Origin of the sequence: Veillonella sp. (assembly GCF_018381775.1) — a bacterium.
Lineage (GTDB): Bacteria > Bacillota > Negativicutes > Veillonellales > Veillonellaceae > Veillonella.
On sequence record NZ_JAGZRH010000002.1, the window covers coordinates 173,014 to 230,684 of the forward strand.

The 57,671-nt window shown below is 39.2% G+C and carries 49 protein-coding genes, 1 tRNA gene, 2 other RNA genes and 1 other annotated feature (2 of these 53 only partly in view); of the genes, 1 reads left to right on the plus strand and 51 read right to left on the minus strand.

Going from position 1 to position 57,671, the window contains the following annotated elements:
- The 6 genes from KH109_RS02015 to infC all read right to left on the minus strand — a co-directional run.
- A protein-coding gene (locus KH109_RS02015; protein ID WP_295215250.1) for a hypothetical protein crosses the window boundary here: on the minus strand, positions 1–109 show its 5' portion. The gene continues 446 nt to the left of window position 1, outside the view; the window shows 109 of its 555 coding nt (coding positions 1–109); the start codon lies at positions 107–109; its stop codon lies beyond the left edge, outside the window.
- A 177-nt stretch (positions 110–286) separates the two neighbouring features.
- Positions 287–928 (minus strand): DUF4163 domain-containing protein, encoded by a 642-nt coding sequence (locus tag KH109_RS02020; protein ID WP_295215253.1) that lies wholly within the window; start codon positions 926–928, stop codon positions 287–289.
- Positions 929–1,069: 141 nt separating this feature from the next.
- A complete protein-coding gene (locus tag KH109_RS02025) occupies positions 1,070–1,621 on the minus strand; it encodes a hypothetical protein (RefSeq protein WP_295215256.1) in 552 nt (183 codons plus the stop codon).
- 122 nt (positions 1,622–1,743) lie between these two features.
- Complete coding sequence (gene rplT, locus KH109_RS02030) at positions 1,744–2,094, minus strand: 50S ribosomal protein L20 (protein WP_005376311.1); 351 nt, start codon at positions 2,092–2,094, stop codon at positions 1,744–1,746.
- A 46-nt stretch (positions 2,095–2,140) separates the two neighbouring features.
- Complete coding sequence (rpmI, locus tag KH109_RS02035) at positions 2,141–2,338, minus strand: 50S ribosomal protein L35 (protein WP_004696338.1); 198 nt, start codon at positions 2,336–2,338, stop codon at positions 2,141–2,143.
- 21 nt (positions 2,339–2,359) lie between these two features.
- Positions 2,360–2,878, minus strand: a complete 519-nt coding sequence (gene infC / locus KH109_RS02040) for a translation initiation factor IF-3 (RefSeq protein ID WP_005386139.1) — start codon at positions 2,876–2,878, stop codon at positions 2,360–2,362.
- Positions 2,879–3,347: 469 nt separating this feature from the next.
- Here infC and KH109_RS02045 point away from each other — a divergent pair, with 469 nt between their 5' ends.
- A complete protein-coding gene (locus KH109_RS02045) occupies positions 3,348–4,841 on the plus strand; it encodes a DASS family sodium-coupled anion symporter (RefSeq protein WP_295215259.1) in 1,494 nt (497 codons plus the stop codon).
- A gap of 149 nt (positions 4,842–4,990) precedes the next feature.
- Here KH109_RS02045 and KH109_RS02050 read toward each other — a convergent pair whose 3' ends face one another.
- The 45 genes from KH109_RS02050 to hydG all read right to left on the minus strand — a co-directional run.
- A complete protein-coding gene (locus KH109_RS02050; RefSeq protein WP_295215262.1) occupies positions 4,991–5,548 on the minus strand; it encodes a MarR family transcriptional regulator in 558 nt (185 codons plus the stop codon).
- 556 nt (positions 5,549–6,104) lie between these two features.
- On the minus strand, positions 6,105–7,310 hold the full coding sequence (locus KH109_RS02055) for an MFS transporter (RefSeq protein ID WP_295215265.1): 1,206 nt from the start codon (positions 7,308–7,310) through the stop codon (positions 6,105–6,107).
- 115 nt (positions 7,311–7,425) lie between these two features.
- Entirely contained in the window at positions 7,426–9,336 is a 1,911-nt protein-coding gene (gene thrS / locus KH109_RS02060) for a threonine--tRNA ligase (RefSeq protein ID WP_295215268.1), read from the minus strand.
- A gap of 74 nt (positions 9,337–9,410) precedes the next feature.
- Positions 9,411–9,643, minus strand: a binding site (T-box leader).
- Positions 9,644–9,812: 169 nt separating this feature from the next.
- Entirely contained in the window at positions 9,813–10,805 is a 993-nt protein-coding gene (locus tag KH109_RS02065; RefSeq protein WP_295215271.1) for a hypothetical protein, read from the minus strand.
- A gap of 61 nt (positions 10,806–10,866) precedes the next feature.
- Positions 10,867–11,142, minus strand: coding sequence for a DUF4911 domain-containing protein (locus tag KH109_RS02070; RefSeq protein WP_295215274.1), 276 nt, complete (start codon positions 11,140–11,142; stop codon positions 10,867–10,869).
- A 96-nt stretch (positions 11,143–11,238) separates the two neighbouring features.
- Positions 11,239–12,480 carry a U32 family peptidase gene (locus KH109_RS02075; RefSeq protein WP_295215277.1) on the minus strand — a complete coding sequence of 414 codons (1,242 nt, stop codon included), beginning with the start codon at positions 12,478–12,480 and terminating at the stop codon, positions 11,239–11,241.
- Positions 12,480–13,088 carry an O-methyltransferase gene (locus KH109_RS02080; RefSeq protein WP_105094496.1) on the minus strand — a complete coding sequence of 203 codons (609 nt, stop codon included), beginning with the start codon at positions 13,086–13,088 and terminating at the stop codon, positions 12,480–12,482. The genes KH109_RS02075 and KH109_RS02080 overlap by 1 nt, the downstream gene beginning before the upstream one ends.
- Positions 13,089–13,111: 23 nt before the next feature.
- Positions 13,112–14,518, minus strand: coding sequence for an endolytic transglycosylase MltG (gene mltG, locus KH109_RS02085; RefSeq protein ID WP_295215280.1), 1,407 nt, complete (start codon positions 14,516–14,518; stop codon positions 13,112–13,114).
- 170 nt (positions 14,519–14,688) lie between these two features.
- The gene (locus tag KH109_RS02090) at positions 14,689–14,985 is read right to left on the minus strand and encodes a DUF1292 domain-containing protein (protein ID WP_295215283.1); all 297 of its coding nucleotides are present in this window, start codon (positions 14,983–14,985) and stop codon (positions 14,689–14,691) included.
- Positions 14,986–15,011: 26 nt separating this feature from the next.
- A complete protein-coding gene (gene ruvX, locus KH109_RS02095) occupies positions 15,012–15,431 on the minus strand; it encodes a Holliday junction resolvase RuvX (protein WP_213466870.1) in 420 nt (139 codons plus the stop codon).
- The gene (locus KH109_RS02100) at positions 15,431–15,691 is read right to left on the minus strand and encodes an IreB family regulatory phosphoprotein (protein WP_009351224.1); all 261 of its coding nucleotides are present in this window, start codon (positions 15,689–15,691) and stop codon (positions 15,431–15,433) included. The genes ruvX and KH109_RS02100 overlap by 1 nt, the downstream gene beginning before the upstream one ends.
- 153 nt (positions 15,692–15,844) lie before the next feature.
- Positions 15,845–18,460 carry an alanine--tRNA ligase gene (gene alaS / locus KH109_RS02105; protein ID WP_295215286.1) on the minus strand — a complete coding sequence of 872 codons (2,616 nt, stop codon included), beginning with the start codon at positions 18,458–18,460 and terminating at the stop codon, positions 15,845–15,847.
- A gap of 216 nt (positions 18,461–18,676) precedes the next feature.
- Positions 18,677–19,486, minus strand: coding sequence for an NlpC/P60 family protein (locus KH109_RS02110; protein ID WP_060923946.1), 810 nt, complete (start codon positions 19,484–19,486; stop codon positions 18,677–18,679).
- An 83-nt stretch (positions 19,487–19,569) separates the two neighbouring features.
- Positions 19,570–20,580, minus strand: a complete 1,011-nt coding sequence (locus tag KH109_RS02115; RefSeq protein WP_105085867.1) for a glycosyltransferase family 2 protein — start codon at positions 20,578–20,580, stop codon at positions 19,570–19,572.
- A gap of 521 nt (positions 20,581–21,101) precedes the next feature.
- The gene (locus tag KH109_RS02120) at positions 21,102–21,479 is read right to left on the minus strand and encodes a hydrogenase expression/formation C-terminal domain-containing protein (protein ID WP_060923948.1); all 378 of its coding nucleotides are present in this window, start codon (positions 21,477–21,479) and stop codon (positions 21,102–21,104) included.
- Positions 21,480–21,526: 47 nt separating this feature from the next.
- Complete coding sequence (locus KH109_RS02125) at positions 21,527–22,105, minus strand: HyaD/HybD family hydrogenase maturation endopeptidase (protein ID WP_024066802.1); 579 nt, start codon at positions 22,103–22,105, stop codon at positions 21,527–21,529.
- On the minus strand, positions 22,098–22,907 hold the full coding sequence (gene cybH / locus KH109_RS02130; RefSeq protein WP_119206473.1) for a Ni/Fe-hydrogenase, b-type cytochrome subunit: 810 nt from the start codon (positions 22,905–22,907) through the stop codon (positions 22,098–22,100). Before cybH ends, KH109_RS02125 begins: the two co-directional genes overlap by 8 nt.
- Positions 22,908–22,921: 14 nt before the next feature.
- Positions 22,922–24,823: a nickel-dependent hydrogenase large subunit gene (locus KH109_RS02135; RefSeq protein WP_295215291.1), complete on the minus strand. Its 1,902-nt coding sequence runs from the start codon at positions 24,821–24,823 to the stop codon at positions 22,922–22,924.
- The gene (locus tag KH109_RS02140; RefSeq protein ID WP_295215294.1) at positions 24,823–25,962 is read right to left on the minus strand and encodes a hydrogenase small subunit; all 1,140 of its coding nucleotides are present in this window, start codon (positions 25,960–25,962) and stop codon (positions 24,823–24,825) included. The genes KH109_RS02135 and KH109_RS02140 overlap by 1 nt, the downstream gene beginning before the upstream one ends.
- Positions 25,963–26,239: 277 nt before the next feature.
- Positions 26,240–26,569, minus strand: a complete 330-nt coding sequence (locus KH109_RS02145; RefSeq protein WP_295215296.1) for a thioredoxin family protein — start codon at positions 26,567–26,569, stop codon at positions 26,240–26,242.
- A gap of 57 nt (positions 26,570–26,626) precedes the next feature.
- Positions 26,627–26,977: RNase P RNA component class A (rnpB, locus tag KH109_RS02150), an RNA gene on the minus strand.
- 50 nt (positions 26,978–27,027) lie between these two features.
- Entirely contained in the window at positions 27,028–28,131 is a 1,104-nt protein-coding gene (locus KH109_RS02155; RefSeq protein ID WP_295215299.1) for a Nif3-like dinuclear metal center hexameric protein, read from the minus strand.
- Between the two features lie 5 nt (positions 28,132–28,136).
- On the minus strand, positions 28,137–28,874 hold the full coding sequence (locus KH109_RS02160) for a class I SAM-dependent methyltransferase (RefSeq protein ID WP_295215301.1): 738 nt from the start codon (positions 28,872–28,874) through the stop codon (positions 28,137–28,139).
- 69 nt (positions 28,875–28,943) lie between these two features.
- Positions 28,944–29,018: transfer RNA gene (locus KH109_RS02165), tRNA-Ile, on the minus strand.
- A gap of 179 nt (positions 29,019–29,197) precedes the next feature.
- Positions 29,198–30,361, minus strand: coding sequence for an RNA polymerase sigma factor RpoD (gene rpoD / locus KH109_RS02170; protein ID WP_295215303.1), 1,164 nt, complete (start codon positions 30,359–30,361; stop codon positions 29,198–29,200).
- Positions 30,362–30,384: 23 nt separating this feature from the next.
- Positions 30,385–32,157 carry a DNA primase gene (gene dnaG, locus KH109_RS02175; RefSeq protein ID WP_295215305.1) on the minus strand — a complete coding sequence of 591 codons (1,773 nt, stop codon included), beginning with the start codon at positions 32,155–32,157 and terminating at the stop codon, positions 30,385–30,387.
- Between the two features lie 252 nt (positions 32,158–32,409).
- Positions 32,410–33,966, minus strand: coding sequence for a ribonuclease Y (gene rny, locus KH109_RS02180; protein WP_295215360.1), 1,557 nt, complete (start codon positions 33,964–33,966; stop codon positions 32,410–32,412).
- A gap of 184 nt (positions 33,967–34,150) precedes the next feature.
- On the minus strand, positions 34,151–34,594 hold the full coding sequence (locus KH109_RS02185; protein WP_295215307.1) for a regulatory protein RecX: 444 nt from the start codon (positions 34,592–34,594) through the stop codon (positions 34,151–34,153).
- A gap of 2 nt (positions 34,595–34,596) precedes the next feature.
- The gene (gene recA, locus KH109_RS02190) at positions 34,597–35,637 is read right to left on the minus strand and encodes a recombinase RecA (RefSeq protein ID WP_105094512.1); all 1,041 of its coding nucleotides are present in this window, start codon (positions 35,635–35,637) and stop codon (positions 34,597–34,599) included.
- 4 nt (positions 35,638–35,641) lie between these two features.
- Positions 35,642–36,889, minus strand: a complete 1,248-nt coding sequence (locus KH109_RS02195; protein WP_295215309.1) for a competence/damage-inducible protein A — start codon at positions 36,887–36,889, stop codon at positions 35,642–35,644.
- Between the two features lie 37 nt (positions 36,890–36,926).
- Positions 36,927–38,273 (minus strand): 30S ribosomal protein S12 methylthiotransferase RimO, encoded by a 1,347-nt coding sequence (rimO, locus tag KH109_RS02200; protein ID WP_295215311.1) that lies wholly within the window; start codon positions 38,271–38,273, stop codon positions 36,927–36,929.
- A gap of 66 nt (positions 38,274–38,339) precedes the next feature.
- Complete coding sequence (locus tag KH109_RS02205) at positions 38,340–39,377, minus strand: extracellular solute-binding protein (protein WP_295215313.1); 1,038 nt, start codon at positions 39,375–39,377, stop codon at positions 38,340–38,342.
- A gap of 62 nt (positions 39,378–39,439) precedes the next feature.
- Entirely contained in the window at positions 39,440–41,401 is a 1,962-nt protein-coding gene (locus KH109_RS02210; RefSeq protein ID WP_295215315.1) for a YgiQ family radical SAM protein, read from the minus strand.
- A 39-nt stretch (positions 41,402–41,440) separates the two neighbouring features.
- A complete protein-coding gene (locus KH109_RS02215) occupies positions 41,441–41,893 on the minus strand; it encodes a helix-turn-helix domain-containing protein (RefSeq protein ID WP_005386075.1) in 453 nt (150 codons plus the stop codon).
- 48 nt (positions 41,894–41,941) lie between these two features.
- A complete protein-coding gene (locus KH109_RS02220) occupies positions 41,942–44,686 on the minus strand; it encodes a DNA translocase FtsK (RefSeq protein WP_295215317.1) in 2,745 nt (914 codons plus the stop codon).
- Between the two features lie 82 nt (positions 44,687–44,768).
- Positions 44,769–46,070 carry a replication-associated recombination protein A gene (locus KH109_RS02225; protein WP_295215318.1) on the minus strand — a complete coding sequence of 434 codons (1,302 nt, stop codon included), beginning with the start codon at positions 46,068–46,070 and terminating at the stop codon, positions 44,769–44,771.
- 89 nt (positions 46,071–46,159) lie between these two features.
- Positions 46,160–46,332: non-coding RNA, 6S RNA (gene ssrS, locus KH109_RS02230), on the minus strand.
- 80 nt (positions 46,333–46,412) lie between these two features.
- Complete coding sequence (gene aspS, locus KH109_RS02235) at positions 46,413–48,218, minus strand: aspartate--tRNA ligase (protein WP_295215362.1); 1,806 nt, start codon at positions 48,216–48,218, stop codon at positions 46,413–46,415.
- An 8-nt stretch (positions 48,219–48,226) separates the two neighbouring features.
- The gene (gene hisS, locus KH109_RS02240) at positions 48,227–49,498 is read right to left on the minus strand and encodes a histidine--tRNA ligase (RefSeq protein ID WP_295215320.1); all 1,272 of its coding nucleotides are present in this window, start codon (positions 49,496–49,498) and stop codon (positions 48,227–48,229) included.
- A complete protein-coding gene (gene hemZ / locus KH109_RS02245; RefSeq protein ID WP_295215323.1) occupies positions 49,498–50,925 on the minus strand; it encodes a coproporphyrinogen dehydrogenase HemZ in 1,428 nt (475 codons plus the stop codon). Before hemZ ends, hisS begins: the two co-directional genes overlap by 1 nt.
- Positions 50,918–51,409 (minus strand): Fur family transcriptional regulator, encoded by a 492-nt coding sequence (locus KH109_RS02250; protein WP_024065550.1) that lies wholly within the window; start codon positions 51,407–51,409, stop codon positions 50,918–50,920. The genes hemZ and KH109_RS02250 overlap by 8 nt, the downstream gene beginning before the upstream one ends.
- A gap of 39 nt (positions 51,410–51,448) precedes the next feature.
- Positions 51,449–52,084, minus strand: a complete 636-nt coding sequence (locus KH109_RS02255) for an MBL fold metallo-hydrolase (RefSeq protein ID WP_060923966.1) — start codon at positions 52,082–52,084, stop codon at positions 51,449–51,451.
- The gene (locus KH109_RS02260) at positions 52,084–54,324 is read right to left on the minus strand and encodes a bifunctional (p)ppGpp synthetase/guanosine-3',5'-bis(diphosphate) 3'-pyrophosphohydrolase (protein WP_060923967.1); all 2,241 of its coding nucleotides are present in this window, start codon (positions 54,322–54,324) and stop codon (positions 52,084–52,086) included. The genes KH109_RS02255 and KH109_RS02260 overlap by 1 nt, the downstream gene beginning before the upstream one ends.
- An 11-nt stretch (positions 54,325–54,335) precedes the next feature.
- The gene (recJ, locus tag KH109_RS02265; protein ID WP_295215366.1) at positions 54,336–56,318 is read right to left on the minus strand and encodes a single-stranded-DNA-specific exonuclease RecJ; all 1,983 of its coding nucleotides are present in this window, start codon (positions 56,316–56,318) and stop codon (positions 54,336–54,338) included.
- 195 nt (positions 56,319–56,513) lie between these two features.
- On the minus strand, positions 56,514–57,671 hold the 3' portion of the coding sequence (gene hydG, locus KH109_RS02270) for a [FeFe] hydrogenase H-cluster radical SAM maturase HydG (RefSeq protein WP_060923969.1). It continues 261 nt past the right edge of the window; the window shows 1,158 of its 1,419 coding nt (coding positions 262–1,419); the start codon falls outside the window, past its right edge — the gene reads right to left on this strand; its stop codon occupies positions 56,514–56,516.

Sequence of the window (57,671 nt, forward strand, 5' to 3'; positions counted from 1 at the left end):
TAATAGGAATATTATTTTTATTAATCTTTATATCTTGCATCGATATAGCCTGAATTTGTAATGGTAACACTATACAAGACAATAATAAAATGATAAGTATTTTTTTCATTATATTTCCTTCTCTCTTGTCTATTTACATAAACTTTTATAATTTATAACTCTAGAATATCACATAATAAACTATTTCTTTCATTATATTAAAGCCTGTAATACTCAACATAAGTATTACAGGCTTTTATGCTATTTCAAGTTTATATTAGAACTCAACCTATCATTATACTATTTTCTAACCATTCATTCTGTTAAAGTATTCTATGGCTTTTGGTGAGAATTCAACGAATGTATTCCCATAAGAGAATGGTCCCAATTCATATGGTTGGTATACAAGACCTATAGCACCTTTACCTTTCAAGTAGTAGTTGTCAGAAACATATTCTACATTCCAATTAGGTAGTAAGTCTGCTTTTTTATGATCTTCTCTGTAGAAGCGCAATATACCAGAATTAATGCCCCGTTCTATTTGTTGTGGATTAGCAATTTTTACATAGTTATATAGTGGAATTCTTTGTCCCGTTATCTTGTTATAGACTAAGCCTTTAGTGTTATACATTCCGTGTGCGGCACCAGCATGATAGTAATATGTAGTTAACAAAATAGATACAACTTGAGCATCTTCATAGGTAACTTTATAATTTTGTTTTACTTGATACGCATGTTGATCGTAATAAACTGATTTCGCATATAAAACATAGTTAGCAATGTCTGTATTAATTGCCTTTTGTGCAAACATATTATTGGTATATACCAATGGATATTTTAATTCCATGTTTACATCGGACTGACTACCTGTAACAACAGTTGCATAGGTAGGCACAGCAATCATAACACCTAATATAGAGGTCACACATAATTTTTTTAACATTCCCATAATAATGTCTCCTTTTACAAACACCTTTAAATAGGTTCATTACTGTGTTACTTCTACAGGCTATGATAAAATTCCTCTTTTTCTATTTCACTTTTCTCATAATTTATTCATTATATAAAATAGCCAAAACTATCTATTATTTCACACTAAAGTGTTAGGAAGAACTCCGCCTAATACAGCAATAATAAGTCCAAGTGCAATCATCCATATTGATATAAACATTAAAACAAAGGAAGTATGTGTATAGATTTGTATAGTAAATTGATTATAATCAATAGCACCTTTAATCACCTTATCGCCTACTTTTTTCATAACTGCATCTAGTACAAAGGGATCTTCTGTAACGGACAATCTATAGGTGCCTGGCCCCGCATCAAAGGTATATAGTTCCATTCTTGAGTGAGTAATGCCATTAACTCGGGCGCGCATAATAGATAGGAATAAAGGAATGGTCCGTCCCGTTTTTTCATCAACTAAGTTAAAACCAAATTCGCCAATAGGCGCCTTTGTAAACATTTTTCCACTAAGCCATAGGCCATAAGTACCTGCTCGCTCTAACGTAAAAGTGCCTTCTTTATTTACATAAGGCATTTCATAGAGCATCTTAGTTCTACCAAAGCGAATCGTGTATTTAATACCTAAATACAACAAACAAAGTCCTAAAGGTATCAACAGATAAAATAACTGTTCCATTACCTATTCCTCCTCAATTCTCCCGCTTTTACACAACACAATATGCATTTTCACTATATCATACTTTCACCATACAAAAAAGGACCCTCCAAAGAGAGTCCTTAATCTGTATTGTTATGCTATTAAGCGTTTTTAGCTACTTCAACAAGTTTAGCGAATGCTGCTGCATCGTTAACTGCCAAGTCAGCCAACATTTTACGGTTAACTTCAACGCCTGCTTTAGTCAAACCAGCGATGAAACGGCTGTAAGTTGTGCCATTGATGCGAGCCGCTGCGTTGATACGAGCGATCCACAATTGACGGAATTCGCGTTTTTTCGCACGACGGTCACGACGAGCGTAGTACAACGCTTTCATTACTGTTTCGTTAGCTTTTTTGAACAAACGGGAACGTGTACCGCGGTAACCTTTAGCTAATTTTAAAATCTTTTTATGACGTGCATGAGCTGTAACGCCCTTTTTCACTCTTGCCATTGTATATTCCTCCTAAATTACGATATATCGATCTAATAGTTAACGATTAAGCGTATGGTAAGCATTTAGCTACGCGTTTGTGGTCAGCTTTTGCAACCAATGTAGCTTTACGCAAATTACGTTTACGAGCTGGAGATTTTTTCTCAAGAATGTGGCTTTTGAAAGCTTTTGCACGCTTGAATTCACCAGTACCAGTTACTGCGAAACGTTTAGCCGCTGCGCGACGAGTTTTAATTTTTGGCATAATTATAATCCTCCCAAAACATTATTTACTTACTAAAATCATGGTCATGTTACGACCTTCTAATTTAGCTGCTTTTTCAATAGACGCTGTTTCTTTGAGTTCTTCAGCGAAACGTGTCAATACTGCCATGCCTAGTTCTGGATGTGAAAGTTCACGACCGCGGAACATGATAGTTACTTTTACTTTGTTACCTTCACCCAAGAATTTGGATGCGTTTTTCATTTTTACGTAAAAGTCATGGTCTTCAATATGTGGACGTAACTTAACTTCTTTCAAAGTTACGATTTTTTGTTTCTTCTTCGCTTCTTTCTCGCGTTTTTGTTGTTCATAACGATATTTACCGTAGTTCATAATGCGAGCTACTGGTGGTTTAGCGTTAGGTGCAATTTCCACAAGATCAAGATGCTTTTCTTCAGCCAATGCCAACGCCTCACGGCCAGACATAATGCCGATTTGTTCGTTTTCAGGACCTACGACACGAAGTTCACGAGCACGAATTTCTTCATTAATGCGTGGTGTATCCTTGCTAATAGCGTTCACCTCCAAGAGAATAAAAAAAACGGACGGCAAACACCATCCGAATAGAGTTCTCTATATTAACCTCATACTTCTCGGTATCAGGTGAGTGGCGGATGGCCTCTGCTTCATAAATTACTTAACTATAATAACAAATTGAATGCTGAAAGTCAACAAAAAATATTGAGCTTTTAACAATGAATTTGTTATTACAACTCTTATAGTATAACAGACATTATAAGTTCTGTATATAGGTATACTTACTGACACTGCTCTCTCTTTATGTATACAATATTCTTATAAATTATACAACTAATTCTATAGAAAATACGATACAATAATATTTATAGAATAGTCTAGCTTATATAGTGTACTTTATAGGATTGTGTACTTTATAGGATAGTGTACTTTATAGGATAGTCTAGTTTATATAGTTTACATTATTTATTATTATACAGTAATAGGTATTACACAAATTGAAAGGAGTTTTATTATGAGTGTAACAACCACTGCCCCTCCTCAAAAGGCGCGTACAACTGCTCAAAATATTGGACTTATTTTATCTTTCATTGTTCTAGGTGGCATTTTATTATTACCTACACCAGAAACATTATCTACAGGTGGTCATCGTATGATTGGCGTACTAGCCTTTGCCATCATCTTGTGGATGACATCGGCTGTATCCTATCCTGTAAGTGCTACTATGATTACAGCCCTCACCGCTTTACTATTAGGATTCTCACCGAATCCCGAAGCACCTACTAAGGCGATGGGCACAGCCAATGCTTTGAAGCTTATCATTTCTGGTTATTCTTCACCAGCCATGATTCTTGTAGGCGCAGCTATGTTTATCTCTGTAGCTATGCGTAAAACAGGTCTAGATCGTCGTATTGCCATGTTAGTACTATCTAGCGTTGGTACCAAGGTGAGTCGCATTTATTTAGGTGTTATTATTACAGGGCTTATCCTCGCCTTCTTCGTACCAAGTGCAACGGCTCGTATTGCCTGCTTAGCTCCGATTATCATTGGTATTGTTGAAAACTTAGGTATTGAACGTAAAAGCCGCGTAGCTGCTCTACTCATGGTAGGTGCCGTACAAGCCGATACGTTCTGGAATATTATGATTCAAACGGCTGCCGCTCAAAATCTTGTGGCTGTAGGCTTTATACAAACTCAGATGAATACATCTATTAGCTGGATAGATTGGCTCACAGCAGCGGCTCCATTCTCTATTGTTATGGTTATCATCGCCTACTTCTTAACACAAGCATTAATTAAGCCGGAGTTTAAAGAACTTGTAGGTGGCGATGTACAACTCGCTAAAATGCGCCAAGAAATCGGTCCTATGAGCATGGATGAAAAGAAACTATTATGTATCTCTATCGGACTTCTCGCATTGTGGGCTACTGGTGGCAAGCTACATTCTATCGATACAACAACTACAACAATTATAGCTATCGCATTGTTCTTCTTCCCTAAGATTGGCATTATGGATTGGAAATTTGCACAGCCAAACATCGACTGGGGTTCCATCGTTATGTTTGGTGCTGGTATCGGTCTTGGATCTGTATTGCTGAAAACAAAGGCAGCCACATGGCTTGCTCAAGTATTCGTAAACGCCTTCTCCCTTGAAAGCGCCAGCGTATTTATATTAATTGCCGTAATGGCTGCCTTCCTCATTGTTATCCACCTAGGCTTTGCATCTGCTACAGCCCTCTCCTCCGCTATGATTCCTATTGTAATTTCTATTGTAGTTGGACATAACGCAGAAGGTCTCAACCCAATCGGCGTAACTATGCTTATGCAATATGCGATCTGCTTCGGTCTAGTATTACCAGTAAACTCTCCACAAGGTATGGTAGCTTACGGTACCGACACCTTCGACGTAAAAACATTTATGACTACAGGCATTCCATTAACGATTATTGGCTATGTAATGATGCTCGTATTTGCCCTAACATACTGGCACTGGATTGGAATCGCTTAAAACTAACTAATACAACATCAAAATCCTACAATTTCTTACTAACGGAAATTGTAGGATTTTTTGTTTTAACTGGTTAACTTACTCCATATCCCCACTTTATCTATTATGCTCACTAACTCTATCGCTTACTTCAATACTTACTCTATTTCTTACTCTATTTTTTCTGGACTGAAATGTCTAAGTATAAATGTTAGATCAGATTTAATATCACGCTTCTTATTTTTGCGCATAGCTGAAAACATATTACCTAATACTTTATCATGCACAACTTGTACTTCTTCAAATAAAAGCTTTCCTTCATAAGTCAAACCGAGACTTTTAGATCGCCTATCAGTTGAACATACACTACAAGTCAATAAACCTTTCTTTGTTAAATTTTTTACAACTGCAAACAAATTTCCATACGACACTCGTAACTCATCCACTATAAAACCCAATGTTGGTTTGCACGATGAAACATAGACAAACTCCAACACATTATATTGCATCGGTGTTAAACCAAACCGTCTTAATACAGCTACCTCCTTATCATGAACCACCGTATAAATACGTTCAAACAAAAACCATAATTTCTTATCCTCTGGCATAAATACATCTCTAGGTACCCTTTGGGCTAACTTTAACAGTTTACCGTATCGCATAGCTCGCTCTAATCGATTAAAACCTTCTTCACTCTCACTTAACTCACGTAATCGTAATCGCGCCAATAAACTCACTCCTTTACCATTTTATAAATTGTCCATACATAACCTATTTTTCAGATACTACCAGTTAAAAATATTTATTTTTAACTGGTAGTATCTCTAAAATGACGTGTATCTCCACTTAGCAAAATTACTTTTAACTGGTAATATCTCCAAATCGACTTGTATCTTCACCAACAAAATTAGTTTTAACTGGTAGTATCTCTAAAATGACTTATATCTCCACTCAGCAAAATTACTTTTAACTGGTAGTATCTCTAAAATGGCTTATATCTCCACTCAGCAAAATTACTTTTAACTGGTAGTATCAGCAAAATAATATAATTAATTAAAGCTTGCATTATGTTTTTACATCAAAATGTGAATAGCCAAAATAGTATTCGACAAAGCTTATGAAACTCCTGCAAAATAACAGTATTATTCCAAATTATTAGAAATATAATTACAAATTTAAATACAGATACAAAAAAGCGCTGTCCAAAGACAGCGCTTAATGTAGTTAAATTATTTACTAATCTTATTTACTAGTTTTGTTTATTAATCTTATTGACTAGTTTTCTTATTCTAATTCCTTACCTTTTAGTTCAGGAATCAAGAATACGGTTGCAAGAATATCAAGTACGTAGATAATAGCTAGGAATGCAATTGCTACTTGGTAAGAGTACATAGAGATAATCATGCCTACTACCATTGGGCTAAAGCCGCCTACAGCACGACCGATATTAAATAGTACGTTTTGAGCCGTTGCACGAGCAGTTGTTGGGTAGGCTTCTGCCATCAAGGCACCATAGCCACCCATCATACCGTTTACAGCAGCACCTAAGATAGCACCAGCAAATAGCATTGCTGTTGGATCAGATAGTTGGGAATAAACTAAAATTGATATAACAGCACCTAATTGGAATATGATAAACGTAGGTTTACGACCTATTTTATCAGCCAAGCGGCCAAATAACCAAATACCGACCATCATGCCACAAACAGTAACCGCTGTCCACAAACCAGATTTTGTTAGAGAGAAACCTAATTGCTTACTTAAGAAATTAGGTAACCAAATCATAATACCATAATAACCAAAGTTTTGAACAGATGTTAAAATAGCAACACCAATAGATGTCTTTGTAGTTCTTACATCTTTTACTAATAACTTGAAAGAGTTTGTATGTGAATGCTCTTTATCTTCTTTACTTTGTACAAAGATTTCTGGTTCATGTAGTTTCGCACGAAATACCCAAGCAATTAACGCTGGAATAATGCCAACCATAAACATACCACGCCAGCCAATGATAGGAATGAGTAATGGTGTTAACAAAGCAGCAGCCAACACGCCTAATTGCCAACCTAAGGCAACGTAGCTTGTTGCTTTTGCACGGTGTTGAGCAGGCCAGGCTTCAGCAGCGAGCGCCATACCAATACCAAATTCACCACCTAAACCAATACCGGCTATTGTACGGTAAATAAGAAGATCCCAATAGCCTTGAGCAAAAGCACAGAGGCCAGTAAATACTGCAAATAGAACGATAGTCCAAGTCAATACGCGAACGCGACCAAATTTATCTGACAAGGTACCAAAGATGAACCCACCAAGTACGGCACCAACCAAGGTCCACGTTACAAGAGACCCCGCTTGACCTGTGGTCAAACCTAAATCTCCAGAAATTAGTGTCAGCATAAAGCCAAGAATTAAGAGGTCAAAACCATCCATAGCATAACCAATGGAGGAACCAATAACGGCTTTCCAGCCATATGAATTTACTTCTTTCATAGTATTTCCTTCCGCTACTCACAGGTAACAATTAAAGAGATAGCCCCCACTATACAAATGGCCAACGCCTAGACTTAAGTCTAATGAAAGGCTTTAGTATATGGGGGCTAAGTAATTAGTTACGTTCTTTGATTTCGATTTTAATAGAATTGAAGAATTCTTCGAATAGTACGGAACCTAATTCGTCTCCGCCGTGTTTACGAACGTTAACTGTGCCTTCTTCAACCTCTTTATCACCTACAACAAGCATGTACGGAACTTTTGCCATTTGTGCTTGACGGATTTTGTAGCCGATTTTTTCACTACGATCATCCACTTCTACACGTACATAGTCGCGGTGCATTTGTTTTGCCAATTCTTTAGCATATTCAACATGCTTTTCAGAAATAGGTAAGATTTTAACTTGTACAGGAGCCATCCAAGTTGGGAACGCACCTGCATAGTGTTCAGTTAAAATGCCGATGAAACGTTCCATGGAGCCGAAGCATGCACGGTGAATCATGATAGGACGATGTTTTTGACCATCTTCACCAACATATTCAATTTGGAAACGTTCAGGCAAGTTCATATCCAATTGGATAGTACCACATTGCCATGTACGACCTAAGGAGTCTTCGATATGGTAGTCAAGTTTAGGACCGTAGAACGCACCATCGCCAGGGTTGATTACATAAGGAATACCTTTTGCTTCAATCGCATTGCGCAATGCTTCTGTAGCCGCTTCCCAAATTGCATCATCACCCATTGCATTATCTGGTTTAGTAGACAATTCCACATGGTATTTTAAACCGAATTGGCTATAAATACGGTCAAACAATTCGATAACTTTCATCAATTCAGATTGCATTTGATCTGGCAACATGAATACGTGAGCATCGTCTTGTGTGAATGCACGTACACGGAATAAGCCGTGTAAAGCACCGGACAATTCATGACGGTGTACTAAGCCGAGTTCAGCATAACGTAATGGGAAGTCACGGTAGGAATGCATTTCGTTTTGATAAACCAAGATACCGCCTGGGCAGTTCATTGGTTTAATTGCATATTCTTCATCATCAATGATTGTAGTGTACATATTTTCACGGTAATGGAACCAGTGACCAGATGTTTCCCACAATTGTTTATTTAAGATGATTGGTGTACGAATTTCTTCGTAATCGAATTCATGATGAACTTCACGCCAGAAGTTTTCCAATTCGTTGCGAAGAGCCATACCTTTTGGCAAGAAGAATGGGAAGCCAGGACCTTCTTCTTTGATAACGAACAAACCAAGTTCTTTACCAAGTTTACGATGGTCCCGTTTAGCTGCTTCTTCAAGCAAGTGAAGGTATGCATCAAGTTCTTCTTTCTTTTCAAATGCTGTACCGTAAATACGTTGCAACATTTTATTCTTTTCATCGCCGCGCCAGTATGCACCTGCAATGCTTTGTAATTTAAAAGCTTTTACCTTACCAGTAGATGCCACGTGTGGACCTGCACAAAGATCGATGAAATCACCTTGTGCATAGCAAGAGATAACAGCATCTTCAGGAAGATCTTCAATTAATTCTACCTTGTAGTCTTCATTTTTAGATTTGAAGAACTCGATAGCTTCTTGACGAGACATTACAGATTTAGTGATAGGCAAATTCTCTTTTACAATACGGCTCATTTCCTTTTCGATTTTACCTAAATCTTCAGGAGTCAAAGTATGTTCCATATCGATATCATAGTAGAAGCCTTTATCGATAGCAGGGCCGATAGCCAATTTAGCTTCAGGCCATAAGCGTTTAACCGCTTGAGCCAAGATATGAGAAGCTGTGTGGCGTAAAGTATGTTTACCACCATCTTCTTCGAATGTTAAGAATGCTACTTCAGAACCATCAACGAGTTCTTCGCGAAGGTCTGTTAATTCGCCATTTACATTAGCAGCTAGCACTTTTTTAGCCAAGCTGTTAGATAGTTGTTTTACTGCTTCCCCAAGAGTAGTGCCAGCAGCGTATTCCTTTGCACTACCATCAGGTAAAATGATTTTTACATCTGCCATTTTAATTTCCTCCAATTTATTATCTAGGATAGACTGGATTTTTGTAATAAAAAAAGACCCTCTATCCCTACAAAACAAGGGACGAAGATCATTCGCGGTTCCACCCTAGTTAACTACCTATACGAATATATGTGTATAGTTAATTCACTTCATTAAGCCCGATAACGGTGGCGGCCGTATTTGCCTACTTAGGTTCGACAAATCAGTTTAAAGGGGGTAACTCTAATATATGTGTAAGGCATTTCCAGCATCAACCTCTCTCTGGTACACAGGGATATGAGAATCATGTCCTTTGCATAACTTTTACTAGATTATAGTATCATAGAGAATTAAAAAATTCAATACGGTTCAATGTTAAATTTCATAAATTCTATAAATTCAATATAACTCTTTTATCTCCTAAAACAAAAAGAAAACGGCCCGAATGTATCGAGCCGTCTTGTAAGACCTTTTAACCTGTAAAGATTTCGTTAGGTTTATTGGCGTTTGAAGTTTGTAGATAACATAGCTCCAATTACTTTTTCCAATTTACTATTGGAGAGATCTGGGCCTTTGTAGAGTGTTAAAAGTACATCATTAGAGTTATCTTGTTTAGAAACCATCATAACACCGCTACCACGAGCACCGTTATCATCGTAGTCTTTCGCTACGATAACAAGGTTCAAATAATGATCCTTCATGTATGTGTACACTTTGCTTGTACGCGCAGAGGAACCAATCATTTTTGCCATGCTCATACCACGATTAAATACGATTGTATTTGCATTATGTGGGTTTGCCGCTAATTGTTGTTTTTCCTCTTCATTTAAAGGCATGAGATTCACCATGAGGGAGTCACCCATTTTACCACGGAACATAGCCGGCATTGTTTCACGCACATCTTCAGGAATTCCTGTGTCAGCAGTCAATTTCAATTCCTTAGGAACAGTCATATATAGAACGCCCTTACTGTTGTGGCCCACCTCTGTTGTACTGAGGTCTACAGCGCTAAGCATAATGGAATCTTTAATGGTTGCTACTTGATTTGCCAATGGCTTTTCAGGAATGCCACGGCTTGCCAATTGTACGTCACCAGATTTAGTTTTTTTCAAGGTTTCCACATTCCAGTTAGCACCTTTTTTGTCAGTATCGCTAGCCTCTGTGAAAGCATTCGCCCCATCTTTTGTGCCTACATACACGTAAGTTTGAGCTGGGATAATTGTATCTGGCGCACCAGTTTTATTGAACGCTGCACCATATACAACATTAGGAATCACAGTAGAACCAATTTGTAGATTGTTATTAGTTTGGCTTTCCACATCAAAGTTGATATTACCAGTGAAGGTCATATCAGGACCATGATTGATGACTACTACATCTCCTGCTTGAGGAATAATAACAGGGCCTACAGGACCTGCCATAGCTACACCTGCCATAGATACACTTAGACAAGCTGTTAATAATGCACGTTTCAACATAGATTGTTTCATAGATATACTCTCATTTCTCTACTAGGTCTAAATATTTTGATGTAATTATAAAAGTATTATATTAATCCTCGATAGTGACATAGTCCGATAGACTACTTAATAATTCAATAGCCAAGGGCCGTGTTGAAGGTGTACACCTTAGCATACAGCGTCCATTTACATCAATAGATGTCATAACCCCTAAGTATTCATAGCCTTCAATGATGCGATTGATAAAGTTCGTATGCTTCGGTTCAAGATGAAAGTACACATACGCCTCTTCCCCATAGGTTACTAAATCTGGTACATCAGTAAATGCACCGATAGATTTACTCGGTTCTAAAGATGTACCACTCATAAGTCCTCCTACACATCATTACTATAAAATGTAAATGCTATACATGTCGCTAGTATAGGCATCCATTAGATATGTTTGTCGTTAATACACTACCTACTAAGCTTCTTTTGATTTGCACTCACGGCGCATCATAGAATACGGCTCAAGTGGTGTATCCATGTAGATACGCACTTTCATTTGCGCATGAGGCGCTACGTCGATTGGATTACCATCCTCATCTGTCATTTTTTCAATTACAGTTTCCACAAGTTCACCTTTAGGTTGGCAGAATTCTACTTTATCGCCTACCTTGAAGTTATTCCGTTGTTCAAGATCAACGTATTTTTCTTCTTCGTTGTAGCCCATAACTAAACCGATGAAGTCATGGCTTTGTGTATTGGTAGATTTACCATAATTTTGAGCTGTTTCATCAGGACGCCCTTCTGCAAAGCCATCTGTATATGGACGGTGAGAAATCTTTTCTAATTCTGCAATCCATTCTGGACGAACATACCAGTCTTTACCTTCTTTAAGATATGTATCGATAGCTGTACGGTATACCTTTGCTACTGTTGCACAATAGTGAACGGATTTCATACGGCCTTCAATTTTGAGGCTATCAATACCAGCTTCGTATAAATCAGGAATGCGGTGAATCAAGCACAAGTCTTTAGAGTTAAAGATATATGTGCCATGTTCATCTTCTTCAATTGGATAATATTCACCAGGTCGGTTGGATTCAACAAGGGAATATTTCCAACGGCAAGATTGAGAACATTGACCGCGGTTCGCATCACGGTTGCCTGTCATATAGTTAGACAATAGACAACGACCAGAGTAAGAAATACACATGGAGCCATGTACGAAGGATTCGATTTCGATATCTACATTATCCTTCATTTCTTTAAGGTCTGCTAAGGATACTTCGCGAGCCGCTACGACGCGTGTAGCACCCAGTTCTTTCCACATTTGCACTGTATGCCAGTTTGTTGTAGATGCTTGTGTACTTACGTGAAGCTCAAGGCCTGGAGCCACGCGTTTAGCAAGGCTAAAGATACCCATGTCGGCTACGATGATCGCATCAACGCCGATACTTTCAAGGAATTTCAAATAATCCTCTAAACCTTCAAAGTCCTCATTGTGAGGAATGATATTACATGTTACATGGATTTTCTTGCCATGAGCATGTACGAATTCTACAGCTTCCTTTAATTCCTCGTCGGAGAAATTAGAGTTACCTGCGCGCAAGCCAAAACGTTTGCCTGCACAATATACAGCATCCGCACCATAGCGAATAGCCATTTTAAGCTTGTCCATATTACCGGCTGGACAAAGCAATTCCATAAAATGTTCTGCCATTATTTGTTGTGCCCTTTCCACACACTCACACTCATACCATCACCCATTGGATAGATGGTGGTGTTAAACAATTCTTTATTTTCAACATACGTTAAGTATTCTTTTAACCGTTTTACGATAGTCTTAAACCGTTTTGGCGGCTCCTTATCGCCTCTTACATAGCCTCTAAAAAGTACATTGTCTGCAAGGATAACGCCTCCTTCTTTCACATGAGGCAAAATGAGTTCTAATTGTTTAAGATATTGCCCTTTAGGACCATCTAAAAATACTAGATCATATTCACCAGTGAGTTCCGTTAAGACTTGAGATGCATCGCCTTTCAGCAATGTAATTGTATCGGCATAATCAGATTGGTTAATATAATATTTCGCCATTTCGTGACGTACATCATCTAATTCAATAGATGTAATATGTCCTTCCTCTTCGTCGAGTAGCGGAGCCATCAACAAAGCAGAATAACCAATGGCGGTGCCCACCTCTAACACAGAGGTGGGCCGGTACAAACCTATTAATTCTTCAAAGAGATGAACCTCAGATTCTCGTAGAATCGGTACATCATTAATCATCGCGTAAATACGCTGTTCATTTAAAATATCATTTAATGTCATGAAAGTAGATTCAATCTCCTACATTATTTATTGCTATTACCACTAGGAACTACCAACGTAGAACGATCCACAGATTCAGCTGGCTTTACTTCAATATGAGGTACTTGTTGTGTACTTGGTACAACATTTTGCGTAGATTCTGGAGCAGGTGTTGTAGTTGGCACATAAGAGTTAGAACTAGATGATTGAGTTGCTGGTGCAGATTGAACTGGTGCTTGTGGAGCTGGTGTTGGTGCTGGAATTTCAGCAGCTGGAACCGTTGTTGGTGTATATTTGTACGTAGGTTCCACATTAACATATTGAGAATCTGCTTCCACCGCTTCTTCAGAGCTGTAATTGTAGTTAGGCTCTGTCGTTGCCACAGCCACGTCATAGTTAGGACCAGCTTGTACTGCGGCCTCTGTATTAGAGGATGTAGCCGTATCATTACCATAGATTTTATGAACTTCCGCTAAATGTTCTTCATATGTTTTAGAGAAGTGGTTATGTCCATCTTTATCTGCTACAAAGTATAAATAATCTGTATCTTCAGAATGCAAGACTGCATCTAATGCTTTTTTACCAGGGTTCGCAATTGGTCCTGGTGGCAAGCCTTTAGATACGTATGTATTATACGGGCTTTGTAATTGCGTATCACCAATAGTTACATCTTCTTTTGCATAACCAAGTACATAAGAAATTGTCGCATCAGATTGCAATGGAATACCATGAGCTAACCGTTTTTTAAATACCCCTGCAATTGTTGGACGATCTGCATCAAATAAAGATTCACGTTCGACAATGGATGCCAATGTTACAAAGTCATGAATACTCATGTGTTGCGCTTGAATTTGTTTCTTCACAGCCGGTGTGAGGTAACGATTCATTTCGTCAGCCATCATTTGAATCACTTCACGTGGCGTTGCACCTACTGGAATTTCATAAGTACTTGGGAATAAGAAGCCCTCTACCGGATATGTAGCAGGTCTTGTACCTTTCATATATGGATATGGTACAAAGGTCTTTGCTTCTGCTAAGAAATCCTTTGCCTTCATAATTTGATTTTTTTCAAGAACGATAGCAATATCACCAACTGTGTATCCTTCAGGAATTGTAACACGAATAGATTCTACATGACCTTCTTGTAATAAAGAAATGAGTTCGCGCACAGTTACCTTGTTAGGAATTTGGTAGTGACCAGTTTGAAGTTTATCATTGGTGCCGCTCAAATATAACCAAAGCTTAAAGCCTTGTGTAGAACGAATAAGACCTCGTTCATAGAGCATATCTGCAATTTCAGTGCCAGTCTGCCCCTTTTCGATGACAAGTACCTGTGTACCATCATCTTGAGCAAAGGTGTTTGGCACTAAATAAATTGCCCCTAAACCACCTGCGATGATTAATACGCCTACAATAATAAGGATTAAAATATATCTTAAGGCTTTTCTCACGACGTTGAGTTCCTTTCTGTAACATAACAGTATTTATCATCTTATTATACCATAAAGTCCATATTTCCCCTATATAAAAGGACATTATCATATTATGGGCACCTTAATATATAGGAAATAAAAATAGCGTATTGCCCAAAGACAACACGCTAGATTTATAAAGAAGACAACTACTCGTCATGTTCCATTTCTTCATACAATTTTACTAGAGTTTCAAAGTTTTCATCATCTTCATCTAAAGGTACGTATTCTTCTACGCCTTCTTCATTTGTTTCGATGCGAGCCAAGATCATGTATGTGTCATCTTGACCTTCGTGGTCAGCCTCTTCATCTTGTACATGTACAAGAACAGCATATTCTTGGCCTTCATGACTTAAAATAATGTCCTCTGTGAAGTACTGTTTGTTACCATTTTCATCTTCGAATTCCAAGTAATATACTTCGCCTTCAAAATTTTGGTCAACCATCAGAAACCCTCCTTAAGAAAAAATACTTATTTATTAAACTGCAAGCGATCTAAATATCCTTGCAAAATTACAACCGCTGCCATTTTATCAATAACGGACTTACGTTTTTTACGACTCACATCAGCTGCAATGAGTTGGCGTTCAGCCATAACTGTAGATAACCGCTCATCCCAATATGTTACAGGTAAATCGATGACTTCCTTCATCTTTTCAACAAACTCTTCGGTCTTTTCAGCCCGTTCACCTTTTGTACCATTCATATTCTTCGGCATACCTACTACTAATTCATGTACTTCATATTCAGCAATGAGTTCTTGTAAGCGGTTAAAGTCTTTTTCAAGAGATGTTCTACGAATGGTTTCAATACCTTGTGCTGTCATGAGCAGTGCATCACTACAGGCAATACCGATAGTACGGCTGCCCACATCTAATGACATAATTCTCATTATAGTTGTTTTGCCTTTGCGTATTCTTTCAACAATTCCTCAATCAAGTCATCCCGTTCTAAACGGCGGATATCAGAACGCGCATTATTATAGCTTGTAATGTACGCTGGATCCCCAGAAATAAGATACCCTAAGATTTGATTGATTGGATTGTAACCTTTTTCTTGAATAGATTGATAAACACGAGTAAGAACCTCTTCAGCTGTCATCGGTTCATCGTCTACTTTACGGAATAACATAGTTTCATCAGAAACCTTCATCGTATCCCTCCTTTTTATTACATTGGCAGGTTTCACTGTAAAGTGAAACCTCGCCTCCTATTATACTTGAATTAAAGCTACAAAGTCAGTAACTTTTTATGCATTATAAAATTTATCTATAACAGATACAAGTATAATTATAAAATTATATGCTTATTGTAACATAGATGTTAAAGCTTCACCACCAGCTTTTAATGCTCCCATCAATTTAGCTGGTTCTTTACCACCTGCTTGAGCCATATCTGGACGGCCACCGCCATTACCACCAGCTACTTGTGCTGCTGCTTTTACGATATTACCAGCTTTAGCGCCTTTAGCCACTACATCTTTGGATACTTTACATACAAAGTTAACTTTGTCATCGCCCATAGCAGCGCCTACAAGCACTACGCCAGAACCATCTAATTTATCAAGGCCCATATCAGCCATATCACGTAATTCATCGATAGAGGATGCTTTTACAGCAGCCGCTACAAATGCAACGTCACCAATCATTACCTTACCAGCAATGATATCTGCCGCACCAGCTGCAGAAACCTCTTTGCGAATTTGTTCTAATTCTTTAGCAGTTTCTTTTGCTTCTGCTAATACTTGATGTAAACGTTCTTCTACTTGAGGAGCTTTAGTTTTAAGTTCCCCTGCCATGCGTTCGATAGTCAAGCGATCATGTTTTGCTGCATCTAGAGCTGCACGACCTGTAATTGCTTCAATACGACGTACACCAGAACCAATACCAGCTTCAGATGTTAAGCGGAAGGAACTAATGAAAGCTGTATTACCTACATGAGAACCACCACATAATTCAACGGAGAAGCCAGGAACCTCTACAACGCGAACTACATCGCCATATTTATCGCCAAAGAGTGCCATCGCACCTTTCGCTTTTGCTTCGTCCATGGACATTTCAGCAATAGCTAGGTCTGTAGCTTTTAAAATTTCTTCATTTACAAGATCTTCGATTTGATCAAGTTCCTCTTGTGTTACAGGAGAGAAGTGAGTGAAGTCGAAACGCAAGTAATCTGGAGTTACTAAGGAACCTGCTTGGTTAACATGCTCACCTAGAACCTTTTTCAATGCTGCATGTAATAAATGTGTTGCTGTATGGTTACGAGCCATAGCAGCACGACGATTTGTGTCTACTTCAAGCGTTACATCATCGCCTTCGGAAATAGAACCTTCCACAACAGTACCAATATGGTATACAGTGCCTTCAGGTAAACGTTTTGTATTATGAACCTCTACCTTACCCATTGGTCCAACGATAAAGCCTGTATCACCTAATTGACCGCCCCCTTCAGCGTGGAATGGTGTGGTGCGTACGATAACAGTAATTTCATCGCCATCAGCAGCTGTTTGCAAACGTTCAGAGCCTTTACCGATCATTAATACGGAAGAAGCAGTTACAGCTTCATCTTCAAGAAGCTCTTCGTCTTTCAAGAATGTGATGTCAGGTGTTGCTACCTTAGCATCTTCTTTTACACGAGCTTCACGAGCGCGTTCACGTTGTTCCTTCATAGCTGCTTCAAAACCTTCATGGTCAATTGTAAAGCCGCGTTCAGAAGCGATTTCTTCTGTTAATTCCCAAGGGAATCCATATGTATCATATAGTTTGAATACTTCTGTACCAGGAACTACAGTTGCTTTTTCAGCAGCAAGTGTATCGATTAAGGAATTTAATAACTCAAGGCCTTGTTCCAATGTTTGATTAAAGCGTTCTTCTTCATTTTGTACAACCCGTTTAACAAAGTCTTGTTTCTCAGCAATGGATTTAATACCAGGGCCAAGAATATCAACTACTACGTCAATAAGTGGTGTTAAGAAGATACCTTCAATACCAAGCAAACGGCCATGACGTACAGCACGACGTAAAATACGACGCAATACGTAACCGCGACCTTCGTTGGATGGCAGTACACCATCAGAAATCAATGCAGTAACAGCACGAGCATGGTCAGCGATAACCTTTAAAGAAACATCAGTATTTGGATTTTCGTTATATGTAACGCCAGCGCGTTTTGCAGTTGCTTCAATAATTGGGAAAATCAAATCGGTTTCAAAGTTTGTTTTACAACCTTGTAATACGGAAGCCAATCGTTCAAGACCAGCGCCGGTATCGATGTTTTTATGTTGCAATGGTTCATAAGAACCATCTGGCATTTTATTAAATTGAGTGAATACTAAGTTCCAGATTTCAAGATAGCGATCGCAGTCACAACCTGGTGCACAGTTAGGATCATCACAACCATGTTCAGGACCTTGGTCGAAGAAGATTTCACTATCAGGACCACATGGACCTTCACCGATTTCCCAGAAGTTATCTTCTAGGCGTGTAATATGACTTTCTTCTACGCCACAATCATTGTGCCATGTATCATATGCTTCTTGGTCATCTGGATATACAGTAACATACAATCTATTTTTATCGAGTTTAATAACTTCAGTTAGGAACTCCCACGCCCAGTGAATTGCTTCTTTTTTGAAGTAGTCACCAAAGGAGAAGTTACCAAGCATTTCAAAGAATGTATGGTGACGAGCTGTGCGACCTACGTTTTCAAGGTCACCTGTACGCATACATTTTTGGCTTGTTGTAATACGATGACAAGGAGGTACCAATTTACCTGTAAAGAAAGGCTTTAATGGCGCCATACCTGCCCCAATCAATAATAGAGATGGATCGTTTTCTGGTATAAGAGAAAAACTATCTAATTTTAAATGTCCTTTGCTTTCAAAAAACTGCAAGTATGCTTGACGCAGTTCATTACCCTTCATGTGTATATTCCTCCTAAAATTATTTACTCTTCATTATATCGTAAAAATGATATAAAATCTATTAAAAACATTGAGATTATGCGGAATGTACCGACTTTCACAGTAGCAAATACAAGGATAAAATTCAATATTTCTAGAAATGAGAAAAAGAGGTTATACAAATCAACAGAACATAATTGATTCGTATAGCCTCTTTTAAAGCTAATATGTATTGGTTTATACAACGCGTTTTGCGCCGATATAGCGTTCACCCCAATAGCCAGTATCAAGATCTGCTACTGCTACACCACGACTGGAAGTGGCGCTGATGAACTTGCCATCACCAATATAAATACCGGAGTGAGATGGACCTGGTTCATATGTTTCAAAGAATACCAAATCCCCTGCTTTTAAGTTTGCACGAGAAACCTCAACACCTACGTTATATTGTTCATCTGCTAAACGTGGCAAAGAAATACCTTGTTTTGCAAATACATATTTAACGTAACCAGAGCAGTCAAAACCACTTGGTGTAGTACCACCAAATACATATGGTACACCGCGATATTTGTCTGCTTCCGCCAAGATAGCATGAATGCTACTTGGTGTTTCGTTTTTCGTAATATTATTTAATTTAATATTTTTGCCAGTAATGGATTGACCAGCAACACGACGAGATGTCGCATTGTTGTTTGTGAAAGCGGATTTTGTTGCTACTGCTTTAGTCGCAGCATTTTGAGTCAATACTGCCTTCGTAGAACGAGGAGCACTCATCAATGCATTATACGTAGCAGGACCTACGATACCGTCCACTGGTAAGCCACGATCTTGTTGGAACAGACGAACTGCCCATTTCGTTTCTTTACCATATACACCATTTTTATCTGTAGCATTATAACCGTGTTTAATTAGTTGTTGTTGAACCGCTGTAACACTTTTGCCCTTATCACCATATTGTAATGTTGTTGCACCTACCATGGCTGTTGTGGCACACACAAAAGTTAATGTTAATGCCGTTATTTTAACCTTACTATATTTTGACTTCATATGCTTCCTTTCCAAAAACTTTTAAAGTAAGTTATTTATTCAAAATATACTAACCGTCTATTTATTTGCATTCACAAATACAGCTAGTCTTCTTTGCTTTTGTTAGTATAAGTCTCAGGTGCCATAAACACATCTGCACTACTTGGTCCAAGTAATGGAGCCTCTTCATGCTCATCAAAGTTTATAGCAGACTTAACCCAATACAAAGGCCGTTGCTTCACCTCTTCAAAAATACGACCTACATACTCGCCAATAATACCCAGTCCGACGAGTTGGATTCCACCAATAAACAAAATTGATACGCCCAAGGTAGTCCATCCATTCAAGGCTTGACCCGTAAGATATACATACAAGAGGTGTAATATAAGCAAGAAGCTTAACCCACCACATAGTACACCGACGTATAAAGCAGCCCGTAAAGGAACTCTTGAAAAGGCGGTTACCCCATCGAGAGCAAATCGTATCATTTTACGCACACTAAACTTTGAGACCCCTGCAAAACGAGGTGGTGCCACAAAGTGCAACTCAGCTTGTCTATACCCCAAGGCACCGACAATACCGCGCAAGAAACGACCATGTTCTCTAAATCGTTTCAATGTGCCCAATGCTTTACTATTCATGAGACGGAAATCAGATCCACCTTCAACAATAGGAACATCGGCCATTTTGTTCATTAGTTTGTAATAATACTTAGACGTGAAAGATTTAGCCCAACTAGCATCTTCAGTTGAATCGCGTATGGTGCGCACCACATCATAGCCTGACTCCCACAACCTAACAAGTTCAGGAATCAAAGCCGGTGGGTGCTGCATGTCACCGTCCATTGTAATAACTGCATCTCCATGAGCATAATCAAGACCACAAGTAAGCGCAGTCTGATGCCCAAAATTACGAGCAAGCAATAACACTTTGACATGTTTATCATTGTAAGCAATTTCACGCAATATCATAGCTGACGAATCACTAGAACCGTCATCTACGAAGATTAGTTCATAATCGTACGTGAGTCCTGACATAACATCAGTTACAGCTTTATAAAAATTCGCTATGTTCTCTTCTTCGTTATATACAGGCACTACAATAGAAAGTAACATAAATCCTCCAAAGTATTTTACTCACATATTTTAAGTTAATTAGTAAATTAAGGCAAATTATCAAGGTTAACAATAGGAAAAATAATATCTATAACCCCAGTAAACATGCGATTTCTACAAACTCTATAGACATTTCTCTTCATTTATCCTATATATAAGTACTATGAATAAATTATTAATTCACTTATCTTTATAACTACTCAATAATCTATATTATAAAATAAATTTATATCACTAAAAACCCATGAATTACTGTTAATTACTTATTCAATCGTAAATTAATCAAAATATCAAATATATTTTTTGCTATAAATATAAGAGTCTTAACTTATTTCATCTTAAATTCATAAAACTTAAAATAATTTTACTAATCACTCTGTGCATAAACCAATTATATATGCCCCAAAATATGCATAAAATACTAATAATATAAAAACTAACATTATGGTATTAACAAAATAGATTTACTAGAATCTTTTCATCAATAGAGAAGAAAGAGACCCTTATTAGGGTCTCTTTTATTATAGGCCAGCAGCATCAATCCAAGATTGTAAATCTTCCTCTGCAAGCTCCATATCCTCTTCATATGCACCAGCCACTACAGGATACTTTGAAACCTCTACGGTGTGCAAAATTGAATCATCTCGGCCATTTTTAAAGGTTCCAATCCAAATTCCAGAGAATTGAGACTCATACCACTCTACAGGCTGATCAGTTTCATTAAAGTTAATCGTAATATGACCACGGCCAAGTGTTTCTAATACTTCCACTTGTTCTTCCTCTGTGAGCCCTGTTTTCTCAATATAAATTGAATATGTCTCACCCGTTTCTCGCAAGTTTTTAAGAGCTAAACGCAACTCATTTAAAACAGCGCGAACATTACTATAATTCTCAATCATAAATACTCCTATTAGAGATACTCTTTATATCCTATAAACGCATTATTTTAAGTATTTAGCTCTGCAGTTACGCCCCATTCTTGTAGAACATGTAATACACGCTCTTTTACCTCTGGTAATGCTCGTTGTACAGGCGCACTAGGTTCAAAGCCAATTTCTAATGATTCTGGTTCTACGCCAATAACCACTGCATCCTCTAATGGATCCTCTTGAATAGCTCGAATACGTAAAATATCTTGCATCCCTACTTCATGTACAGAAATATGCTCTGTAAAATATTGTTCTAATTCCTTATGAGGAAACTCATATATAGTTCCTGGTGCTTCTCCACCATTGATAGCATCTACAAGAAGAATTTTCTTCATTCCACGCATATACGTAAGTAGCTCCATCCCCATTGTGCCACCATCAATAATAGAAATGGCTGGTGTAAATGTGAAAGATTCTTTCAACTCTTTCACTACATGAACACCTAATCCCTCATCAGTAAGCAATATATTCCCTACGCCAAGTAGAACAATTTCATTATTCCCATCATCATAAAGGCTATTTAAATCAATACGCGGACCCTCAGAGTCCGCGTATTGTTCCAAGCCACTGATGATATCAGTACTTGTATTAGTCATTATCTTGTAATTCTCTTTCTCTAGGATCGTTAGGATCACTTGGACGATATGTAGTACCAGATGGTTTATCGATACGTTCACCACGACGGCGTTTACCGTTTAGATCTTCAATATCGATTGGATCATGCGCATAATACTTCATACCGGAAACCATAGCAGATACTTCGCCGGATTCCTCCATAACGTCTTCTCGGAATGCCATGTACACGTGAACGATAGTAAAGAACAAGAATCCCCACGCAATATAGTGATGAATAATGTGAACCTTATATTCACCACCAAATAATGTAACAACTGGTGCGAATAGGGTTCCTAGAATACCATTTGGATCCACCATTGAATACATTGTAAAACCCGTTAAGATTTCAAAGAAAAACATTACATATACCATCATATATGCAGTTCTTGCTAAGGAGTTACGAAGCCAATGATGTTCGTGTTTTTGTGGAATCATCAAATAGTGCAATGTAGTTTCTTTAAGACCATACCAATACCGTTTTTGGCGGAATTTAGGTAATAATCTATCTCCTCGATTCCAAAGAGCACCTGCAAATCGGAAAATAAAGGAGCATGTTAAGATAACCCCTGCAATGAAATGGATACGACGCATAGTTTCCATAGAGAACCAGCCATCAATAGCAAAGGTTGGCTCTGGATTACCTGTGATAGCCGCAAATCCTGGATCACCAATATATAGACCTGTCCAGAATAATGCAGTTACGCTTAGCACCATAGTCCAGTGGAATATGCGCAGCCATAGACTAAATACGACATACGCCTTTTTGTCAGTATGTATTAACATAAGCCCACCACCCTTTATTTACACAATGCATCTGTATTGACGGAAACAATTTTTTCGCCTTTTTTATTGTATAAATGGGTTGCACATGCGAGACATGGGTCAAAGGAGTGAATTACCTTCAAGATTTCAAGTGGTTTATCTGCAATTTTTACATGTGTATCAATCATGGAGTCTTCGTAGGCACCATGTTCATTTGCTGCAGTCTTAGGACATGCATTCCATGTGGATGGTACGATACATTGATAGTTTGCAGAGCGGCCATCTTTAATGTGAATCCAGTGGCCCAAACCACCACGAGGTGCATCTACAAGGCCAACGCCCTTAGCATCTTTATCCCATGTATTTGGCTCAAACTTAGTTGTATCAGCCACTGTAGTATCACCATTTTTAATGTTCGCTACAAGTTTATCGAAGAAGTATTGGCTCATATTTGCTGCTACTTGTGCATCAAGGCCACGACATGCTGTACGACCTACCATAGTTGTCATCCATACATGTGCAGGTACGCCCAATACTTGGGATACTGTATCGATTTGACGAACAATCATAGACTCTGCCCAAGTTGGGTCTTTAATGATACCTTGTTTTACTTTTGTATATACAACGATATATTTCGCTAATGGGCCAACCTCTGCAGTTTTACCTTTGAATGTTGGGGATTTAATCCAAGAGTATTTTTTATCTTCATCAAGGAATTCCCATTTTTCTTTTGTACCAGATTTAGGACCTGTAAACTTAGGATCTGTAACACCTTCGATAGGATGAAGAGAGCTTTTACCATCAGGATATGTGAACCAGGAATGATCAACCTCTTCACTAAGGTATTGAGGATCCATGAAGTCTTTACCTTCTAACGGAATAAATGTAGCTTTATCTACGCCTAAAGCAAAGTTTTCAACTACACCATTGGAGCGAACCACACATTTCTTATGGTAATCGCCATTAGAAATGCCAGAATATGTATCGTCTGGGTAATCACCGTAAGACATAACACGTTTTTTCGCTAGGCCACCACCATCGACCATGCCCTTTTCTACATACATTTTGCCAATAGCCAATAAATCTGGAACATAGAAATTATCCACTAGATCTTTAGCCAATGCAATAGATTCTTCTACCGCAGCAAGACGTGCTGTATTGATAGGCGCATTCATATCATTCATAGAAATGGAACATGGCATACCACCAACAATATAATGTGGATGTGGGTTTTTACCACCAAATACAACGTGAGGAATTACGATATCACGTTGACGATCAAGAATATTCAAGTAATGGGATACGGCCATTAAGTGAACCTCTGGTGGCAACAAATTATAATCAGGATGATCCCACCATTGAGCAGCGAAAATGCCCAACTGACCAGATTCAACAATCTTCTTAACCTTTTGTTGTACCGCTGCAAAATATGCAGTAGTCGCTTTAGGGAACTCTTTAGGGTATGCAGAGTCTTTAGACGCAGTTTCAGCTGGCGCCAAACCACTTACATTATAAGTAGCTAATACATCATTTTGTAATTGTGCAGTTTTAGCTGGATCTGCACTAAGAGCTGCTACTGGGCTAACCCAGTCAAGAGCATGTAAGTGATAAAAATGTACGATATGGTCATGTACATCTAAAGAGCTATGCATGATGTTACGAATATAGTTTGCATTTTTAGGAATAGTAATACCAAGTGCATCCTCTACAGCACGTAACGATGCCAATGCATGTGTTGTAGTACATACGCCACAAATACGTTGTACGAAAGCCCAAAGGTCACGAGGATCGCGATCTTTAGCAACAAGTTCGATACCGCGCCAAGCAGTACCAGAAGACAATGCGTCCTCTACCTTACCACTCGCTTCATCAACTTTTATTTCTACCCGTAAATGACCTTCAATACGGGAAATCGGATCTACTACTACGCGTTTCATTAGTGACCTCCTCCATTATTATGTTTCTTTTCATCCCATAAGCCTTCTTCTTTTAAGCGTTTTTCTTCTTTCATATCAAGAATTTTATTACGCGTAAGAGTTGCAGCACCATGAGCAATAACAGCTGCAGTGGCACCAACAGCAGCTACGGTACCGATTGTATCAGCAGTTGTGATGGTTTTAGCCAATGGAATATCTGGTAAACGTTTATAGAATACGTCATTATCCCAGAAGCCCTTTTCAGAGCAGCCAATACAACCATGACCGGATTGAATTGGATAGGATAACCCATTCCACCAACGCAAGTTACCACAAGAATTATATGTTTGAGGTCCACGACAACCTACTTTGTACAAGCACCAACCAGATTTGGATGCATCATCGTCAAATTTTTCAACGAATAGACCAGAGTCAAAGAAGGCACGACGATAGCATGTATCGTGAATACGATTGCCATAAAATTGTTTAGGACGACCTTGAGAATCAAGAGGTGGGATTTGACCGAATAATGCATAATGCATAATTACACCAGTCATAACCTCTGGAATTGGAGGACAACCAGGAACTTTGATAATAGGCTTACCAGATACAACAGAAGATACAGATACTGTATTTGTTGGATTTGGTTTAGCCGCTTGAATACCACCCCAAGATGCGCAAGAACCATATTCAATGATTGCTGCTGCACCTTTAGCCGCTTCTAATAAGGACTCTTTAAATGTACGTCCACCTACTGTACAGTAAACACCATCTTCATCAAGTGGTACGCCACCTTCAACAGCCAAAATATATTTGCCTGCTTTTTCTTTGATGATTTTCTCTAAATGTTCTTCTAATGGTGCACCAGATGCAGCCGCCAAAGTATCATCATATTCAAGGGAAATCATGTTCAAAATTACATCGGATGTAAACGGAGAAGATGAACGAATGAATGATTCACTACAACCAGTACATTCATGACCATGTAACCAAATTACTGTAGGCAATTCAGTTGTCTCAGCTGCCTTAACAACGGTATCTAACATCGTTGGTGGCAAACCGAGAATAGCGGTGAGTGCTACACAGGATTTCATAAATGTGCGTCGACTCAAACGTCGCTCTTGGAAGAGTGTCCATAAACTGTTTATACGATTCTTCACGGAATATAGCCTCCTTACAACAACTTTGCGCAATATATCAATATTACTTAATAAACTACAACCATTATGATAATAATCATACTATGATAATTAATTTTACCATTCCATATATCATAGCTATTATGATAACAATCATATTCTTACAACTTTATTATATCACTTAATAACTGTTAAAACTACAGATTTTAAATAAAAAAACTGTATACAAGAAAATTTATTCAACTTGTATACAGCCTTGTATTATATGATATTGTAAAAATTTTTAGTTATCACTAAATTAGATGACTTCCTTGATTAGAGACTCAAGCACATCAGCTTTCTTGTAACCTACAAGGGAATCAAGCATTTTGCCATCGCGATAGAATACCATGGATGGAATACCATCGATATCTTCTTTCAACAAAACGCCACGAAGATTTTTATCTTCTGCATCAACACTAAAGAACGCAACTTGTCCTTTCAAACGTTCTGCTACAGCTTCTACCTCTGGACGCATAACAGTGCAAGGTTCGCACCAGGCAGCCCAGAAATCAACAATAGCTAAACCTTTAGAGCCAAGTACTTTTTCATCAAATTCTTGTACACTAGTAATCGCTGTAATTGCCATGAAGTTCTCCTAACAAAGATCTACAATCTTATATACTATAAATTATATCTTAAATATGGAAGCAAGCAATCAATAAGCCGAGTTCTGTTCCGCTTGCGCGGTGACGATTATCTTTCTAGGCGTACAGTCGCCTGCACGCTCGAGCGACACAACCCGGAAGGTAGGCGGGACCACCCTTAACCCTTCCCTATTCGGTCTTGCTCCGGATGGGGTTTACCGAGCCAACCTGTTACCAGACTGCTGGTGAGCTCTTACCTCACCTTTCCACCCTTACCACTGACGTGGCGGTTTCCTTTTCTATGGCACTTTCCCTAAGGTTACCCTCGCCAGACGTTATCTGGCATCCTGCCCTATGGAGCTCGGACTTTCCTCGAGCCCTATGGACTCGCAACCGTCTTTCATACTTGCTTCAATTCAGTTTATCATAGCTAGCCCATTTGTTGCAAGAAAATGCAATATTATAAGAAAAAGAAATCATTCTGTTCTGTAAAAGCTTTCACAGGAACAGATAAATCTTTACTAAGTAAATAGTCACGTAAACCACTAGCAACAATAGATTCTGTGCCAAAATGTCCTGCATCAACTACAAGCAATCCAAGCTCTTTAGCTAATTGTGCATCATGATATTTCACATCGCCTGTAACATATGCATCTATACGCAAGCGAGCTGCATCCTTAATAAATTCAGCACCAGCTCCGGAGCATAACGCAATGGATTGAATCTCTTTAGGTGCAATACCTGCAAAACGAATATTAGCCTCTGGTAATGCTTCCTGTACCCATTCACGGAAGGTATCTAAATTTAATGCATTTGGCAAGCGGCCAACTCTACCTAAATACTGAGTAGAAGCTGTAGGATCTACCAAGGACACAACTTCATAAGCCACTTCTTCATAAGGATGTGCTGCTTTCATAGACTCAATCACTTGGCTTAAATGAGTACCATCTACGATAGCATTCACTTGTACCTCAGCTGCCACCGTTAGAGTACCGGCTTCACCGATAACAGGATGAGACTCTTCATTGCCGATGAAGCGACCCTCACCGTGAAGACTAAAGCTACAGTGCTCATAGTTACCAATTTTTCCTGCCCCTGCGGTCCCCATAGCATGACGAATCGCATCAGCAGAGCTTTCAGGTACAAAGGTAGTCACCTTATATAGCACGTCTTCACCAGTTTTAACAAAACCTTTTATGTCTATAAGACCTAATTGATTAGCTAACATATCATTAAGACCACCAGGTGCGATATCAAGATTTGTATGTGCACTGTAAACGGCAATATTATGTTGAATCAACTGATTAATCATTCGCCCTTGCGCCGTATCACAAGACAATTGTTTTAAGCCCTTAAAAATCAACGGGTGATGACTAACAATTAGATTACAGTCATGTTCAATGGCATATGAAATGGCCTCCTCTGTTACATCTAATGTAGTTAACACACCTGTAACGATAGCATTTCTATCACCTACCATGAGGCCCACATTATCCCAAGATTCTGCATAAGCTCGAGGGGCCAATTGTTCCATTAAGGTAATAACTTGTTGAACTGTTGTCATAAAGCTCACTTCTTTCTATCTTCTAAAAGTCCGTGCAGAAATTCTACTTCACGCTCTAAATCCTTATATTTATCTGTATGGCTCAATTGCTCAGTCATACCGTCTAGTGCACATTGCCGTTGATATATTAAGTACTCAATATATTTCGACCAAAATGATGGTCGTTCCTGTTCTAAAAGAGCACCTACAGACCATAATAATGAATCCTCTGGTAATGATTGATAAACATCTACGTATTCAGTCATGCCCGTATACGCTTCTACCTGATCATTACGCACTGCTAAAAATGCAGTATATAGCTTTCCTGCATCTTCAACGATGATTTCAAGGACGATAACATAGCCCCTTTGTACCATATATTGACGTAATTCTTTTTGTCCATTCTGTGGTTGTAATACGTAAAACTCTAAAGGCTCTGGACCAGCGTCTACAATATCGCGCATGAGGTATCCACCCATACCGCAGCAAATGGCACCATTTAATTCGCCCTTCTCTGTTACCTTTAGACCATCCCCTAATCGACAATCTACTTTAGAAGTTAATCCACGAGATTGAACATATTCTTTTGCAGATTCTAAAGGTCCTTTATGCACATCGCCAGCAATAACAAATTCAGCACGATTACGGTTGATGAGTTCTACTGCTAAATATCCATGATCAGTACCAATATCAGCTATAGCATGAGCTTTTGGTACGATTGAAAACACCGCCTCTAAGCGATCCATCATAGGTCTAGGTTCCATAATTCCTCTATTATCATATATAAAAATAACCGCCCTTGAATCCTCAAGGACGGTAGATATCAACATAATTGGTGGGCCCACCTGGGATCGAACCAGGGACCGACCGGTTATGAGCCGGTTGCTCTACCCCTGAGCTATAGGCCCACAGTTAGTTTCTAGCTTATTAATTATACCGAATAGGCTAGTACTAAGTCAAGGCACACCGTATTTCTATGACTGTTTCATAAGCATAAAACGATGAATCATATCTTTATTATAACACAAAAGGGCTGTGACACAGTGCTAGAGAACACTGCATCACAACCCTTACGAGATTCTTTATCTTATAAGAAGTCTTTAATTTTATCGCGTTTACCGCGGTTACGCAATTTAGTAAGCGCCTTACCTTCGATTTGACGAATGCGTTCACGAGTTACATTGAAATGTTGACCTACTTCTTCCAATGTACGAGGTTTCCCGTCCTTCAAACCAAAGCGCAAGATCAATACTTGTTGCTCACGATCAGTTAAGCATGTAAATACATCTTCAATTTGTTCTTGTAATAAGATGTAGCTAGCTGCATCGTCCGGAGCAATAGCATCTTGGTCCTCAATAAAGTCTCCCAAGTGAGAGTCTTCCTCTTCACCAATTGGAGTTTCCAATGATACTGGCTCTTGTGCGATTTTTTGAATTTCACGCACGCGCTCTACCGTAATGCCCATACCTTCTGCGATTTCTTCTGGTAATGGTTCACGACCTTTATCTTGCAATAATTGTCGGGAAATACGAATCAATTTATTGATTGTTTCTACCATATGTACAGGAATACGAATCGTACGAGCTTGGTCCGCAATAGCACGAGTAATAGCTTGACGAATCCACCATGTAGCATATGTGGAGAATTTATAACCCTTTGTATAATCGAACTTATCTACAGCTTTAATAAGGCCCAAGTTACCTTCTTGAATCAAATCCAAGAATAACATGCCGCGACCTACATAACGTTTTGCAATACTTACAACTAGACGCAAGTTCGCATCTACCAATTTTTTCTTAGCCTTTTTGGCAAGTTGAATATCTTTATATGTAGCATCTTCTGCTGCGCCAGCCTCAATTTGTTTTGCTAAAACGATTTCTTCATCTGCAGAAAGCAATGGGACACGACCAATTTCTTTGAGGTACATACGTACAGGATCATCAATGTTAACACCAGAGTCTACACTTAAATCAATGGAGATATTCTTTTCATTAGAAGTATCTTCTTCATCCTCTTCTTCTGGTTCTATTGGATTAGCGTCCGTATCCTCACCGTCGATATCAGCCACTACTTCAATATTTAATTTACCAAATGTAGTATAAATATCATCTAATTGTTCCGCAGTAAGATCAGTCTGCTCATGAAGAGCATCTGAAATCTCTGATTGTGTCAACACGCCAGTTTTTCGGCCTTTTTCAAGAAGTTGTTCTACAATCTCCTCTATTTGACTTTTTTGTACTTTCTTAGCCACAGCGCTCTCCTTCTTACATCATATTACTTAGACCATTCTCTAATTAGGTTCTGTATTTCCTGACACTTATGTAATTCGCTAATAAATGTCGAATCTCCTGCCCGTTTTAATTGATCCGCCATAATTGAATGCGCTTTATATTGTTCACGCAATGAATGGAGCCTTATCTTGCGGATTAATCCAGGCACTTGCACCTTATATTCATCGTCACTCATAACAACTAATCTAGAGTAAATATCATACTCCGATGGGGATAAAACAGACTGAATAGCAGTATCATCTAGACGACCTTCTTGTTTAAATAAGGTGAATATCTTTTCTATTATACCTCGATATTCAATTTTTTCAAAGTCTTCTAATGGCAAATAGCTCATCATATGTTGTAACACTTCACCATCTGTAAAGGCTAAGGACAATAATTTTTCTGCATCACCTTTAGGTAAATCCTGTGTTGGTAACGGTGCAGACGCAGTATCAACCAATTCAATTTGTCCTTTTTTTACATAATCTCGGAAATATCTAAAAATACTACTATTATCAAGCCATAGTGGTAATGCCAATGTCTTTAGAGCATCATCCCGTTGTGTTTGACTATCTATATTAGCAATATATGGGAATACATCAGCCATAACAGCTTGCTTCCCTTCAGTATCATTTGTGTCGTGTTTAATTAAGGACTCGCTTAATAAATAATCAAGTGGCTTAACCGCTTTAGCCACTAAATCTTTAAATGCTTGTCCTCCATGATTACGTACATAATCATCAGGGTCTTTGCCATCTGGCATAGCCAGAACACGTACCTTAAAGTCCGTATTTTGTAATAATTCTATAGCCCTAGCTGCTGCTTGACGACCTGCTCCATCCATATCATAGGCCAGTACAATTTCATCAGCCTGCCTCATTAAAATATGACCATGATCTCGTGTATAAGCCGTCCCCAAGGATGCTACTACATTAGTAACACCGTGGTTATGAGCAGATATAACGTCCATATACCCTTCCACAAGGATAGCCTGTTTCTCTTGACGAATCGATTTGTACGCCTTATCAAAGGCAAATAATAGTTTCCCCTTTTCAAAGATGGCTGATTCTGGTGAGTTTAAATATTTTGGCGTACTGTCATCCATAACACGACCACCAAAGGCAACTACACGACCTTTACCATCCATAATAGGAAACATAATTCGGTTTCTAAAGAAATCGTAAAACTGACCCTTTTGGTTTTTACGTACCAGATTCAACTCTAATAATATTGAATCATCAATACCGCGCTCATGGAAGGCGCGATATAACTTATCCCAACCATCTGGAGCAAAGCCTAGTTTGAATTTTTCAATCGTATCTTTTGTAAGGCCCCGTTTTTTTAAGTAATCAAGGCCCACCTTACCCATCGATGTTTGAGTAAGGCAGTTATGGAAAAATGTAGCCGCTAATTCTGAAGCTTCATATAGTTTTTTTCGTCGTTCATCTCGAGCTCGTTGTTCTGGTGATAGTTTCGCCTCTGGCAAAGGAATATTAGCACGATTAGCAAGCCGTTCTAGAACCTCTACAAAGCTTAAATGCTCTAGTTCCATGAGGAATTTAATGACATTCCCCGATGCATGACAGCCAAAACAATAATAAAAGCCCTTTTCAGGGGCAACACTAAAGGACGGCGTCTTTTCATTATGAAATGGACAACAACCCCAATAGTTCTTGCCCCGTTTCTTTAAGGCTACATGCTCGGATATTACAGATACAATATCATTTGCATCTTTGATTTGCTCAATCAATTCATTTTCAAAATATCTGCTCATAGCCAACGCCTCCTTCCCTTATATATATTAACTTCGATATACAAATAAAAAATCCTCTATTTGTAAAGTAATTTAATCAATTATCGAATCAATCAGTTTAATAACTGATACGAATCATAGGAATCCTTATCTATTAAAGATTAATACATAAGGATTCCTATACTCCGTATCTTTAAATGATATGCAAATAAAGTTTGATAATAATAGGCTGCAATGAAATCATTGCAGCCTATACTTATCGCTTATAGCATATTATTTTGCGTAATCCACAACGCGAGTTTCACGAATAATTACAACCTTAATTTGGCCTGGATATTCGAGTTCAGACTCGATGCGTTTTACGATATTTCGAACAAGTAATGTAGACTCAGCTTCATCAATCTTATCCGGTTTTACTACAACGCGAATCTCACGACCTGCTTGAATAGCAAAGCATTTTTCAACGCCTTCGAAGGATTCAGCGATTTCTTCCAATTTAGATAAACGTTTTAAGTAGTTTTCTAATGTTTCTCGACGTGCTCCTGGACGAGCCGCAGAGATAGCATCAGCAGCTGCTACTAATACAGCTTCTACAGATTGGAACTCTTCATCACCATGATGAGCACCTATGCAGTTAATTACTGCTGCGCTTTCACGATATTTACGAGCCACATCAACACCGATTTGAACATGAGAACCTTCAAGTTCACGGTCTAATGCTTTACCAATATCATGGATCAACCCACCTCGTTTAGCCAATGTTACATCACAGCCTAGTTCAGCTGCCATCAAACCTGCTAAATGAGATACTTCAATAGAATGTTTCAAAACGTTTTGACCGTAACTAGTACGATATTTCAAACGACCTAAAATCTTAACAATTTCAGGATGTAAGCCATGAACATCAGCTTCAAATGTTGCTTGTTCACCAGCTTCTTTAATAGTTTGGTCAACCTCTTTACGAGCTTTACCAACCATTTCTTCAATACGAGCTGGATGGATACGACCATCTACAATCAATTTTTCTAAAGCAATACGAGCCACTTCACGACGAATTGGATCGAAGCCAGAAAGAATAACTGCTTCTGGTGTGTCATCGATAATCAAGTCAATACCTGTTAATGTTTCGAGTGCGCGAATATTACGGCCCTCACGACCGATAATGCGGCCTTTCATTTCATCATTAGGCAATGCCACTACGGATACGGTAGTCTCCGCCACATGGTCAGCTGCGCAACGTTGGATTGCAGAGGAGATAATTTCTTTCGCTTTTTTCTCCGCATCATCCTTAGCTTGCTGCTCCATTTCCTTAACCATAATCGCCGTTTCATGACGAATTTCTTGTTCTACATTTGTTAACAAGATATTCTTAGCTTCTTCAAATGTCATGCCAGAAATACGTTCTAACTCTGCCATTTGTTTTTCATACAAAGCTTCAATTTTTTCACGGCTTTGGGCTAAGTCAGCTTCTTTGCGATGTAAAGCTTCCTCTTTGTGTTCAATATTGTCTAATTTTTTATCCAAAGATTCTTCTTTTTGAAGAATACGACGTTCCATACGTTGAAGTTCAGAACGGCGATCTTTATTTTCTCGTTCTACATCAGAACGGAGCTTATGAATTTCTTCTTTCGCTTCTAATAAAGCTTCTTTCTTTTTAGACTCAGCTGTGCGCTCACCGTTAGCAATGATGCGTGCAGCCTCTTGCTCAGCTTGATTCAGTTTCCCTTCAGCAATATTTTTTCTAAAAAAATAGCCTGCCCCGAGTCCAATCAGTACCATTACCACTGCAATTAGACAATACTCTAAAATATATCCAACATCCTCTAAAATATGTCTCACCTCCTCTTAAATTCTCAAAATTGAGCTTTCATGCTCCTTTTTATGCCCTTCATGCATTAAATTATCATTTAGCCATATCATCATATAAATAAATAAGGCTATTATTAATTTTAGACTTGAAAGCCCTTTCTGTCAAGATTTTACAAGCCTGGTAAGGCCTCAGAAAAAGTACTATCTATTCATAAAAATCATTGCACACAACTTGGATAGTACTCGTTGAAAACCCTCTATATTTGAGAAAATTAAAGACTTTTACACGAGGAGTGCAGTCCTCATTGAGAATAGAACCAAATTTTTTCTCCACTACACGATAAGCGGCTTTCACTTCATCATAATCAGAGATTTTCGGAGGCACCGTAAGACCTCTAAGTTTCATCTTTTGCTTAATCATGTAGGCGCCGTATTTTTGTTCTTTCATCAAATAGTCTAATACTTGTTCAGACAGGCGCTCATCATTGATATAATCATAGTCTCTAAGGCGTTCGAGGACCCGCTCAATGATTGGGTCCTCGAATTGTTTACGTCTCATTTTTTGTGTCAGTTCATAGGAACTTAGAAATCGTTGAGCTAGGAAGCGATACGCTTGATCCATAGCAGCTTGCATCGTTTCTTCACTCATGATTATACTTCTTCAGTTACTTCTTCACCGATTACATCGATTTCTTCAGTACCAACCGCTAATGTATCGCGAATAATACGATCAATCTCATCAGCGATTTGTGGATTGTCGAGCAAGTATTGTTTAGCCGCTTCTTTACCTTGGCCCATACGTTCCCCATTGTAGGAATACCATGCACCAGATTTATTGATGATTTCCATATTTGTACCGATATCGATAAGCGTACCTGCTTTAGAAATACCTTCACCATACATCAAGTCGAATTCTGCTGTTTTGAATGGAGGTGCTACTTTGTTCTTAACTACTTTAACTTTAGTGCGAGCACCAACATTTTCATTGTTAGCTTTAATAAGTTCACCCTTACGAACATCAAGGCGTACAGAAGAATAGAATTTCAATGCACGACCACCTGTTGTAGTTTCAGGGTTCCCAAACATGACGCCTACTTTTTCACGCAATTGGTTGATAAAAATAACAACAGTTTTAGACTTGCTGATAATACCAGTTAATTTACGCAATGCTTTACTCATCAAACGAGCTTGTAAACCTACATGAGCATCGCCCATTTCGCCTTCGATTTCAGCTTTAGGAACTAAAGCGGCGACGGAGTCAACTACGACGATATCTACAGCGCCACTGCGAACTAAAGCCTCTGTAATTTCAAGAGCTTGCTCACCATTATCTGGTTGAGAAATCAATAGATTATTAATATCTACACCTAAGTTACGAGCATATACAGGATCCATCGCATGTTCTGCATCAATAAAAGCCGCAATGCCACCTTGTTTTTGCGCTTCTGCTACAGCGTGAAGCGCTACTGTTGTTTTACCAGAAGATTCTGGACCGTAAATTTCAATTACACGGCCGCGAGGGAAGCCCCCTACACCAACAGCGATATCGATAGCAAGGGAACCAGAGGAGATAACCTCTACATTCATGCGATCTGCTGCTTCACCAAGGCGCATAATAGCGCCTTTACCAAAGTCTTTTTCAATTTGTTTTAACGCGTTATCCAACGCTGCTTGTCTGCCATCTACAGCCATTATTTTATTTCCCCTTTTCTGTTATATAAGTATACACATAATATAGTGCTAGCTCTGCTGCACTTTGTCGAATATCTTCGCGATTACCAATTAAATTAGCCTTGTGAGCTACTGTGCCATGAGGTCCAGTTACACCGAACCAAACAAGCCCAACCGGCTTTTCAGGACTACCACCACCAGGACCAGCTATGCCAGTCGTAGAAACGGCATATGTTGTTTGACCCACAGTTCGTGCCCCTTCCGCCATAGCCTTAGCGACTTGCTCACTTACGGCACCATATGTATCTAACATATCTTGTGGTACCCCTAATACACGATGCTTTACATCATTGCTATAAGAAATGACACCACCCATATAGTATTCACTACTACCGCTGACATTAGTCAACAACTTACCAACTAATCCAGAAGTACAGGATTCAGCAGTACTAATAGTGCTATGTTCTTCAAGTAATACTTGACCAAGTGTTTCCTCCATAGAAACAGTCAAGTCACGTCCTACACGAGCTCCTAATCGTTCTCGAATGATAGCATCCCAAGGATTAAGAAGCTCATGGGCAGCCTCTAAGGTATCAGCCTTAGCAGTAATACGAACCTCTATGTACCCCTTTTTAATGAGCAACGCAATGGTTGGATTCGATTGGTTCTTAATGAGATCCATTAAGGTATTTTCTAAATCAATTTCGCGAATATCATATATGCCATAGCGATAGGATGTAACAACACCTTGCGAACCAAATCGATTCATTAAATAAGGCACCACACTATCGTGGAACATCCCCTTCATCTCACCAGGAGGACCTGGTAAAAGTATGTATGTAGTATCGCAATCTTCCACTACAACACCAGGTGCCACGCCTACCGGATTATGTAATACGTTTGCGCCTTCAGGCAACTCAGCTTCTCGACGACTTGCATCCGGCACGGTACGTTTTACACGATCAAAGAATTTTTTAACCTCATCCATAGCCTCTTGATTAAATACAATAGGTCTACCTATAGAATCAGCTAATACATTTCGTGTAATATCTCCTTGCGTTGGTCCTAATCCGCCAGTACTAATAACGACATCCGCTCTAGTACTAGCTAATTGAAAGACCTCTGCCATGCGCTCAGGATTATCCCCCACTACAGATTGATGAGCAATAGTATAGCCTAATTTATTTAATTCTTGTGCTAGCCAAGATACATTTGTATTCACTGTATCGCCTAGCAATAATTCTGAACCTGTAGAAATAAGTTCTACAATCATCAGATCACCTCCACAATCGAAAGAATCGAGCTGTGTTTTATTCTACAACCGTAGCTACTACATCGTAAGCAAAGCCTTGCTCTACCTGTACCTTAAGAATATCACCAGGTTGAACCTCTTCACCGCAGTCCTCAATGTACATATTTCCGTCTACATCAGGTGCTTGAGATTTCAAGCGTCCTTTAGCTAATAATGTACCATTCTCGCCTTCCTCGATTTCTTCCACCATTGCATAGTCAACGGTACCTTCTAAATCGCGATTATTCTCTTCAGAAATAGCTGCTTGAATGGACATGAGAATATGATAACGTTCTTCTTTCACCTCTTCTGGCACTTGATCTTCACGGGCACCAGCTGGTGTACCTTCCTCTTGAGAGTAAGTAAATACGCCCATATTATCGAATTTTATTTCTTTTACAAAGTCACAAAGTTCTTCAAATTGTTCATCGGTTTCACCAGGAAAACCAACGATGATAGATGTGCGCAATGTAATATGGGTCGGTGCATTTCTAATCTTCTTAAGTAAACGTTCAATATCATTGCGATCATCACGACGATTCATTTGTTTTAAAATATCGTTATTCACATGTTGCAATGGAATATCTACATATTTACAAAGTTTTGGCTCATTAACGATAATATCTAACAATTCATCAGAGAAGAATGTTGGATATAAGTAGAGCATACGAATCCACTCAATGCCTTCTACTGTAGTTAATTCTTTTAACAGCGTAGTCAACAATGGCTTACCATCGTTGAGGTCAATACCATAGCTAGTCGTATCTTGAGCAATAAGAACAACCTCTTTAACACCAGATGCTGCTAAGCGTTCTACTTCGGCTTTAATAGAATCGATTGTACGACTGCGGAATGCACCACGTACCTTTGGAATAATACAGAAGGTACATCCATTGTTACAGCCTTCAGCAATTTTTACATATGCACTGTACCGAGGTGTTGTTTGAATACGCGGCATACGCTCATCATAAATATTTGTAATATTTTCCATGATACAACTGCGATTGCCATGCTCAATAGCATCAACGGCTACCATGATTTGGTCCCATGCACCAGTACCGATTAATGCATCAATTTCAGGAATTTCTTGGAATAATTCATCCTGATATTGTTGGCTAAGGCAACCTGCTACAATAAGGCCCTTACAACGGCCATCTTCCTTATATTGAGCAACCTCAAGAATGGTATTAATAGACTCAGCCTTGGCTTTCTCAATAAAAGTACAGGTATTAACAACGATAAGATCTGCTTCGCTTAGGTCCTCTGTAATCGTATAGCCATTATCTTTCAATAAGCCTAACATTACCTCTGTATCTACTAAGTTTTTAGCACAACCTAGGCTAACATATCCTAATTTCTTACCCATTCTATATCCTTTCATAACTAGTTTATTTCTCAATTTACTTCCTGTAATAGGATCTATATAACTGAGTTACTCCTTGCGGAAGCGCACTTGGCTAACCCAGTGATTTAACAATAACTTTTTGCCATCTATAGTGTAACCACCATTAACAGGCCATAAAATTAACTCGTGCCCCAATGAGTCTTTTGGCTCATCCATTTCTGGATTCGTAAACATATAGGTGAAATTATTTTCAACCATATATTTTGCAGTCTTTGTAGATAACAACCAATTAATAAATTCAACGCTATCTGCTTTATGTTTTGAATTTTTTAATACAGCAGCGCCAGTTACATAATAAGATGTTCCATCTGTTGGGTATATAACCTTAATCGGATATCCATGACGAGTATATTGGGCCGCATCAGACAAATTACCAATGCCGATATTAGACTCTCCTAACGCAGTTAAGCGAACTGGAGTAGACAAGAACTTGGCATGTTGTATTATATGTGGCTTTAAGCTATATAAATAGTTCAGTGCCTCAGGCTCGCCTCTATATTCCACCATGTTATATAACAAATTAGCTGCATTTTGGGATGCTACAAAATCGGTCATCACAATAGACCAATCACCTTGTTTGCCCAATGTATCCCAAGTAGTAATATATTTACCTATCCCATTGTAGAAGGTGTCATTTTGAACAAATACAATAGGATCATACCAAAGACCTACCCAATACCCATTTATATCTTTTAGATTATCACGTACTTCGTCAATTCTCTCATTAACGATAGGTGCATATTTCCCTGCATTTGCCCCTACAACGAGATTATCTTCAGAGGTAAGTACCAGATCACCAGATGTATCAGCTACATTTGAAGCCGCCCGTTGGGCCATTTGCTCTTCTGTAAGAGGCATAACTGTAACTTTTACATTTTTCTCCTCTTCATAACGATTGGCAAGCAATGTAGTTATATTGTTCGGCAAGTCTGTATAAACTGTAATCTCACCACGAACAGGTTCTTTTGCATGTTCTAACTGTTCTTGATGGTAAAAGTTTACGCCATAGGTTAACATTCCTATAACAAATAGGGCTAAAACGCCCGGAGCAATCCACCGTTTCATATATGCCTCCTATAAGACATAAAGTATTCCCAAACCAGAATAGACAAAGCTATTCTCCATTATTAACGACTACCACGTCCTCGATTACTATTAGATGGGCGACTTTTGGTCATGCCATTACGAGAGGGTCTACCCTTACTACTTTTCTCACTAGACTGACGTCCGTTGCGACGATCATTATTCTTCCCACTATTACGAGAACCACTAGATTGACTAGGACGATTAGTCCGACCAATTGGGCGTGGTGGAATCAAACATTCAGGTCCAAACCCTATCAAGTCACGTCGATTAGCTTCAATGAGTGCCTCTTTTACAAGGTCGTAATTTTCAATATTTTTATATTGCATTAAAGCCCGCTGCTTAGCTTTATCTCTACCTTTTTTGGCAACATATACAGGTTTTCCATCCAGTGGGTTAATGCCCGTATAGTACATACATGTCGATAAGCTTCCCGGCGTAGGAATAAAGTCTTGCACTTGTTCTGGATACATATGTTGATCACGTAAGAACTCAGCTAATTCAATAGCATCTTCCAAGGCACAACCTGGATGAGAGCTCATAAAATATGGTACTAAATATTGCTTCTTACCAAGCTTTTTATTGGCCTCTTCAAACCAAGATTTAAAGGTGAGGAACTCTTCCTTACCAGCTTTGCCCATCATATTGGTAACGCGTTTAGAAACATGTTCTGGCGCTACTTTTAATTGTCCACTTACATGAAATTCACAAAGCTCGCGGACAAAATCTTTATTGTTATCCGCTAGAACATAGTCATAACGCAAGCCAGAACGAACAAATACCTTTTTTACGCCTTTTAGCTTACGTAATTTACGGAGTAAAGCAATATAGTCATCATGGTTTGTATTTAGATTTTCACAAGGCTCTGGAGCAGCACAAGTACGACCTTTGCAAGCACCATATACAGCTTGTTTGTCACAAGCTAAATGACGGAAGTTCGCCGTAGGGCCCCCAACATCATGAATATATCCTTTAAAGTTATCCATATTAATCATAGTTTGAGCTTCATCAAGTAAAGACTCATGACTACGATTTTGGATGATACGACCTTGATGATTGGTTATTGCACAGAATGAACAGCTACCAAAGCACCCCCGTTGACTTACAAGGCTAAACTGTACTTCGCTTAATGCTGGTACGCCACCCTTATCGTCATATTTAGGATGCCACTTGCGAGTATACGGCAAGTTATATACGCCATCCATTTCCTCCTGCGTAAGTGGCAATGCAGGTGTGTTTTGAACAAGATATCTATCGCCATGTTTTTGTACTACTATACGACCATAGAATGGGTCTTGTTCATCATACTGCATACGGAATGCATCAGCAAAAGCCATCTTATCCGCTTTAATTTCCTCAAAAGATGGACACTCAACATAGTCTATGTTAGGGATTTCCTTGGCCATATAACAAATACCACGAATAGATGGCAAGGACTCTTTAAATCTATCTTGATCTAACGCATCAGCTAATTCTACAATTTGAAGTTCACCCATACCATAAATGAGTACATCTGCCTTTGAATCAACTAAAATAGAACGACGCACAGTATCTGACCAATAATCATAATGACCAAATCGACGTAAGGACGCCTCTATGCCACCGATAATAAGAGGCACATCACTGTAAGCCTCCTTCATACGATTCGCATATACCAAGGTAGCTCGATCTGGGCGATGGTCCGCTTCACCACCTGGAGAATAGTCATCTTGTCGACGAATTTTCTTTGCTGCCGTAAATTTATTGAGCATTGAATCTAGATTCCCTGCCGTAACAAGGGATGCTAGACGCGGTTTACCAAGTTTTTTGAAAGCCTCTACATCATTCCAATCTGGTTGATCTATAATGCCTACACGATACCCTTTGGATTCTAAGTATCTGCCGATAACTGCAGGTGCAAAGGAAGGATGGTCCACATAGGCGTCCCCACTAATGAGGACAAAATCTAATTCGGCCCAACCTCGTTCCTTCATATCCGAAGGTTCTGTTACTAAAAATCTATCCATTGATTGTGTAAATGCCTTTCTATCATTCCTAATCAACTATTAAAAAAGGAATAACCACAGTAAAAATAATGCCATACAGAATAAAATAATGCCTAAAATAATACGTTCCTGAACGATAGAGCGTTGGCGTTTTCGTTGACGCGTTTCTAAAGACATACGCTTCTTAGAGGTTTGGTATTCAACGAATTCGCTTTGTACCAAATTTGGCGCTGCTTGTGCCTTCTGACGCGTCACAGAACGCAAAGAAAACGTATCTATATCACCTACTTGACTTTGGTAGGCTTTTACCAAGCGATCCCCATCAAGATCTAAATAATTACCGTAATTACGAATAAATCCTTTTACGTAGACCTGACCAGGAATGATGTCATACTTACCATCTTCGATAGCTTCCAAATAGGTTGTTTTAATGTGCAGTACTTGCTCCACATCTTTAAAGGTTAAATTACGTCTTACTCGTTCACGTCGTAATTCTTCGCCTAATTCAGCCATTTTCGTTCCTCTCTTAATCTACATAATACTCATATCGTAATTATTTAATTATTGCTCATCATTGGAGTCTGAAAAATATCGCGCCTTAGCTTGTTCAGGGCTCATCAAAATTTCTCGAGCCTTACTACCCATACTAGGACCAACAATTTTAAGATCTTCCATCGTATCAACAAGGCGAGCCGCACGAGTATACCCAATGCGGAATCGACGCTGTAACATAGACACAGAAGCTTGACCAGATTCCATAACGAGATTAACAGCACGTTCTAATAATTCATCGCGGTAGATATCATTTTCTTCTGATGATTCTTTTTCGGTTTCCTTTTCAGCCTCTTGTGTAACAGTATCGTCATATTCTGGTTCACGTTGAGCTTTTACAAATTCCACAAGATGTTCTACCTCATCATCAGAGATAAACGCACCTTGTACACGAATTGGTTTATTAGCACCAATTGGAGCAAATAACATATCCCCTTTACCAAGCAATTTCTCAGCACCCGCCATATCGAGAATAGTACGGGAGTCAATTTGAGAACCTACTGCAAAGGAAATACGGCTCGGTACATTGGCCTTAATAGAGCCTGTAATAACGTTGACAGAAGGACGTTGCGTAGCGAGTACCATGTGAATACCTGCAGCACGCGCCATTTGTGCTAAGCGACTAATAGATTCTTCAATATCATCAGGAGCAGTCATCATAAGGTCAGCTAACTCATCGATAATTAATACAATCAAAGGCATAGCCGCCTTAGGGTGCGCTTCGTTATAGCTCTTAATATCGCGTTTGCCAGATGCTGCAAAAGCTTTATAACGAGCCTCCATCTCACGAACAGCCCAACGCAATACAGCGGCTGCTTTTTTCATATCTGTTACAACTGGCGCCATCAAATGAGGAATGCCATTGTAGATAGACAATTCAACCATCTTAGGGTCGATTAATAAAAGCTTAACCTCTTCTGGTTTACGACTAAATAGAATACTTGAAATCAAAGTATTTACACATACAGATTTACCAGAACCAGTAGTACCTGCTACAAGCAAGTGAGGCATCTTCGCAAGGTCAGTAATAACAGGCTTACCTGCAATATCCTTGCCAAGACCTACCGGAATACCCCCACGAGCGTCCTTGAAGTCACTACAATCAAGAACATCACGTAAATGAACGGCCTCTGTCGTCTTATTAGGAACCTCGATACCGATGGCGGATTTACCAGGGATTGGAGCCTCCATCCGAATATGTTGAGCCGCTAAGTTTAAGGCAATATCATCAGTTAAGTTGACGATACGGCTAACCTTTACACCAGGTGCAGGTTCAATTTCGTAGCGTGTAACAGTTGGACCTTGTGTAGCATTAACGACCTTAGCAGTAATGCCAAAGTTACTCAATACATTTTCAAGCATCATTGCATTTTGCGCTACTTCTTCACCATTACTTTGACTTCCCTTCCCTTTCGCCAAAATATCAAGACTTGGGAAATGATAAGGTCTATCATAGGTACGATGAATTTGACCCTCTTTAGATACTGCTACTTGTGCTGTATCTTCTGTAGTACTAATAGTAGATGGTACTTGTAAACTCATACCAGACATACCGGCACCAGCACTTACAGAACTTGCAGCAGCACCTGTTCCAGGTACAGCAGAAGCTATGGCAGCGTGATTAGTTTCCAATGGACCAATCGTTGTATTTTGATATGTAAACTTTGGTTGTTCCTCATGATTATTCTCTACTGATTCAGATTCGTCTGTATATCCTTCGTCTGGAGTATATGTATAATCCTCATCTGGAGTATATACATAGTCATCACCTGTAGATCTACCAGCATCAGAGAATTGATCAAAATCATCTGCATCATAAGACTTCGCATCACCAGCATCTTCAGAAATATTCGCCAATTGTTCTGCTGCACGGTTGCGCGCTTCTATTTCAGCTAATTCTTTCCAAGATGTAGGAGCCTTTGGAGATTCTACAGTCGTTACTGTATCCACCATAGGTTCATTATCTACAACCGCACTCGTTTTAAAGTTATCTCGGTCGGTAGTGATACCTCGTTTTTCAAGTATATCTAATGCTTGATCTGCAGCATCAGCAAAACGTGTGTCCTTTTCCCTGTTATACGCTTTCCGTTGTTCTGCAGCTTCTTTACGTTGTTCATTCCAATCTTCAAAGACCTCTTTAGCTACAGCGACCTTCTCAGCAGCCACTTCTTTAGCTACATCTAAACCTACTTGTGTTTTATCCGCTGCCTTTTGCAAGCCACTTCGCAAAGATAAACGAGTGATCAGAATACCAAAAGCTAATAATAAGAACACATCTAAAATGATAGCCCCTAGCTCACCTAATAGGGTGCGAAGGAATGTAGCGATGGCACCACCTACTACACCACCTTGGTCAGCCAATTGTGTTGTGATTAATTCCTGCCCCTCAGGAACGCGCCACAATGGAACAAGGGCTAGCAAGAATAGGAAGAACAAAGTCATTACAACGCCCCGTTTAGTAACGGAAATAAATGTTCCTTTATACAATAATCGCCAGCCAATCCAGAACACACCAAGGCAAGGAATAATACCACCTAGGCCAAAACCATAACGGAATATACCTGTTAAAATCTGTCCTACAAGACCGAGTTCAAACCCAAAGAATCCGAGCAAGGAAATAACTGCAAAGGCAATTACAATTAAGCCTTTAACTTCGCTGCGCAAGGAAAATCCTTGAGACTTAGTTTGCTGTTTTGTACTTGTTCGCTTTCGTCGTGTATTGCGTTTTTTGGTGGAAGTTTTTTCTTCTGCCATAAATCTATACAAACCCCTTACTTATATAACACTACTGTAAATTAACTTATCATTATATTATAGCATATATCGAAGTATTTAGTTAGCTTTTACGCCGTTTCTCCCAGTCACAAAGTAACTGTTCTTCCTTGCCTCTTTTAATACCATTGTAGTACGAAGCATCCATAAGAGGTGTTGGTAGATACTGCTGTTTTACATAGCCATTTGGATAGTTGTGAGCATACTTATAGGTGTTCCCATGACCTAACTTGCTAGCCCCACTATAATGACTATCTTTTAAATGATCTGGCACCTGTCCACAATCCTTGTGGCGCACATCAGCAATTGCTGCATCGATAGCCAAATAAGCAGAATTACTTTTCGGTGCTAATGCTACATAACAAGCCGCCTCAGACAATATGATGCGAGCCTCTGGAAATCCTACCATATGAGCCGCTTGAGCCGCTGCATTGGCTAGAATTAAAGCTTGCGGATCTGCAAGGCCTACATCCTCAGCTGCACATATGACGATCCGACGAGCAATAAAATTAGGATCCTCCCCCGCTTCAATCATACGTGCTAAATAATGCATCGTCGCTTGTACATCAGAGCCACGCATACTTTTAATAAAAGCAGAGATTGTATCGTAGTGGCTGTCACCTTTTTTATCATATGTGTAAATTCGACGTCCCACAACTTTCTCAAGAACCTCTATAGTTATAGTCCCTTCATCCGGTACCATAGCTGCAGCCTGTTCTAAAATATTCAAAGCCATACGACCGTCGCCATTAACGAAAATTCCTACATCCTCTAGCACTTCATCGGTTACTTGTAAACGACGTTTACCAAGACCTACCTCTTCATCTGTAATAGCACGACGCAAAATTTGACCAATCGCCTTTGGTGTCAAAGCCTCCAATGTTATGAGTCGCAAACGGGATAAAAGCGGTCTATTAACCTCAAAAAACGGATTCTCTGTGGTGGCACCAATGAGGATAATCGTACCATCTTCTACACAAGGTAATAACACATCTTGTTGGCTTTTATTGAAACGGTGGATTTCATCGAGGAATAATATAGTTCTTTGTTGTAATGACCGTACGCGCTTACGAGCATCCTCTATGATGTTACGCAACTCACCTATACCAGCATTGGTAGCATTTAAATTTACAAAATGACTGTTACTTACCTTAGCAATGATACCTGCTAGTGTAGTTTTCCCCGTTCCACAAGGCCCATAAAAAAGCATAGATGGAATGGTATCCTTCTCTACCATAGCACGTAAGAAGGTCCCCTTCCCTACGGCCTTCTCTTGACCGTATAAATGATCCAACTTGGTAGGACGCATACGCACAGGAAGTGGCTCATATGCATTTGTAGGCTCTAAATCAAACAAACTATCCATTCTATCACCTCAATTCACTGTATCTAAACTATTAATATTCATATTTCTAAACCATTGATGTTCTCATTATATGCCATTTTTACACGCAAAAAAGCCCCACCATGCCGTAATGTACCGCGTTTTGATCCTGCTTAGGGCAGGTGGGTGTCCTCCTCATCCTGCAGTTGTCCCATAAGGGCGTAACGTTCAGACGAGAGTTCGGACTCCCGAAGTAAATGTGTTGGCTCAAAACTGCGATATCACACGCACATGGCAGGGATATCTTATACATAAATAGTATCAGAAAGATTGGTAATAAACAAGTCTTGACATTTGAATTTTAATCAATTCTTGCCTATGTTTTTACACCAAAGATTGCTCTTCTTCTTCCTCGATATCTGGTTTAATATGCAACTCTTTTAATTGTTTAGGTTCTACTTCAGATGGCGCTTGGCTCATAACATCAGAAGCAGATTGAGTTTTAGGGAATGCGATTACGTCGCGGATAGATTGACGTTTTGCCATCAACATAACAAGACGATCAAGGCCGAATGCACAGCCTGCATGAGGAGGTGCACCATATTGGAATGCATCAAGCATGAAGCCGAATTTGGATTTTGCTTCTTCTTCAGACAAACCAATAGCTTTGAATACTTTTTCTTGTACATCAGATTGGTAAATACGCAAGGAACCGCCACCGATTTCAACACCGTTCAATACCATATCATAAGCGATTGCTTTTACGCTGCCAGGATCGGATTCCAATTTATCAAGGTCTTCATGACGAGGCATTGTGAACGGATGGTGCATTGCAACATAACGTTTTTCATCTTCATTATATTCGAACATAGGGAAGTCAGTTACCCATGTGAATGCCAATTTATCTTGGTCAATCATGTTCATACGGCGTGCCATTTCAAGGCGCAATTCACCTAATGCACGTGCTACAGTTGCTGGTTTATCTGCAATCATCAATACAAGGTCGCCACCTTTAGCGCCCATTTTTTCACCGATATTACGGATTGTATCTTCACCTAAGAACTTCATGATTTGAGACTTGATGGAACCATCTTCGTTGAAGCAAGCCCATGCAAGACCTTTCGCACCGTAGCGGTTTACATATTCAACGAGATCATCAAGTTCACGACGAGGAATACCAGCATCGCCAGGTACAACGATACCTTTAACTACACCACCGTTATCGATTACAGAGCGGAATACTTTGAACTCTGTATCTTTTACAAGATCAGTTACATCAGTAAAGGCCATGTCGAAACGAAGGTCTGGTTTATCAGAACCATATTTATCCATTGCTTCATCCCATGTAATGCGAGGCATAGGCAATGTGATTTCTTTGTCCAATGCATTTTTGAATACATGAGCAATCATTTCTTCAAGCATGGAGTAAATGTCTTCTTCATCTACGAAGGACATTTCCAAGTCGAGCTGAGTGAACTCTGGTTGACGGTCTGCACGCAAATCTTCATCGCGGAAGCAACGAACGATTTGGAAATATTTTTCATAACCAGCTACCATCAAGATTTGTTTGAAAATTTGTGGAGATTGTGGCAATGCATAGAATGTACCAGCATTTACACGAGAAGGTACTAGATAGTCACGAGCGCCTTCTGGTGTAGATTTAGTAAGCATTGGAGTTTCAATTTCCAAGAAATCGCGGCTATCGAAGAAGTCGCGCATTGCTTTCGTTACTTTGTGGCGTAAAATCAAGTTACGTTGCATTTCTGGACGACGTAAGTCAAGGTAACGATATTTTAAACGAATATTTTCATCTACATCGATATCATCTTGGATATAGAATGGAGGTGTTTTAGCAGAGTTCAATACGCGCAACTCTTCACAGTACATTTCATATGCACCTGTTGGAAGATTTGGATTGATAGCAGCTTCATCACGTTTTGTAATTTTACCACGTACACAAAGTACATATTCGTTACGAACATCCTCTGCTTTGTGGAAAGATTCCACGTTATGATCTGGAGATGCCACTACTTGTACTACGCCAGAACGATCACGTAAATCCAAGAAAATCAAACCACCATGATCACGACGGCGTTCAACCCAACCACATAATACGACCTCTTTACCTACCTCTTGTTCAGAGATGGTGCCACAACCGTGCGTACGGTGTAAGCCTTGCATTGTTTCCATTCTAATTGTCATCCTTTCACCAAAGAAGTTATACGTTCAGAAACTGTATCGAGTGGTACAGTTTCTTGTTCACTAGTTTCCATGAATCGGATTATGGCTTCCCCACGAGCCAATTCATCATCACCCAATATGATAACATATTTTGCATTAATTTTGTTAGCATATTTTAATTGTGCCTTCATACTCTTACCCTGTCCGTCCATTTCAACGGATACATATGCATCATGCAATGCTTGGCAAATTTTGAAAGCCTCTACCTTAGCCGCATCACCAAGAGCTACTACGAATGCAGATGGCTCTACAGTTTGTTCCGGTAATAAGTTTTGTTTTTCAAGGGCTAATAATAAACGTTCCATGCCCATCGCAAAACCGATAGCTGGTGTATGAGGACCATCAAGTTCCTCTACAAGGCCATCGTAACGACCACCACCGGCTACTGCACTTTGAGCCCCTAATGGAGTATATTGCACCTCAAATGCTGTTTTTGTGTAATAATCAAGGCCACGTACTAAACGAGGATTTAATGTATATTGCACATTAGCAGCCGTTAAATAAGTTTTTAATTCTTCAAAGTGATCATGACATTCTTCACATAAATGTTCGTGAATTTCAGGAGCACCTACGGACAAAGATTTGCATGTTTCATTTTTGCAATCCAAGATACGCAACGGATTTTTATACAAACGTTCTTGGCAGTCACTACATAATTGTTCTTTTTTAGGCTCAAAGAACTCAATTAATTTTTCACGGTATACAGGGCGGCATATTGGACAGCCTACAGAGTTCACCTCTACATTGAGGTCTTTAAGGCCAAAGTCTTTCAACAATTGTACGACCATGCAGATAACTTCACTATCCACTACAGGGGATTGAGAACCTAATACCTCTGCCCCAAATTGGTGGAATTGGCGGTAACGGCCAGCTTGTGGTTTATCATGTCGGAACATAGGCCCCATGTAATACCATTTTGTTAGACCTTCTTTACCGTATACTTTATTTTCTAAATAGGCCCGTACTGCAGATGCTGTATTTTCAGGGCGCAAGGTAAAGCTAGAGCCACCATCATCACCCGTAGTAAATGTGTACATTTCCTTTTGTACTACATCTGTAGTTTCACCGATACCGCGCAAGAATAATTTAGTTTCTTCAAAGGCAGGTGTGCGAATTTCGTTGAACCCGTATACCTTACAAATTTCACGCATACGCTGTTCAATATAGTGCCAATTTATCATTTGCTCTGGCAAAAAGTCTTGTGTACCTCTTGGTTTTCTAATAGCCATTACACAACCTCCCAAAATTTTTTACAAATTCTATGTCGTTTCTCTAATAGTGCATCTATCGTTGCGTGGTAAACATCTACATCCTTTGGCATATGCTGTTTCAATTGACGATATTCAGGGGCCCGCATCCACTTAGATGAACTACCTGGTCCCATGGAAAGAATACTTTGTCGTTCCTCCATAATCTGAATATTATATTCACACGCTTTGCCGGGCAAGGTGTAGCCGATATTCTCTAACTGCCCTCTCATATATTGTTGGCGGTATAGATAATATGGCACATAACCAGCCGCTTCAAGACGCTCTTTACCATATTGTACCATGTCTGCCACGAGATGTTCCTCTGGAATATCATCTTGCATATTTAAATCATACAATGGGCTGCCACGTTTTAATGCTAACGTATGAATTGTAACATTTTCCGGCAGATTTTGACATACATAATCCATATTCTCTATCATGTTTTGCATCGTTTGATGCGGTAAGCCTGCAATAAAATCCATATTTACCGCTAGAGATGTATTGGCTTTTACATATTGTAATAGTTCATCAATATCACGTGCACTATGGCCGCGGCCAATGCTCCGCAAAATATCATCTTGCATGGTTTGCGGATTAATGCTGATACGATTTACACCTAGTTCCAGCATAGATCGTAGTTTCACAGGATTAACGGAGTCTGGACGCCCAGCCTCTACAGTAAACTCATGACCTTCAGGAACAAGTATAGATAGCTGTTTCAGAACTTGGTGAAAGTCTTCGTCCCCTAGCACCGTCGGTGTACCGCCCCCCATATAGAGGGTATCTACCGTTAAGCCATAAGATTCAACAATAGTTTTCATATCCTCTATGTCCCGGCCTAAGGCAGTTAAAAATTGGCTTTTACCATCATAGTCCTGATAGAGTCCATACGGAAAGGAGCAGTAAACACAGCGGGTGTCACAAAAAGGAATGCCACAATAGAGACTCACCTTTTTATCGTCTGTATCAGCTAAAAATGGACGTTGGTATTCACCTATAGAGCCTAAAGTGGCAAGTTTTTCCATAGACACAGAAAACTCGTCCCTAATGTGACGAGTTGCTGTGTGGACAGAGCCATATGTATCTATATATTTATGTAGTAGCTTTGTAGGGCGTACACCGACCATAGTCCCCCATGGTGCATCAACTGGCAAGCCTTGATATTCACGCAAATAGCTTAACAAAGCTTGCCCTATTTGACGTCGTCCCATAGAGGAAACGGGACCTTCAAAAGTCTGAACTGTGTCACCAATGGTAACTGTTAAGGTATACAATCCATCGACTTCATGAGCTTCAAGAATAACATCTGGATGCACCTTGTCAGAAAACAGGCCTGCAGCACCACAATTATGAGCCACTACAGAACCAAGCGGTAATGGTCCCGTATATAGATATCCATTAAGCATGGTGATGAGCCATACGTTCTAATTTGTCAAGCTCTGCTTCAGTCATATGATTTTGGCAATCGCTGCAATAACCATATACTTTCAATTGATGGTCGATAGTGCGGAAGTTCAATTTTTTAGCAATGATGGATTCTAGTGTTTCAAGCATATCATCTTCAAACTCGGATACTTTGCCACATTTTACGCAGATCAAATGATGGTGGAAATGAGCAAACTCTTCGTCGTTCAATTCGTAACGGTTACGACCATCGCCGAAATCAAGACGTTTCAACAAATCAAGTTCAGTGAAGAGATCAAGTGTTCTGTAAATAGTAGCCAAGCCGATATCAGGAGCCACTTCTTTTACAAGTACATATACGTCTTCTGCACTTAAATGATTTTCATCAGCATCGATGAAGGCTTGTAAAATTGTTTGACGTTGTGTAGTCAATTTGTATTTTTTGTCTTTAATGCGTTCTTTTAATTTTTCTAATGTTGTATTCATGATAACTATCCCCTTTACTTCTACAAAATTTTATAAAACCTACGCTCCAACGAATGGATTGTATTGTTTTTCATAACCTATATTTGTTTCCGGCCCATGACCAGGATACACCATAGTATTATCAGGCAACTTATAGAGCTGCGTTTTAATGGATTCCATTAACGTCTCATAAGAACCATTTGGAAAATCTGTACGTCCCACAGAATCTCTAAATAGTGTATCGCCTACAAATACAAGGCCTTCCATATAATAACATACCCCACCTGGCGTATGACCTGGCGTTTCAAGTACTTCAAGGTCAATAGCGCCACATGTAATATGGTCACCTTGCTTAACCTCGATGATATCAGCATTTACCTTAATGGGTGTAGGATTGCTATAGGCGCTGAGATTTAACTCAGGATCTGCCAAATATGGTACATCACCCTTTTGAATATATACAGGCACATGATATGTATCTACAATATCTTGAACGCCACCAATATGATCACCATGACCATGGGTTAACAAAATCGCCTTTGGTTTTAAATCATGTTTCTTTAAAGACTCTAATACTTCAGCAGTAGCAGGATCAATAATGAAAGCTTCTCCTACCTCTTTATCTCCGATAACATAACAGTTAGTCCCTAATGGACCTAATGGCATGCGCATAAGCACTAATTGTTGTTCACTCATTAAGCCCCTCCTTTACTACGTTGTACCGTATATACTTCACGAATACGACGCAACTTAGTCATAACAAAATCAAGTTGTGAAATATCTCGGATATCAACAACTACATTGATACTTACGGTTTTAGTATCTTCTTGAACCTTTGCATTGATGTTTGTAATGGTGATTTTCAATTCTGAAAGTACAGCCATAACCTCCATCAACAGACCATTTCGATCATAAGCTTGGATATCGATGCCTACGTGGAAAGATTCACCAGAGGAACCATCCCAAGAAACTTCAATCATACGCTCTAAATCTTCTGGCGTATGCCCTAGACTCGTACAATCAGAACGATGAATAGATACGCCACGGCCCCGCGTAATATAACCGATGATATCGTCACCAGGTACAGGACTACAGCACTTCGCCATACGCACCATAACACCAGCTTCACCTTTTACAAGAACACCCGTACCATTCTTGGTCGTTTTCGGACCTTGAGCTTTTAGTTTCTCAATGATTTGTTCAGTGCTGTGTTTAGACTCTTCTGCTTCTTTAGATTTTTTATAGAGTTCAATTAACCGCAATAGAACAGTGCTTACAGGGATACCGCCATAACCGCAAGCGGCAAACATTTCTTCTTCTGTACATGCTTTGAGCTGTTTCGTAACCTGTTGAAGTCGATTATCGGTAATCAATTCTTTCCAGTTATAATTTAATCGTTTTGCTTCTTTTTCAAGAGCTTCTAAGCCTTTTTCAATATTTTCAGCTTTATTTTCACGCTTGAACCAGTTGCGTATTTTACTCTTACTTTCAGAAGAACCTACGATATTAAGCCAATCAAGGCTCGGACGACCGGTTTTAGATGTAATGATATCTACGATATCACCATTTTGCAAGGTGTAATCAAGAGGTACAATTTTACCATTTACCTTGGCACCTACGCATCTATGCCCTACATCGGTATGAACACGATATGCGAAATCTAGTGGAACAGAACCTATCGGCAATTTAACAACATCGCCTTTTGGTGTAAATACGAATACTTCACCGGAGAATACGTCTAATTTTAAAGCGTTTACAAGCTCTGTTGGATTACTTGTATCTTGCCATTCCAATACTTGGCGCAACCACGCAACCTTTTGGTCGAAATCCTTATCGCCATTTTTATTGCCTTCTTTATAACGCCAATGCGCTGCAACACCGTATTCAGATACGCGGTGCATTTCCCATGTACGGATTTGAATTTCTACAGGTTGCCCCATGGTACCGATAACCGTAGTATGTAACGATTGATACATATTAGATTTCGGCATGGAAATATAATCTTTGAAACGATATGGCAATGGTTTCCACAAACTATGAGCAATGCCTAGTACCGCGTAACAATCAGGAATTGTATCAACGATAACGCGAACTGCAAGCAAGTCATAGATTTGAGATAAATCGCGATTGTCCTTTTTCATCTTCTTGTAAATACTGTAGAAATGTTTTGGACGACCTTTGATATCCGCCTTAATATGAGCTTCGCCTAAAGCCTTAGTGAGTTGACTCATCGTATCATTTACAATGTCTTCACGAGCTTGGCGTTTTTGTTTCATTTGATCTACAAGATCATAGTATTTTTCTGGTTCTAAATACCGGAATGATAAATCTTCCAGCTCCCATTTCACATTGAAGATACCAAGGCGATGTGCTAAAGGAGCAAAGATTTCTAATGTTTCCTTGGCAATGCGCTTTTGTTTGTCGCTACGCATATGCTTTAAGGTACGCATATTATGTAGGCGGTCACCTAGTTTAATAACAACGACGCGCACATCCTTCGCCATGGCTAAAATCATCTTCCGATAATTTTCCATTTGCCGATCTTCTTTTGTTTCATATTGGAATTGGTTTAATTTCGTTACACCATCAACAAGGAATGCTACTTCAGAGCCAAACATTTCCTCCAAGTCTTCCTTTGAATATGATGTATCCTCAACCACATCATGCATGAGTGCTGCCATAAGTGTGATATGGTCAATTTGTAAGTGTGCCAAAATATCAGCTACTGCTAGTGGATGCATGATATACGGTTCACCAGAAGCTCTAAGCTGACCTTCGTGAGCCTTATCTGCAAGCTCAAAAGCCTTTAATACTTGGTTACACTCATCATCTGTTAAATAGGTATGGATATACTCCATAAATTCAGCTAAAGCTTTTCCTTTATCAAAAGTGCTTTGTTCTACTAAAGCTTTGCCTTCTTCATTTACAGTTGTCATGGTGTCACCTCCTATACACTATAGGTAAGAAATGTTACGGACGTGACAAGATCTAATTTTCCTTCAATGGCATTCCATCTTAGCATTAATTGACCATCATCACTGGTATATTCTTCTATGATGCCCAACTCCTTAAATACATCTAAGGATGTAAGGGCACTGCGATTATTTTGATCTGCCGGCTTACGGCGCAAAATTTCTTGTTCCACATTATAAACCGATTGACTACGACCACGCATAGCTTGTTTTACTATGACATACATTTGTCTAAGACCTTCCGTGGAAAGCGTAATCGGCTCTTCAGTGAGCGGTTCAATAGCTTGGATCATAAGCTGTGGAGAAACCATCCCTTGCCATTCATTCTTTTGCAATGAAAATGCTACTTTCACCACAGTTCCAATGAATATAGTTTTAAATAAATCGGGACGATTCCAAGCAATGGCATCCAATGTGCCACTAGAGGTTTCTAAAATCACCTTGCAATGATTTTTCAATTGTCCCATTAGCATTATATCTTGTACGGTTGCTTCCATAACGGCAAAGACCGGCGTACTATTGGCCATACCATATGGCTCAAGGGCTGATACGCGGTCAATAATATCTACATCGATATCATCAACGGGTAGTTCCGCATCAATAGCAACAACGGGAATGTATTCCTCTGTTGTTACATGCTCCTTACAATATGCAGTCAAACGGTCTCGCAACTCATCTATACGATTTGCATCAATACTGAAGCCTGCTGCTGCAGCATGGCCACCGAATTGTAATAACACATCTTCGCAAGACTTCAGTGCATCGTAGATATTAAAACCATCGATACTACGACAGGAGCCTTTGCCAATGCTATCGTGGATACTAATAACCAGGGTCGGCTTATAAAACTCCTCAACTAAGCGAGAAGCCACAATACCGATAACACCAGGGTGCCAGTCTTCACCGGCTACAACGGTTACATAGTCTGCCTTATGGCCTTGGTTAGCCACATCGATACGAGCTAGTTCGTGAATATTTCTCTCTAGTTCTTGACGCTCACGATTTGTTTCATTTAATTCTTCAGCAATCGCTTCAGCCATGTCAGCATTATCAGTAACTAGCAACTCAACAGCACGTGTTGCATGAGTTACACGACCTGCTGCATTGAGCCGTGGGGCTAAGGTGAAACCAATATGTCCAGATGTTATAGTTCGCTCATGGAGACCTGCTACATCGACTAGCTTTTTAATTCCTAGATTTGGATGACTATTCATCTTTTCAAGGCCTGCTTTTACGATGATGCGGTTCTCACCGACTAACGGCACAACGTCCGCCACAGTGCCTAATGCAACGATATCTAAATCATCTAAATACCATTCACCAGTCTTTGTAAGCCACAATGCTTGGCATAATTTAAAAGCAACCCCAACACCGGATAAGTTCTTATCCTTGTAGTGACAGTCCTTTTGCTTGTGGTTAATAACAGCCTTTGCTCGTGGAATCATCTCTGGTGCCGTATGATGATCTGTAATAATCATATCGATACGATCTCGTACAGATTCTACAATATCGTAAGAACTAATACCGCAGTCTACGGTAATCACTAAAGCTGTACCCCGTTCTATAAGGTGCTCTAAAGCATCTAAATTGAGGCCATACCCTTCACTTTGACGCTCTGGTATGTAATAGGTAACATCAGCACCTAGTTTCTTTAAAAAACGATATAGAACAGATGTGGCAGTAATGCCATCTACATCATAATCACCATAAATAACGATTGGTTTATGTTTTTCAATTGTCTCCTGAACTAGCGAAACAGCTACATCCATATCTTTTAATGCGAATGGATCTAACAAATCAGACAAAGAGCCTTGTAAAAACCGACGCCCTTCATCAACATCTATGTGGCGATTAACCATTAATTTGGCCACAATAGGATTCACACCAAGTTCACGGATTAAGATATTCTCTTGTTCTTTGTCGCTTGTGGAAATGCGCCAACGTTTTTTCTTAATCATCATATCCCTCAGTAGTTTATAATCAATATTAGTATAAAACTTCAACGTATTATCATTATCATTTTTATTTATTATACATCAAAAAGTGAACAAAATAAACTATTTTATATATTTTATTCTCATTTAAGCTTTGTGTTTTTCTCAACAAAAAAGAACCTCCCATTATCAATAGGAGGTTCTCGATCAGTGAATTACTTAGAACCGGAAGTCTCGTTCGCCGTCTTTCATCTGTGCAATATAAGCTTTAGCTTTATCTTTAACTAAATCATTTTTGATATTTTCTAACTGTTGTTCAATAACCTTAGCGCCATGAGCTTTAGTTTTTTCATCACCATAATCCATGATGTATTCGTTCAATGTCATCAATGCATTAGGTTGGCAACAGTTATGGATTTGACCGGATTTAGCGAGGGCCATAAATCTGTCCCCTGTTCTACCTGCTCGATAGCATGCAGTACAGAAGCTAGGCACATATCCAAGATCTAGTAACCAATCTACGATTTCATCTAATGTACGTGTATCACTGCGATCAAATTGAGCCGAATTATCCTCTGGTTTCTCTTCTTCTTTGTAACCACCTACGCTAGTACGAGAGCCCCCACTAATTTGGGAGATACCTAATGCCAAACCGCGTTCACGCATGGATTGACTTTCACGGGTAGACATAATCATACCTGTATACGGTGTGGATACACGAATAAGAGCAACGATTTTCTCAAATATATCGTCAGGTACAGCATTACTGAAATCATCTACATCGATATCATCAGCTGGACAAATACGAGGTACAGAAATTGTATGTGGACCTACACCAAATACTGCTTCTAAATGCTCTGCATGCATCAACAAACCTACAAAATCATATTTATAATGTTCTAAGCCATAAAGAACACCGATACCTACATCATCAATGCCACCTTGCATAGCGCGGTCCATCGCCTCTGTATGGTAGGCGTAGTCGCTCTTAGGGCCTGTTGGATGAAGTGCTTCGTAGTTTTCTTTATTGTACGTTTCTTGGAATAATGTATATGTACCAATACCAGCTTCATGTAATTTCTTGTAATCCTCAACGGAACAAGCTGCAATATTTACGTTTACACGGCGAATTTCGCCATTTTTATTTTTAATACCGTAAATAGTCTTGATAGATTCCAAAATATATTCAAGAGGATTATTAAGAGGATCTTCACCAGACTCAATAACAATGCGCTTATGCCCCATTGCTTCTAAGGCAATAACCTCTTCTCTAATTTGGTCTTGAGTCAACTTTTTACGTTTAATATCGCGATTTTTAGAGTGGTACGGACAGTATACACAACCATTAATACAATAGTTAGACAAATATAATGGTGC

Excerpts from the sequence above, each read along its gene's own strand:
- KH109_RS02020 (WP_295215253.1), bottom strand. The coding sequence starts at position 928 with ATGGGAATGTTAAAAAAATTATGTGTGACCTCTATATTAGGTGTTATG.
- KH109_RS02025 (WP_295215256.1), bottom strand. The coding sequence starts at position 1,621 with ATGGAACAGTTATTTTATCTGTTGATACCTTTAGGACTTTGTTTGTTG.
- rplT (WP_005376311.1), bottom strand. The coding sequence starts at position 2,094 with ATGGCAAGAGTGAAAAAGGGCGTTACAGCTCATGCACGTCATAAAAAG.
- rpmI (WP_004696338.1), bottom strand. The coding sequence starts at position 2,338 with ATGCCAAAAATTAAAACTCGTCGCGCAGCGGCTAAACGTTTCGCAGTA.
- KH109_RS02045 (WP_295215259.1), top strand. The coding sequence starts at position 3,348 with ATGAGTGTAACAACCACTGCCCCTCCTCAAAAGGCGCGTACAACTGCT.
- KH109_RS02055 (WP_295215265.1), bottom strand. The coding sequence starts at position 7,310 with ATGAAAGAAGTAAATTCATATGGCTGGAAAGCCGTTATTGGTTCCTCC.
- thrS (WP_295215268.1), bottom strand. The coding sequence starts at position 9,336 with ATGGCAGATGTAAAAATCATTTTACCTGATGGTAGTGCAAAGGAATAC.
- KH109_RS02065 (WP_295215271.1), bottom strand. The coding sequence starts at position 10,805 with ATGAAACAATCTATGTTGAAACGTGCATTATTAACAGCTTGTCTAAGT.
- KH109_RS02070 (WP_295215274.1), bottom strand. The coding sequence starts at position 11,142 with ATGAGTGGTACATCTTTAGAACCGAGTAAATCTATCGGTGCATTTACT.
- KH109_RS02075 (WP_295215277.1), bottom strand. The coding sequence starts at position 12,480 with ATGGCAGAACATTTTATGGAATTGCTTTGTCCAGCCGGTAATATGGAC.
- KH109_RS02080 (WP_105094496.1), bottom strand. The coding sequence starts at position 13,088 with ATGACATTAAATGATATTTTAAATGAACAGCGTATTTACGCGATGATT.
- KH109_RS02090 (WP_295215283.1), bottom strand. The coding sequence starts at position 14,985 with ATGGTTGACCAAAATTTTGAAGGCGAAGTATATTACTTGGAATTCGAA.
- ruvX (WP_213466870.1), bottom strand. The coding sequence starts at position 15,431 with ATGAGAATTATGTCATTAGATGTGGGCAGCCGTACTATCGGTATTGCC.
- KH109_RS02100 (WP_009351224.1), bottom strand. The coding sequence starts at position 15,691 with ATGAAGGTTTCTGATGAAACTATGTTATTCCGTAAAGTAGACGATGAA.
- alaS (WP_295215286.1), bottom strand. The coding sequence starts at position 18,460 with ATGAAGGGTAATGAACTGCGTCAAGCATACTTGCAGTTTTTTGAAAGC.
- KH109_RS02110 (WP_060923946.1), bottom strand. The coding sequence starts at position 19,486 with ATGAAGTCAAAATATAGTAAGGTTAAAATAACGGCATTAACATTAACT.
- KH109_RS02115 (WP_105085867.1), bottom strand. The coding sequence starts at position 20,580 with ATGTTACTTTCTATTGTAGTGCCTGTATATAACGAAGAAGAGAACATA.
- KH109_RS02120 (WP_060923948.1), bottom strand. The coding sequence starts at position 21,479 with ATGATTGAGAATTATAGTAATGTTCGCGCTGTTTTAAATGAGTTGCGT.
- KH109_RS02125 (WP_024066802.1), bottom strand. The coding sequence starts at position 22,105 with ATGACTAATACAAGTACTGATATCATCAGTGGCTTGGAACAATACGCG.
- cybH (WP_119206473.1), bottom strand. The coding sequence starts at position 22,907 with ATGTTAATACATACTGACAAAAAGGCGTATGTCGTATTTAGTCTATGG.
- KH109_RS02135 (WP_295215291.1), bottom strand. The coding sequence starts at position 24,823 with ATGAAACGCGTAGTAGTAGATCCGATTTCCCGTATTGAAGGTCATTTA.
- KH109_RS02145 (WP_295215296.1), bottom strand. The coding sequence starts at position 26,569 with ATGGCAATTACAGCGATTACTAGTGTACAAGAATTTGATGAAAAAGTA.
- KH109_RS02155 (WP_295215299.1), bottom strand. The coding sequence starts at position 28,131 with ATGACAACAGTTCAACAAGTTATTACCTTAATGGAACAATTGGCCCCT.
- KH109_RS02160 (WP_295215301.1), bottom strand. The coding sequence starts at position 28,874 with ATGGAACCTAGACCTATGATGGATCGCTTAGAGGCGGTGTTTTCAATC.
- dnaG (WP_295215305.1), bottom strand. The coding sequence starts at position 32,157 with ATGAGCAGATATTTTGAAAATGAATTGATTGAGCAAATCAAAGATGCA.
- KH109_RS02185 (WP_295215307.1), bottom strand. The coding sequence starts at position 34,594 with ATGAGTGAAGAAACGATGCAAGCTGCTATGGATCAAGCGTATCGCTTC.
- recA (WP_105094512.1), bottom strand. The coding sequence starts at position 35,637 with ATGGCTGTAGATGGCAGACAAGCAGCGTTGGATAACGCGTTAAAACAA.
- KH109_RS02195 (WP_295215309.1), bottom strand. The coding sequence starts at position 36,889 with ATGATTGTAGAACTTATTTCTACAGGTTCAGAATTATTGCTAGGCGAT.
- rimO (WP_295215311.1), bottom strand. The coding sequence starts at position 38,273 with ATGGGTAAGAAATTAGGATATGTTAGCCTAGGTTGTGCTAAAAACTTA.
- KH109_RS02205 (WP_295215313.1), bottom strand. The coding sequence starts at position 39,377 with ATGAAACGGTGGATTGCTCCGGGCGTTTTAGCCCTATTTGTTATAGGA.
- KH109_RS02210 (WP_295215315.1), bottom strand. The coding sequence starts at position 41,401 with ATGGATAGATTTTTAGTAACAGAACCTTCGGATATGAAGGAACGAGGT.
- KH109_RS02215 (WP_005386075.1), bottom strand. The coding sequence starts at position 41,893 with ATGGCTGAATTAGGCGAAGAATTACGACGTGAACGAGTAAGACGTAAT.
- KH109_RS02220 (WP_295215317.1), bottom strand. The coding sequence starts at position 44,686 with ATGGCAGAAGAAAAAACTTCCACCAAAAAACGCAATACACGACGAAAG.
- KH109_RS02225 (WP_295215318.1), bottom strand. The coding sequence starts at position 46,070 with ATGGATAGTTTGTTTGATTTAGAGCCTACAAATGCATATGAGCCACTT.
- aspS (WP_295215362.1), bottom strand. The coding sequence starts at position 48,218 with ATGGAAACAATGCAAGGCTTACACCGTACGCACGGTTGTGGCACCATC.
- hisS (WP_295215320.1), bottom strand. The coding sequence starts at position 49,498 with ATGGCTATTAGAAAACCAAGAGGTACACAAGACTTTTTGCCAGAGCAA.
- hemZ (WP_295215323.1), bottom strand. The coding sequence starts at position 50,925 with ATGCTTAATGGATATCTATATACGGGACCATTACCGCTTGGTTCTGTA.
- KH109_RS02250 (WP_024065550.1), bottom strand. The coding sequence starts at position 51,409 with ATGAATACAACATTAGAAAAATTAAAAGAACGCATTAAAGACAAAAAA.
- KH109_RS02255 (WP_060923966.1), bottom strand. The coding sequence starts at position 52,084 with ATGAGTGAACAACAATTAGTGCTTATGCGCATGCCATTAGGTCCATTA.
- KH109_RS02260 (WP_060923967.1), bottom strand. The coding sequence starts at position 54,324 with ATGACAACTGTAAATGAAGAAGGCAAAGCTTTAGTAGAACAAAGCACT.
- recJ (WP_295215366.1), bottom strand. The coding sequence starts at position 56,318 with ATGATTAAGAAAAAACGTTGGCGCATTTCCACAAGCGACAAAGAACAA.